The sequence below is a fragment of the Pseudomonas sp. WS 5410 genome (assembly GCF_012985645.1).
GTDB classification, from domain to species: domain Bacteria; phylum Pseudomonadota; class Gammaproteobacteria; order Pseudomonadales; family Pseudomonadaceae; genus Aquipseudomonas; species Aquipseudomonas shahriarae.
This window is the reverse complement of record NZ_JAAQWS010000006.1, coordinates 230,686-280,088: the sequence shown is the minus strand read 5'-3', so window position 1 is coordinate 280,088 and position 49,403 is coordinate 230,686. Positions and strand designations below refer to the sequence as shown.

Here is a 49,403-nt window from a genome sequence, read left to right as displayed (position 1 = left end):
TACTGCAAGGCGACCGGCATTACGACTACGACGCCTTCGGAAACCTCATACGCGAACGCCGTGGCCGCGCGCAGCAGTTAGTCACCGAATACCGCTACGACTGCCAGCACCGCCTGATCGGCGTGACACAACCGGACGGCAGCCAGGCCAGTTATCGCTATGACCCATTTGGGCGGCGCATCAGCAAAACCGTGGCGGGCAAAACCACTGAGTTTTTCTGGCAAGGCGACAAAGTCATCGCCGAGCACACGGCGGGGCAGCATCGCAGCTATCTCTACGAGCCGGATAGCTTCAGGCCGCTGGCCTTGCTGGAAGGGTTTGGTCCGGCCAATACACAGGCGTTTTACTACCAACTGGACCACCTGGGTACGCCCCAGGAGCTAACGAGCGCGGACGGCAAAATCGTCTGGTCAGCCCATTACCAAGCCTACGGAAAAGTCACCCGGCTGGACGTGAGCACCGTCGATAACCCGCTGCGTTTTCAGGGGCAGTATTTCGACCGGGAAAGTGGGCTGCACTACAACCGGTATCGCTACTACAATCCGGATAACGGACGCTACCTGACGCCCGACCCGGTTAAGTTGGCGGGCGGGGTGAACGGGTATTTGTATGTGCCCAACCCTACGGGGTGGGTGGATCCGTTGGGGTTGAACTCATGTCCGGGCGAACGTGAATGTACGCCGACAAATGGCATTGACGACCCGTCATTAAAGGCGTCCACAAAAAAAAACGAGCCCAAACCGCCAGCCCCAGACGAAGATGACAAGTACCTTTTTCGTGGAGATAAAATCCATCCGGACGTAGTATTCAAAGAGGGGTTCAAAAGCAAAGGAAATAGTGAAGATCTTCTTCTACACGCTTTTGACAGTGACGACCCTCCAAGCATCTTCATTAGTACGTCTGCATCTAGAGCTGTAGGAATCGAATTCGCAACAAGCTACAAAACCAAGAAAGGCTACTTATACGTTCTTAAAAGTATAGCGGGACATGACTTAAACATAGAACTAGGAAAAGCGACCCCTTACCCAAAAGAGAAAGAGTTCGCCATTCATCAAAGAATAGACCCAGAAGATATAATAGGCGTCACGCCCATTAAGGCCAATGGAAGCTATGTAGGCTACTCACTTCCAAATCCGAATAGGAAATAGAATGACCACAAAAAAAATAATCGCCAGAATCGACAATACACTTACGGAGGTAATCGTAAAGTACGATTCCAAGAAACTCACAATGACATTTTCGGAGGCTGATAATCATAAAAAAATCTATCAGGAAAAAGACATTTATGTTTGCCTTGCAAAAATAAGATCGGACTTTCCTCATATAACATTCTTATGCAAGGGGGCAAAAATAAATGTTATGCCTTCCAGAATGGCCTCACAAATGTCCGCAGGGCTTGTCGCATACGAAATGACGCTGGGCAAACAAGCCTCAAACGAAGACATAGTTCATATATTTGACTATGAAGAGAGCAATCTTACAAACAACCCTCAAGACCAAATCGATTTTTTTAAGCAGTGGCTGGCATCTTTAGGTGCAGAGGACTATGAAAAATTCAACTAACACCAACTATTGATGCTGATTAATGGGGAGTTGTGTCCTTGCCGGAGATGGCGGCGGCCCTTCAAACCGACCGCACCCACCCTCCCTGCATCGACCGCACCCGATTGCGCCCGCCGCTTTTGGCCTCATACAACGCCTGGTCGGCGTCATTCAGCCAACTGGTCGCGTCGTCGTGGGAGGCTTGATACGGTGCCAAGCCGATGCTCAGGCTGGCGCGCAGGGTGGGGTCCTGGGCGTAGCCCAGGGAGCTGAAGCGGTCGCGCAGGGCGTCCATTACTTCGGTGGCGTGGCCCAGGGGCATGTCCGGCAGGATCACGCAAAATTCATCGCCGCCGTAACGCCCGGCCAGGTCGGTGGCGCGCAGGTTCTGACGCAGGATCTTGCTCAACTGGCGTAGCACGATATCGCCGGTTACGTGGCCGTAGGTGTCGTTGATGGTCTTGAAATGGTCGATATCAATCAACGCAATGGCGGCCCCCTGCTGGCCGCCCCGGCAGCGGGCGAATTCGATTTCCAGCTGGTCTTTCCACGCGCCGTGGTTAAGCAACCCGGACAGGCTGTCGGTGCGGCTCAGGGCCAGGAGTTCGCGTTTATGCCGGGCCAGGGTGATGGCCTGGCGATAACAGATCCAGCCCAGGACCAGCGGATAGAGCATCAGGATCGGCAAGCAGGCGTAGAGTTGGGCGGGCGTGGTCAGGGCGATATAGGCCGGGGTGAACAGCAGCAGCGCCACCCCGATGCCCAGTGCCTGGGCCACCCACCCCATCAGCATAAATCGGAGGCCACCGATGGCGACGTTGTTCATAGTCATCATCGACAGGGTGGTGACGCTGGGCAGCGGGTTGAAGTGCATGGCAGCGACCCAGAAGCCGCCACAAAACGAGTCCACCAACAGGTGGCGGCGCTCGGCGCGCAGGGAGTTTTCGGCGCGGCACGCCATTTGGTAGGCCAGGTGCGGCCAGGCGAAGGCGTTGATCAGCATCCAGGCCCAGACCCAGCCAGGCGGGTCCAGTGGGTACATGCCGGCCGATACACAGACAAAGCCGAGCGTCAGCCCCAGGGTCCGAGATTTGTACAGGCGTTTGGCGAGCGGAAGTCCTTTTCCTCCTGCGGCTGACATGATCTGGCTGATCCTGGATGAATGCTGAAAGTCTATCAGGGCAAAGGCAAATAGCCAGTACCGCTCAGACAGTTACTGTAGACGCCAATCGTCTTGCCAAACCCTTGACGCCAGCGGCCTAGCTGGAGAAACCGCGGGCCAATAACATCGCCACCGCCAGCAGCAACACCGCCGTGACCTTCTGCAACAGCATGCGTTTGCGCGGCGACTCGAGCACATGTTTGATGCGTTGGCCGAAGTAACAATACAGGCAGCCGCTGGCGAATTGCAGGATCAGGAATGTGAGGCCGAGGATGGCGATGTCACCGGCGGCGCTGTCCTGCCCGACGGCGGCAAACTGCGGGAACACGGCGCTGAACAGGATGATTGCCTTGGGGTTGGACAGGCCGGTCAGCAAGCCCTTGCCGAACAGGCCGCGGGGCGTCTCCGGCCCGCGCCCGGCGGCGGTGATCTGCACGCCGCTGCTGGTCCACTGCTTGTAGGCCAGGTACAGAATATAGGCCACGCCCACCAGTTGAATGCCCTGGGTAATCAGCGGGTAGCCCTTGATCAGCTCGGAAAAGCCCACGGCAAAGACCAGGATCGAAATCAGGTACGACACGCTGGCGCCGAACTGGGCCGGCAAGGAGTGCCGCAGGCCGTCCTTGAGACCCAGGCTCAGCAGCAGCAAGGTCATCGGGCCGGGGCTGAAGGCCAGGGTGCTGCACAACACCAGGAAATACAGAAAGGAAGACAGCGTAAGGGCGGTGACCATGGTGGGTAATTTCGCGGCGGGGAGGAATGTTGCGCAGTCTAGGGCGCGAATTCCGTGTCGGGCAGGTAAACTCGGCGGTTATTCACGCAGGCTTTACCGGTAAAGTGACCGGCAAACTTCAGGACGTCGCGATGGCCCTTCCGCAGATCCACTTTCATGAGCACGCCCCCAAGGTCCAGCAGATCGTCGAAGCGTTCGCCCGTGCCATCGAACAAGGCGAATTGGCCGCTGGCAGCAAACTGCCGTCGGTGCGTGAGCTGGGGGCGCAGTTGGGTGTCGGAAAATTCACCATCAATGAAGCCCTGGACCGTCTGCGCGGTCAACATCTGCTGACCTCGCGCCAAGGCCGTGGGCACTTTGTGGCCCAGCGCCAGACGCAGCCGTCGTCGAGCAACTGGGTGGACCTGCTGCCCCAGGATTTGCTCAGTGTGCTGCGCCGCCCCATGCTAACCGGCCAGGGCGAGCTACGCCCCGGTGGCGGGCATCTGCCCGAAGACTGGCTCGACTCCGAGGCCATGCGCCAGGCCCTGCGCAGTGTGGTGCGGGCCCCTTCCCTGCGGGTTGCCGGCATGGGTACGCCAGCGGGTTTCCTGCCCCTGCGCCAGGCACTGCAACAAAAACTGCAGGGCGATGGCCTGGCGGTGCCGGTGGAACAGATCATCACCACGCCCAGCACCCTGCAAGGCCTGGACATGTTGATGCGCCTGCTGGCGCGCCCCGGTGACACAGTGCTGCTGGATGCGCCGTGCTATTTCAACTTCCACGCCAACCTGGCACTGCACGGGGTCAAGGTGCTGACACTGCCGCGTGGCCCGGACGGGCTCGACCTGACGGCCCTGGAGCAGTTGCTCGCCGAGGCCCGGCCCAGCCTGTATGTGACCACCAGCATCCTGCACAACCCCACCGGCCATTCCTTCAGTGCAGCCCAGGCCTTTGGCTTGCTGCAACTGATGCGTCAGTATCACTGCCATATCATCGAGGACGACCTCTACGGCGACCTGCACCCCAACCCGCCGCCCCGCCTGGCAGCACTTGCCGGGTTGGAGCAGGTGACCTACCTGTCGGGCTTCTCGAAAACCCTCAGCGCCAATACCCGGATGAGCTATGTGGTGGCCGCACCGCAACTGGCGGCCAACCTGACCAATATGAAGTTGATGAGCGGCGGCGTGACCTCGGAGCTGTTCGAGCAACTGGTCTACCGCCTGCTCAGCGAGGGCAGCTATGCGCGGCACCGCAAGCGCATGGTCCAGCGCCTGCTGGAAGCCGGTGCGCGGGTGGAACAGTGGTTGCGCCGCTGTGGCTGTGAACTGCCCATGGGGTATGAGGCCGGGATGTTTCTCTGGGCGCGCCTGCCGGCCGGGGTTAACGCTGAACAATTGGCCGAGGCCGGGCTCAAGCGCGGCATGGTGTTGGCGCCGGGGGCGTTGTTTGGGTATGAGTCGGGGATGGGCGAGTTTATGCGTTTCAATGTGGCGCACTGTGACGATCCACGGGTCCGGCAAGCCATCGAGCCATTGTTGCGCTGATCCAGTGTGGGAGCGGGCTTGCTCGCGAAGACGTCGGCCCAGCAAACATTGATGTTGACTGACCTACTGCTTTCGCGAGCAAGCCCGCTCCCACAGGGGATCTGCGCTTAACTGACGGGCATTAGGGCTTGCCGGCTCCCACAGTCGTGACAATTGAGTGCACACAAAAACGCAACACTGCACCGCTTCGAATGTGATGGTCGCTGCCCCCCAGGGTTTATATAGTCGGGTCCAACAGCCACCCGCCATGAGCCCCAGGGCCCATCACCAGGAAGCGCTCAATGACAGACCTTCACGACCTCACGGCCGCGCAATTGCTGGCGCATTTCGCCAGTCGCCAGCTCTCCCCCATCGACTACTACGATCACCTGCTGGGCCATATCGACCGCTGGGAACCGCAGATCCGCGCCCTGTATGCCTTCGATCCCGAGCAGGTGCGCCGGGAAGCCCAGGCCTCCACCGAGCGCTGGAACAAAGGCCAGCCCAATGGGGTGCTCGATGGCGTACCCGTGACCATCAAGGAACTGGTGGCTACCGAAGGCACGCCGATTCCCCTCGGCAGTGCCGCCACCCGCCTGACCCCGGCCCTCAGGGACGCCCCGCCCGCCGCGCGGATGCGGGAAGCCGGGGCGATTGTGCTGGCCAAGACCACTGTCCCGGATTTCGGCATGCTCTCCTCCGGCCTGTCGAGCTTCCATGGCATCACCCGCAACCCGTGGAACACTGCCAACAACACCGGCGGTTCCAGCTCGGGGGCTGCCGCTGCGGCCGCCGCCGGTTACGGGCCACTGCATATCGGCACCGACATCGGCGGCTCGGTGCGTTTGCCCGCCGCCTGGTGCGGCCTGGTGGGGTTCAAGCCAACCCTGGGGCGTATCCCGATTGACCCGTACTACACCGGACGCACCGCCGGGCCCATGACCCGTACGGTGGACGACTGCGTGCTGATGATGCAGCACCTGGCCCGCCCCGATGCCCGCGACGCCACCAGCCTGCCGCCGCTCACCAGCGAGTGGAGCAACCAGCCGCTGTCGGTCAAGGGCCTGCGCGTCGGCTTGATGCTGGAACCCGGCGCCGGCCTGCAACCGGAAGGTTTCGTGTGTGAGGCGGTGGAACACGCCGCGCGCCTGTTCGAAGCCCATGGCGCCAAGGTCACGCTGATCCCGCCGATCATGGACCGTGCCCAGCTCGACGGCCTCGACCAATTCTGGCGCGCCCGGCAATGGGGCGACCTGTCGGCGTTGAGCAGCGAGCAATTCGATAAGGTCTTGCCGTACATCCGCGACTGGGCCGCGCCCGGTGCCGACATCAACGGCGTGCAGGCGGTGCAGGGGTTCAACCAGACCTTCGAGATGCGCCGCCGCGCCGCACAGGCCTTCAGCGACCTGGACCTGATCCTGTCGCCCACCAACCAGGTCAACGCGTTCCCCGCCGAATGGCCGTCACCGAGCAATGACCCGCAATTGCCGTTCGAACACATCGTGTTCACCGTGCCCTGGAACATGGGCGAGCAACCGGCGCTGTCGATCAACTGTGGTTTCGCCGCCGATGGCATGCCCATCGGCCTGCAGATGATCGCACCGCGTTTTGCCGATATCTGGCTGCTGCAAATCGCAAAAACCTATGAGAGCTGGCGTGGCGCAATCCACCAATGGCCGAACCCGAACTGACCTTGACGCTGTAACTGAACTGCCCACCCACACGCCCGCTCCCTGGCCACAAGGCCGGGGTCTGGACGACCTATAACTAAAATCGAGGGGCTGGTATGCACACTGAACAATTGACTCGCGAGGGTCCCGAGCACACACCCGAAACGCCATCGCCGGACGCCGGTCGCAAGAGCATCTTCGCTGTGGTCTTGGGTAATGCCGTGGAGTTTTTCGACTTTGGGGTCTACGCGACCTTTGCGGTGATGATCGGCCATACGTTTTTCCCGTCCGACAGCGCCTTCGTCAGCTTGATGCTCTCGGTCACAGCCTTTGGCATCGGCTTTATCGTACGGCCCCTGGGCGCGGTGCTGATTGGCGCCTACGCCGACCGCGTCGGGCGCAAGCCGGCGATGTTGTTGACCCTGGTGATGATGGCGGTGGGCACCGGCAGTATTGCGATATTGCCCGGCTACGAGACCATCGGGATTGCCGCGCCGATCCTGCTGGTGGTCACCCGCATGATTCAGGGCCTGGCCTGGGGCGGTGAAGCCGGCCCCGCCACCACCTATATCCTGGAAGCCGCGCCGCCGCACAAACGCGGCACCTATGCCTGCTGGCAAGTGGTCGCCCAGGGCGTCGCCGCCATGGCCGCCGGGCTGGTGGGTTACACCCTGACCAAAGTCATGTCCCCCGAAGACCTCAACAGCTGGGGCTGGCGCGTGCCGTTCGTGTTTGGCCTGCTGGTGTTGCCGATTGGTATCTATATCCGCCGCAACCTGGCCGAGACCTTCCACGGCCAGGGCGAAACCACCAGCACCGGCGACCTGGTGCGCGAAGTCTGCGGCAAGCATCGGCGCGCCCTGGTCCTGGGCCTGCTGATCCTTTCGGGCAGCACCATCACCCAGTACTTCCTCAACTACATGACCACCTTTGCCCTGACTGAGCTGAAGCTGCCCACCAGTATTTCCATGCTCTCGACCCTGGTGGCCGGTGCGGCCATGGCGGTGTGCGCAGTGGCTGGCGGCATGTTGTGCGACCGTTTCGGGCGCCGGGTGATCCTGATGACGCCCCGGGTGGTGCTGTTGCTGATCCTGTTCCCGGCCTTGCAATTGATGACCGAACACCCCAGCCCGTCGACCTTCCTCCTGACCCTGGCGCTGCTGTCTGGCCTGCATGGCATGAGCGGCGCGGCGTTGATCGTGTTGCTGGTGGAAAGCTTCCCAAAATCCGTGCGCTCCACCGGTTTCTCTATCGTCTACGCCTTTGGTGTGGCGGCGTTTGGCGGCACCGCACAGATCATCATCACCTGGCTGATCGGCACCACGGGCGACCCGATGTCACCGGTGTGGTACCTGCTGATCGCCAACCTGGTGTGCCTCACCGCCGCCTGGTTCGCCAAGGAAACCCGGCCTGTGCTGCCCGGCACCCCGGCCCGCGAAACCCGGCTCAGAGAAGCCCCGGTTCGCTGATCGCTTTATCCCTACTGTGGCAAGACCGCTTGCCACAGGTACTGTGCCCGGCCTCAGCGGTCGCCTTACTCTTCTTTGTGTGGGGATTCACCATGTATCCACGTCTTTTCCTGGCCGCCGCCCTGGCGTCCGGTACCCAGGCTTTTGCTCAAGAAAACGCCCAGGCCAGCGCCCCCGGCTTTATCGACGGCAGCAGCCTGGACCTGAACCTGCGTCACTACTACTCCAACCAGCACACCCAGCGCAGCACCTACCTGAGCATCCAGAAACCCGCCGGCATCGAACGCACCCGCGTGCGCGAAACCTGGGTGCAGACCGCCATGCTCAAGTACAGCTCCGGCTACACCCAGGGCGTGATTGGCGTGGGGGTCGATGTCGGCGTATTCAGCGCGGTCAACCTGCAGCGCGGGCATGGCAAGGTGGCCAATGGCGGTGACCGCGTGCTGGTGGACAGCGACGGCGATGCGATCCCGACCTGGAGCCGGCTGGGGGTGGGCGATGTGCGGTTTCGCCTGTCCAACACCGAGCTCAAGGCCGGGCGCTTGATGACCGATAACCCGATCCTGCGCTACAAGGACAACCGCGCCCTGCCCTCCAGCTTCCAGGGCGTGGGCCTGTACAGCAACGAACGGGACTGGCTGTCGGTGCAGGGCGGCAGCTTCGACCGGGCCATCCCGCGCACCGGCACCGGCGCCGAACGCCTGACCACCACCTTTGGCAACCGCGCCTACAGCGGCGCGCGCATCAGCTACCTGGGGGCCACGCTCAAGCCGGGCTACGGCCTGGAAGCCAGCCTCTACGGCTCGCGCTTCGAGGACATGTGGGACCAGTACTACCTGGGGCTGACCCACCGTATCGGCGACAAAAACGCGGTGGCGCTCAAGACCGCCCTGCACTACTACCACACCCAGGATTCCGGCCAGCAGCGCCTGGGTTACATCGACAACGACGCCGCCAGCCTGGCCGTGACCGCCAACCACCAGGCCCACAGCCTGACCCTGGCCTGGCAACAGGTGTTCGGCAACGAGTACTTCGACTATGTGTGGGAGTCCACCGGCAACTACATGGCCAACTCGCTGTACTCGGACTACAACGGCCCCAACGAAAAATCCTGGCAACTGCGCTACGACCTCGACCTGGCCGCCTACGGCGTGCCCGGCCTGACCGCCAGCCTGTGGCACGCCAAGGGTTGGGGCATCGACGGCACACACTACGAGGGGGATCGCAACGGCCACAACACCGGCTATAACGTGCGCGGCCTGGATAACGCCAAGCACAATGAAAACGGCTTGATGCTGGCCTACGTGGTGCAATCGGGGAAATTGAAGAACACCGTACTGCGCACCATCGTCTACAACCACCGCGCCAGCGGCGGTCAAATTGACGGCAGCTACGACGAGTTCCGGATCGTCGGCAACTTCCCCATCAACCTGTTCTGACACCCGCCCGTCGGCACCAGTCAATGCCGACGGGTAATATTCAGAATTCTTACACCCTGCATGAGACTGCTCCGGCATTGGCTCGCCGCCGCGCTTGGTAAAAAGCCTGTCCCCTACGGACGGTTACCCAGGAACGCGGATGAAACCTTTGAAAGCAGCAGCGCTTTGCGTCATCAGTGGATGGTTAATGCTCTTGAGTTCCCCCGGCCATGCCGCACCGCCGGGTATCGAGTGGCTGGTGGATTGCCCGCGCCTGCCCGGGCGGGCCCTTGACCAGGAGGTGATGGCACGCACCCAGTGCGGCATCGTCACCGTGCCGCAAAACCATCAGGCCGCGGACACACGCACGTTGCGCCTGACCCTCACCCGGGTCGGTGCCCGTCAGCCCCTGGAGCGTCGGGGTGTGATCTTCACCCGCCCGGCTACCGCACAAGCGGATTTGCGCGGGGTGTTCGCGGTGCACCTGGCCACAGTCTGGAAGTACTACAACACCGAGGCGTACCGCACGCTGACCCAGTTCTACGATGTCATCGAGTTGAGCCCGCGCAACGCCCGCACAGCAGCCGACAACGAGCAAGCGGCCTGGGACATGGATTTCGTACGCCAGCAACTGGGTGAGCAACGGATCAGCTTCCTGGGCATCGCCCAAGGCAACGTGCTCGGTGCCGGCTACGCCGGGCTGTTTGCCGATCGCATCGAACGCATGGTGCTGGTAGAGCCCGATGAGGCTGCCACCCCGGCGTTCGAATCCTTGCCCGCCACATTGCGGCTCAAGGGGCCTTATCTACAGGGCAGTTCCGTCGTCGATGCCAGCCGCTGCGTAAATCGTTGGGCGGGTGCCTACCTGGCACACGGCAGGCAGCCACCGCCGGCAAGCGACTGCCTGGGCAACTGAGGCTTCAGTCCACCAGCGCACAACGCTGCATCGCGCTGGCCAGCATTTCCTGGCACTTGAGCACCGCCACCGAGCGCGGCCGGTTGCGGTACCCGCACAGGTCGATGCGGATTCGCCCCAGGTGCTCATCGGCAATCGGCACCGCCACCAGGCCATCGCCCAGGTCGCGGGCGTCGGCATCCACCTGGGGCAGGATCAACACCGCCGCCCGTTGCCGGGCCAGGCTTTTCTGCACTTCCAGGGAGCTGGTGGTAAACACCGGCTGGATCGTCACTCCTCGTTTTTTTGCTGCCATCTCCAGGGCCTGGCGCACGCCGTACGCCGAGTCAGGAATGGCCAGGGGCTGGCCTTCAAGTTCGCGCAGTTCGATGCTGTCGCGCTGGGCAAAGGGGTGCTCGGCACTGACCAGCACCCGGTGCCACAACTCGCATTGTGCGGTGACTTCCACATCGGCCCGTTCCTGCAGATAGAACGCCAGGCCCAGGTCGGCCTCGCCACTGCACAGGGCGTCGAGGGTGGCCGAGGCGCTGGCGATCACGATATTGAAGGTGACCTTGGGGTGCGCCCGGTAGAACGCCGCAAGCACCGGCGCCAGCACTGTGGAAACGATACTTTCTGACACATGGATGCTGATGTTACCCGCCACCTGACTCTGCCGGCTGGCGATCACATCGCGCACCTGATCGAGGCCGCGCAGGGTGCTGGTGACCTGCTCGGCCAGGCACTCACCCTCCACCGTCAGGCGGATACCGCGCGGGCCGCGCTCAATCAGGGCGGCGCCAAAGAAGTGTTCGAGGTGTTCAATCTGCCGGCTGACGGCAGTGGGCGTGACGTACAAACGCTCGGCCGCCTTACGCAACGAGGCGCAGCGCGCCACCTCGTGAAAATACCGCAAGGCTCGTAATTGCATGCTCGGGTGCTCCTGCACAAAGACTGGAGCGCTATGGCAGGCAATTACTGCGCCAGGCTCAAATTTTATGAGCACGACACATCAACTGTGGGAGCGAGCTTGCTCGCGAATGCAGTGGGTCAGTGATGGATATGTCGGCTGATACACCGCATTCGCGAGCAAGCCCGCTCCCACATGGGGGCATGGACGTGGTTTACGACCTGTTTTAACTGAAAACGACCCCTGCCGTTGACGCCCCGCCCCAACCCCTATTAAGTGCTATTTATCCGCATTAATACGATAAATAGAAAACCATGCTCAGCCGCCCCCTGCGACGCAAACGCCAGAAGCTTTCCGATGTGATTGTCGAGTCGGTCAAGCGCTCGATCGTCACCGATGCCTTGAAGCCCGGCGACCGCTTGCCCACCGAGCGCGAATTGATGGAGAGCTTCCAATGCTCCAAGGGCTCGGCCCGCGAAGCGCTCAAGGCCCTGGAGGTCGAAGGCCTGGTCAGCACCCGCACCGGCCCTACCGGTGGCGCGTACCTGAACCAGGCCGGCACGGAGCCGGCCAGCCGCGCCTTGCGCAACTACCTGCACTTCCAGCACCTGGATGGCGAGCAGGTGTATCAACTGCGCAAGGTAATCGAGGTGGAACTGGCAGTGTCAGTGCTGGGCCGCTTGAGCGAAGACGACTATCGCGCCCTGCAAGACAACGTGGACTTTTGCAGCGCGCCGGAAGACAGCGAGGCCGGCCAGCGCGAGCAGCGCCTGGCGGAGCTGGAGTTCCACAACCTGCTGGCCAGGGCATGCCCCAATCCGCTGCTGAGTTTTATGGCGCAGTTCCTCAACGACCTGCTGCGCGACCTGGTGGTGCTGAAAAAAGCCTACAAGCCCAAGCGCAAGCAATTCGACGCGGCCAACCTGGACTATCACAAGCAACTGCTGAGCGCGTTTCGCGCCAACGATGAAGCCGCCGTGCGCAGCCTGATGCATGAACACATGTGCGACGCCGAACACCACATGACCGCGCTGGAAGGCCAGGTCAGCCCACACTTTTTGCTGGAGTTCGACCACTCCTGAAAACACCCCAAATCCCCTGTAGGAGCTGGCTTGCCTGCGATAGCGGTCTGTCAGGCAAATTTTTCTCAGCTGATCAACCGCTATCGCAGGCAAACCAGCTCCTACAGTTTTGACCGTGTTTCACCTCAATAAAAAAGGCCTGCCCACAGGCCGTGCTCCACCGTATCGCCATTGCCACTCCTGCCAATAACTAAACCAGGGAGTCACCCCATGCAGCGTCGTACGTTGTTGAAAGCCAGCCTCACCGCCGCCGCCGCGCTCAGCCTTCCGCTGGGCGTGCGCAGTGCATTCGCCGCCGAACCGTTTACCTTTTACGGCCTCAAGTCCATGTCTGGCGCCTTTGCCAGCTATGGCAAGTTTGCCGACATGGGTTCACGCCTGGCGGTGGCCCAGTACCCCGAGCTTCTCGGGCGCCCACTGAACTACAAGGTGATCGACACCGAAGGCAACGCCGGCAAGGCGGTGCGCAAGGTCCAGGAGGCGATCGGCCAGGACGGCGCGCGGTTCTTCCAGGGCTGCACCCTGTCGTCCTCGGCACTGGCAGTGGCCAAGGAAGTGGACAAGGTTGGCGGTGTGTTCATGACCCCGGTGGGCGCTGACGAAGTCACCGGCAAGGACTGCAACAGTGCGACCTTCCGCTGGTCGGTGCCCACCTATGGCGCGATCCGCGAAACCCTGGTGCCGCTGATCAAGCTGCTGCCCGAGGCCAAGCGCTGGTACACCATCACCCCGCAATACGTGTTCGGCGAAGCCTTGCTCGAAGGCGCCAAGAGCGTGCTGGCCGAAAACGGCCTGGAGCATGTGGGCAACAGCTATCACTCATTGCAGGAACAGGAATTCTCCGGCTACCTGACCAACGCCATCGCCGCCCGGCCCGACGTGCTGGTGTTGCTGAATTTCGGCAGCCAGTCCTCCAACACCCTGCGCCAGGCCGTCAACTTCGGTATCAAGGAGCGCATGAAAGTGCTGCTGGTGTGGTCCGCCGGCCTCGACCAGTTCCAGGAACTGGGCAGTGATGTACTCGAAGGCGTGTACCTCGGCGCGCAGTATTGGCACCAGGTCGATACCCCACTCAACCGTGAGCTGGTCAAGCTGACCCAGGCCAAATACGGGATCAACCCCACCTACCCGCTGGCCGCTGACTACATCAGCACCAAAGTCATGCTCGACACCATCAAGGCCACCGGCAGCTTCGACGGCCCCACCGTGGCCAAGGCCATGCAGGGCCTGAGCTACGACGGCCCGACCGGCAAGGAAACGATCCGCGCCGGCGACCACCAGGTGATCAAGGATTACTACCTGCTGGTGGGCAAGGCCACGGGCGACATGGCCGACAAGGATGACCTGGCCAAAGTCCTCAGCTCCGGCCAGTCGTTCCCACCGGTAGAAGCCACGGGCTGCAAGCTCGGCTGATCCGCCCACTTTCACCGGTAACACACGACAGGGCCGTTGACCGCGGCCGCCTGTTGGAGGATTCCTGCATGCTCAATCTTTACCTGTTCCAGATTCTCAATGGCCTGGGCCTGGGGATGATCTACTTCCTGATTGCGGTCGGGCTGACGATCATTTTCGGCCTGCTGAACTTCGTCAACTTCGCCCACGGCGCGTTTTTTTTGCTGGGGGCGTACATCTGCTACACCGCCGTCAGCCTCACCGAAAGCTTCTGGCTGGCCCTGCTGATCGCGCCGCTGGTGGTGGCCGCGCTGGCGTGGCTGATCGAGCGATTATTGATCCAGCGGATCTACCACCTGCCGCACATGTTCCAGATCCTCGTGACCCTGGGTATCGCGCTGATCATCCAGGAAGCCAGCGTGATGATCTGGGGCCCGGTGGGCAAAAGCGTCGCCGTGCCGGAACTGCTGCGCGGGGTGCTGGTGGTCGGCGACTTCGTGTATCCCTACTACCGCCTGTTTTTGATTGTGTTCTCGGGGCTGGTGGGCCTGGGCCTGTGGCTGCTGCTGGAGCGCACGCGCTTTGGCGCCCTGGTGCGGGCCGGCAGTGAAAGTACCGAGACCGTGTCGCTGCTGGGCACCAATATTTTCCGCCTGTTCTCCATGACCTTCGCCCTCGGCGTGGCCCTGGCCGGAATCGCCGGGGTGCTGTTTGCCCCGTTGCGTGGCGCCCAGCCCTTTGTCGGCCCGGAGATCCTCGGCATCGCCTTTGTGGTGGTGGTGATCGGTGGCATGGGCTCGTTCGGCGGCGCCCTGGTGGGCGGCCTGCTGGTGGGCGTGGTGCAGAGCCTGATGACCACCCTGTGGCCCCAAGGCGCGAGCCTGATGATCTACGGCGCCATGGCCGTGGTGATTCTGGTACGCCCTTACGGCCTGTTCGGGAGAGCCTGACATGAGCGAGAAAAATCCCCTGCCGTTTGCTAAAACTCAATCCAAGGCCATGTTGCTGTGGGTGCTGGCGGTACTGATCGGCCTGCCGTTGATCCTGCCCTCGGCAACCCTGGCCACCGAGATCCTGATCTTTGCCCTCGCCGCCCTGGCCTGCAACCTGTTGCTGGGCTACACCGGGCTGCTGTCGTTCGGCCAAGGCATCTTCTTCGGCGCCGGTGCCTATTGCGCCGCCTTGCTGATGATCCACCTGCAACTGGGCCTGTTCAGCGCGCTACTCGGCGCGGCCCTGGTCGGCGGGTTCCTGGCCTTCCTGGTGGGTGCCCTGGCGATCCGCCGCACCGGCATCTATTTCGTGATGCTGACCTTGGCCTTCAGCCAGATGGCCTACTTCCTGGCCTACACCCTGAGCGACTGGACCGGTGGCGACAACGGCCTGCTCAGTGTGCCGCGCCCGGAAATCCGTATCGGTGACACAGTGCTGCTGTCCCTGGCCGACGCCCGGGTGTTCTATGGCTTTGTCGCGGTGCTGTTCCTGCTGATCTTTATCGGCGCGCGCCGGGTGATCGCCTCGCCGTTCGGCAGCACGCTGATGGCGATCCGCGAAAACGAAACCCGCGCCTCGGCCATCGGCTACGACACGCGCCACTTCAAGATCCTGGTGTTTGTGCTGTCTGGCGCGGTCACCGGGATCGCCGGGGCGCTGTACGCCATGCTCCTGCACTTTGTGCCGCTGTCCAACATCGACCTGGTGATGTCGGAAAACATCCTGATCATGACCATCGTCGGCGGCACCGGCTCGCTGTTCGGCTCGTTGCTGGGGGCCGGTTCCATCGTGCTGCTGGGGGACTTTCTCTCCGACCTGTGGCCGCGCTGGCTGATGCTGCTGGGGGTGATCCTGATCCTGGTGGTGATCTTTATGCGCGGAGGCTTGTGGGGCGGCCTGTCGGCGCTGTTCGAACGTGTGCGTGGCAGCCGCAAGGCCGCCGCCGTGACCAAGGAGGAGCTGCTATGAGCATCCTGTTGGAAACCAAAGACCTGGAACTGGCCTACGGCGCCTTCCATGCCGTCAACGGCGTCAACCTCAAGGTCGAAGCCGGCACCATCCACACCATTATCGGCCCCAACGGCGCCGGCAAAACCAGCCTGTTTCACTGCCTGACCGGCGAACGCCAGGCCACCGCCGGGGCGATTCATTTCGACGGCCAGAACCTGATGCGCAAGCCGGCCCACAGCCGTGTCGGCCTGGGCATGGCGCGTTCGTTCCAGCTCACCAGCCTGTTCCAGAACCTCAGCGTGCGCGAAAACCTGCGCCTGGCCGCCCAGGGCCGTGACGGCGCACGTGCCCTGAACTTCTGGCGCCGCGTGGACAGTAAGCGTGAACACCTGGAGATGGCCGACCAGGTCCTGGAGCGTCTGCAACTCACCGCCCGCGCCGAGACCCTGGCCGGCGAGCTGTCCCACGGCCAGCAGCGTGTACTGGAGGTGGGCATGTCGATCTGCTCCAAGCCCAAGCTGTTGATGCTCGACGAGCCCACGTCGGGCATGGGCATCGACGACATCCCAATCATGACCCAACTGATCAGCGACCTGGGCCGCGACCATACGGTGCTGCTGATCGAGCACAACATGAGCATCGTCATGTCCATCAGCCAACGCATCACTGTGATGAGCCACGGGCAGATCCTGGTCGAGGGCACACCGGAATTCGTGCGCGCCGACGAGCGCGTGCGCAGTGCTTACCTGGGGGAGGCCGCCTGATGCTGACCGTCGACAATATCCATTCCTACTACGACAAGAGCCACGTCCTCGAGGGCGTGTCCCTGACTGTCAATCCCGGCGAACTGGTGACCCTGCTCGGCCGTAACGGCGCCGGCAAGACCACCACCCTGCGCAGCATCCTGGGGATTATCTGCCCGCGCCAGGGGCAGATTCACTTCAACGGCAAACCGTTGGTGGGGCAGAAAATCTTTGAAATTGCCCGCCAGGGATTAGCGCTGGTGCCGGAGAACCGCGGGATTTTCCGCCTGCTTACGGTCGAGGAAAACCTGCGCATCGCCGTGCGCAAGACCAGCCGTTGGCAGATGGAGGACGTGTACGCGATGTTCCCGCGCCTCAAGGAGCGGCGCAAAAACGCCGGGCATGCGTTGTCCGGTGGCGAGCAGCAGATGCTCGCCATCGCCCGCGCCCTGCTCAACGATCCCAAGCTGCTGATCCTCGACGAACCCACCGAGGGCCTGGCCCCGGTGATCGTCGACGAACTGGTGAAGATCCTGCGCAAGATCAAGGACGACGGCCTGCCAGTGCTGCTGGTGGAGCAGAACCTGTTGGTCTGCGACAAGCTCGCCGACCGCCACTACGTACTCGAACAGGGCCGCGTGGTCTACGAAGGCAGCGCCGAGGCGTTTCGCGCCGACCCGACGATCAAGAACCGCTACCTGGCCCTGAGTGCCTGACCGGAGACTGCTGATGAATAGTTTTGCGCAACCGCTCCAGAGCAACACCCCGCTGATCAACCGCGACCGCCTGTGGCAATCCTTGATGGACCTGGCCCAACTCGGCGCCACGGCCAAGGGCGGCGTATGCCGCCTGGCCCTGACCGACCTCGACCGCCAGGCCCGCGACCTGTTTGTGCAGTGGTGCACAGCGGCCGGGTGCAGCGTCAGCGTGGATGCGATCGGCAATATCTTTGCCCGCCGCGCCGGGCGTAACCCCAACCTGCCACCGGTGATGACCGGCAGCCATATCGACACCCAGCCCACCGGCGGCAAGTTCGATGGATGCTATGGGGTGATGGCCGGCCTGGAAGTGATCCGCACCTTGAATGACTTGGGCGTGGAAACCGAAGCACCGATTGAAGTGGTGGTATGGACCAACGAGGAAGGCTCACGCTTCCCGCCGTGCATGATGGGCTCGGGAGTGTTTGCCGGCAAATTCGACCTGCAGGAAACCCTCGACAAGCAGGATGAGCAAGGTCTGTCGGTGGGCGCCGAGCTGCAGCGCATCGGCTACGCCGGCCCGCGTGCGGTGCTCGGGCACCCGGTGGGTGCCTACTTCGAGGCGCATATCGAACAGGGCCCGGTCCTCGAAGATCAGGCCATCACCCTCGGCGTGGTCATGGGCTGCCTGGGCCAGAAGTGGTTCGACCTGACCTTCACCGGCGTCGAGGCCCACGCCGGCCCCACGCCCATGCGCCTGCGCAAGGACGCCCTGGTGGGTGCCGCGCAGGTGGTCAGTGCGGTCAACCGCATTGCCCATCAACAGCAACCCCACGCCTGTGGCACGGTCGGCTGCCTGACCCTGCATCCGGGCTCGCGCAACGTGATTCCCGGCCAAGTGCAGATGACCATCGACCTGCGCCACCTGCATGCCGACAAGCTGCAGGCCATGGTCGATGAAGTGCGTGAAGTGATCGAAGCCACAGCCAAGCAGCATGGCTTGAGCTATGAGTTGACGCCCACCGCCGACTTCCCGCCGCTGGACTTTCACCCGACCTGCGTCAACGCCGTGCGCGATGCCGCCCAGGTACTGGGCCTGAGCCACATGGACATTGTCAGCGGCGCCGGGCACGACGCAATTTTTGTCGCTGAACTGGGCCCGGCCGGGATGATTTTTGTGCCTTGCGAAGGCGGTATCAGCCACAACGAAATCGAAAACGCCGCGCCGGATGATTTGGCCGCCGGCTGCGCGGTGCTGCTGCGGGCCATGGTCAATGCCGCGCAACAGGGAGGTGAAGCAGCATGACGCAGATCGCCAACCTGACGGCTGTAGAACTGCTGGCACGCTACCGGGATAAGAGCCTGTCGCCGGTGGAAGTGACCGAAGACACTCTGCTGCGCATCGAGCGCTACAACCCGGTGGTCAACGCGTACTGCCATGTCGACCCCGAGGGCGCCTTGAACGCCGCACGGGCTTCGGAGCAACGCTGGTTCAAGGGCGCGCCCTGCGGGGCATTGGACGGGGTGCCGGCGTCGATCAAGGACTTGACCCTGACGGCAGGCATGCCCACACGCAAGGGCTCACGCACCTCCTCCGCCACCGGGCCGTGGGACGTTGACGCGCCGTTTTCGGCGTTTATGCGCAAGGCCGGCGCGGTGTTGCTGGGCAAGACCACCACCCCGGAATTCGGCTGGAAAGGCGTCACCGACAACCCGCTGTACGGCATCACCCGCAACCCCTGGGACACGCGCACCACAGCCGGTGGTTCGTCCGGCGGCGCGGGTGCAGCGGCGGCGCTGAACCTTGGCGTGTTGCACCAGGGCAGCGATGCTGGCGGCTCGATCCGCATTCCCTGCGCCTTTACCGGCACCTTCGGGATCAAGCCGACCTTTGGTTACGTGCCGCAATGGCCGGCCAGCTCGATGACGATCCTCTCGCACCTGGGGCCGATGACCCGCACCGTGGAAGATGCAGTGCTGATGCTGCAAACCGTGGCCCAACCAGATGCCCGGGACGGCCTGATCGGCGCGCCGCGCAGCACGCCATGGCTCACGCCGGGCACGGACCTCAAGGGCCTGCGCATCGCCTACAGCCCGGATTTTGGTTACGTGGACGTCGATCCGCAGGTGGCCAAGGTGGTCGCCCAAGCGGTCGCGGGCCTGGTGCAACTGGGGGCGCATGTCGAACAGATCGACCCGGGCTTCAGCGATCCGCTGGAGGTGTTCAGTACCCTGTGGTGTGCCGGCGCGGCGCGCCTGACCGGGCAGTTGACCGACGCCCAGTGCGAGCTGCTCGACCCTGGTCTGCTGCGCATTGCGCAACAGGGCGAACGCCTCGGCCTGGCCGACTTCAGCGCCGCCCTGGAGGCCCGGGCGGCATTGGTGGCGCGCATGGCGGCGTTCCATGAGCACTACGACCTACTGGTCTCGCCGATGCTGCCAATCACCGCCTTTGACGCCGGGCATAACGTGCCACCGGGCTCCGGGCTGGGCGAGTGGATGGAGTGGACGCCTTTCAGCTATCCGTTCAACCTCACCCAGCAACCGGCGGCCTCGGTGCCGTGCGGGCTGGCGGCCAATGGTTTGCCGGTGGGCTTGCATGTGGTGGGTGCGCGGTTTGCCGATGAACAGGTGCTGCGGGTATGCCAGGCGTATGCCAGGGCGTTCCCGACCCAGCATTTGCAAGCACCGCATACGCCCACCTGAAACGCGATCACCTGCAGGAGCCGGCTGACCGGCTCCGACTACAGGTTGCTGCGGGATTAGGCTTTGATATCGGAGCCCTTCAAAGGCTGCTCACTATCAATCTTGAGCAGGAAGTCGGCGCGACGATCACCGTTCAGGTCAATCTGCAGCGTGGACTGATGGGCTTGAGCGTCGTATTCCAAAATGGCCTGTCGACCTTCACCGGTAAACCGGCTGACGAACCTCATGGGTTTTTCCGCAATGTCACGCCTCGGCGCTGATTCAACTCCATGCAGCGCTTCATCAACCACTGAAACGTCACGCTCATCCACATAAGTAGCCTCTGGCCCCGTCGCCCGCAGGTTGGACACGTCGATCTTGTCCTTGCCCGACACGAAGTCGGTGATTCGATCAGGACTCTGCGGTGTCGATTGCTGCGCATTCAAGAACAGGTAGGAGTTCCTGCCACCGCCGCCAGTCAATATGTTCTGGGTAAGGTTGCTGATAAAAATATCGTTTCCCGCCCCACCCTTGGCGTTTTCGATGGTCGTGCCCTTGGCAATGAATACATTCTTTTTCATCCCGCCGACATCCGACGGTGCGCCCTCGTTGAGATTGATCACCTGATTATCGCTAAACCCAGAAAAATCCAGCGTGTCTACACCACCACCGTCCCAGACTGTAAACACCGGAGCGTCTCTGGATGAACTCAAACGATAAGCCTCACGGTCGGCATTGGAGTTGAAGCCATAGGTGGTATCGCCCGTCCGGGTTTCGTGGTTCGCCCCGTAGAGTTTCTGGATGGCGGCCATGTCATCCACCATCGGTGTAGAGGGCTGGTAGTTGATGCCGTTTTTTACGAAGGACTGGCCAGTATGCTGCTCACTCCAGTAGCTCATGATGCTATGCCCGCTGGTGTCCTCCGCGTAGGTAGCCGTCGCGTAACTCGAACCTGTAGGAAGGCTTCTGAACGGGTGCGACAACCCCAGGGCATGCCCCAGTTCGTGGGCGGTGGTTCTGTGCCCGTCGTTGGAATGGCTGGGGGCTGTATGGACCTCATCCGATCCGGCCAGCCATATTTCAGAGGCTGCACCGAACCGTGGAAGACGCGGGTTTGCCGCCAGATATCGCTGTGTCGCTTCAGAAGGCAGCGTCGTCGCGAAAGCGTTTTTGCCGTCAGCGCTTTCATTGAAGTTTCCAAAGTTGATATTGCCCTCACTCACCGCTCCCTGACCCTGTTCGGTGAAGCGCACATTCGCCACATCCGACCATTGGTCCATGGCCTGCCGCGCTGAATCCTTCTGGGCCTGATTGAACTCACTGAACCCACTCAGGCCCAATGCCCGAAAAAACGGCCCGGCCGTCGTTCGAAACTGGTAGGTGACATCAGTTTTTCCATCGCCATTGGTATCGTGCCAACGGGAGTTGTCACGGGTTATCTCATCGGCGGCCTGCTCGACGGTATATGAAGGTTTGCCGTTGATTGTGCGTTCGCCACCGCGTTGATCGTGGTGAAGGACACGATCCAAGTGAGTCACGGTATTGCTGGCAAAGGGAGAAAGGTTAAACGTTGTTGAAGTCGACATGTTGCGTCTCCTTTTCACTGGTGCAGTGATGTGGTGAGAAATGCCGGGGGACGAGCCCGCCTGGGCACATCCCAAACTAGCCCTGCACACAGCGAGCAGACATAGGCCTTTTCTTAAGGAAAGCGTGAGCCCAGGCGCACGCGCTGAGCCCTGGAGCAACGCACTCATCGAAGAGGTGCGTGGTATCGTTGACACTTTTCGCGAGCACGCTCGCTCCTGCCTCGGAGCCGACATGGACATCGAACTGGCACGCACTTTCCTGGAAATCACCCGTTGCGGCAGCCTGGCCGCAGCCGCCGAGAAACTGCACGTTACCCAGACCGCCATCACCGCCCGGGTGCAGAAGCTCGAAAGCCAGCTCGACAGCACCCTGTTTGTGCGCAACCGCGCCGGGGCGCGGTTGACGGCCGATGGCGAGGCATTCGTGGTGTACGCCAATCAACTGGTGCAAACCTGGGAAGCCGCACGCCGCGACCTGCCGTTACCCGAGGGCTATCGCAATGTGTTGCATATCGGCGGCGAAGTCAGCCTGTGCAACCCGCTGATCCTCGGTTGGGCCAAGGCCCTGCGCGAACACATCCCCAGCCATGCGCTGCGCACCGAAGTGCGTGACGGGGAGTACCTGTTGCGCCAGCTGGAACTGGGGGTGCTGGATGCGGCGCTGGTGTTCCAGCCGCAGTACTGGCCGGGGTTGCAAGTGGAGCAGGTACTGGAGGAAAAACTGATCCTGGTGCGCCTGGCCGCCCGCCCCGATCCCTATGTGTATATCGACTGGGGCGCGGGCTTTCGCCAGCAACACGACGCCGCCCTGCCGGACAAGGCCCGCGCGGCTGTGAGTTTCAACCTGGGGCCGTTGGCCTTGCAGTACATCCTGGAGAACGGTGGCAGCGGCTATTTCCGCACGCGGGTGGTGCAGAGCTATCTCGAGAGCGGCGTGATGGAGCGCGTGCCCAAGGCCCCGGAGTTCAGTTTCCCGACCTACCTGGTGTACTCGCGTGAGCGTGATTCGGCGATCCTGCAGCAGGCCCTGGTGCTGCTGCGCGGGGTGGTCAAGGCCGAGAGCGATTGGTCACAGCGTTGGGATCCGGTGCTTTGAACCGATGCCCATGGTAGCCTCCTGATGTTTTCTCCTGGTCCCACCTGCCGATGAACAAGAAAAAATCCGTCACCATCAGCGACATCGCCAAACGCGTCAATATGACCACCATCACGGTGTCGCGGGCGTTGAGCAAACCTGACCTGGTCAAGCCCGCCACCCTGGCGCGGATCCTTGAGGTGGCGCGCGAGCTGGATTATGTGCCCAACGCCTTTGCTCGCGGGCTCAAGCGCAGCGAAAGCCTGATCATCGGGGTGATCACCGCGTCGGTGGACAACCCGTTCTACAGCGAAATGATCAAGGCGATTTCCCGCGAGGCGAAAAAGCACGGCTACACCATCATGCTGGTGGACACCGACGAGCTGGAAGAATTGGAAAGCAAGGCCGTGGATACCCTGCTGGGTTATCGCGTGGCGGGGATTATCCTGTCGCCGGTCTCCGACGAGCCCGACTACCAGCCCGATTACCTGGAGCGCCTGGGCAACGGCAAGACCCCGGTGGTGCTGCTCGACCGCACGATCCACGACAGCCCGTTCAGCCGCGTGGTGCTGGACAACTACCACAGCGGGATCGAGGCCGCGCAGTACCTGTTGCGCCAGAACCCGGCGCTCAAGCGCCTGCTGGTACTGACCGGGCCGCAGCATTCACGCATCACCGTGGAGCGCCTCAAGGGCCTGCGCGAAGTGCTCGCCGAGCATCCCCAGGTGCAGGTCGAAGTGTGCGCCGGCGACTACACCTTGATGCCCTCCTACCTGCACACCCTCGACTACCTGGCCGCGCACCCCGCGCCGGAGGCGATCATGGGTTTCAACCAGTTGATCACCCTCGGCGCCCTGCGCGCCTTGCGCATGCACAATATCCCCCACGACAGCCTGACCATCTGCGGCATCGACCGCCTGCCGTTTGCCGATATCTTCGGCGTGCCGATTGCCTGCGTGGCCCACGATGCGTCGCTGGCCGGCAGCAGTGCAGTGCGCCTGTTGCTCGACCGCCTGCAAGACCCGCACAAACCCCGGGACAAGGTGGTGATCGCCGGCAAGCTGGAGAACGGCTAGCGGCTGGTGTAGCCGCCATCAATCGGCAGGCTGACCCCACTGATCATGCTCGCGGCCTCACTCAACAGGAACAGCACCGGCAACGCCACTTCCCGGGGCTGCGCAAAACGCCCCAGGGGAATCGCCGCCAGGGCCGGGTCGCGTTTGGCCGGGTCGGACCAGGCCTGTTGCGCCATCGGCGTGAGGGTCACGGTAGGGTTGACGCTGTTGACGCGGATCCCGAAACGTCCCCATTCGGCACATTGCACACGGGTGATCGCATCCAGGGCAGCCTTGGACGCGCAATAACCGAGGTGATCCTCCAGCGCCACCAACGAGGCCTGGCTGGAAACGTTGACGATACTGCCGGCGATACCTGCCGCGATCATCGCCGCCGCCACCCGGCTGGCGACTTGCGCGGCGGCGCGGGCGTTGACGTTCATCACGTGGTCGAAGGCGGCGCTGCTGATCGCCGCTGCCGGTTCCAGGCGCGAGATCCCGGCGCAATTGACCAGGCCGTGCATGGGCGGCAAGTCCTTGAGGGCCAGGTCCAGGGCGGCGCTGTTGGCGATGTCCAGGCACAGGGTTGCACAACCCAATTGGGACAGGGCGTGGGCATCGCGGCCGATAGCAAAGACCTGGGCGCCGCTGGCGATCAGTTGCAGGGCGATTTCCCGGCCAATACCGCTGGTGGCGCCGGTAACAAGGATGCGCTGGTGGCTGAAATCGAAGGTGGTGGTCATGGATGACGGTCTCGAATGCAATGGAGAACCCCTGTGGGAGCTGGTTTGCCTGCTCCCAAATCTTGGTCTGTGTTCACTTAACTCATTTGCAGGCTGTGCATGATCGGTTTGAGTGCCGGATACAGCCTCAGGTAGTCGGCAAAAGCGCGGTCGTATGCCTGCACATTTTCAGCCCCCGGCTCGGCCCGCAGCTGCAACTGCACCCAGCCTTTGTCCATTTGCGCCTTATCCACCAGCCCCACCGTGTGCGCCGCCAACAACGCTGCGCCCAGCGCCGCCTCCACTTCCTGGACGATGGTGTACACCGGGTAGCGGGTGACATCCGCGATAATCTGCATCCACAAATCCGAATGGCTCGCGCCGCCCACCACGATTAACCGTGGGTCCAGGGAATGGGCACCGCGCATGCCCGCCTCGATATTGTGCCGCAGGGCAAAACTCACACCTTCGAGCACCGCGCGGTACAGGTGGATACGGCTGTGATACAGGTTCAGGCCGACAAAGCTGCCGCTGGCCTGGTCATCCCACACCGGGCTGCGCTCGCCCATCAGGTAGGGCAAAAACAACAGCCCTTCACTGCCCGCCGGGATCTCGCGCGCGCGCTGTTCCAGCAGCCATAGGCTGTCTTGGCCGGTGGCCTGGGCCTGTTGCTCCTCGGCCTGGCAGAACTGCTCGCGAAACCAGCTTACCGAGGCACCGGCAGTAATCGCGCCGCCAAAGATGTACAGGTCCTGCTGGCCGTTATAGACATGGGGCATGCTCACCAGACCATGGCGGGCATCCACCTGCTGGTTGAGGTAGCCCCAGCACATGCTGGTGCCGATCATCGCCACGTGGTTGCCCGGCCGGGTGACGCCGGCCGCCAGGGTCGCCATCGCCGCATCGACGCCACCGGCCAGCACCGGCATGCCCGGCGCCAGGCCCAGGCGCCGGGCCCATTCCGGCAGCAAACCGCCCACCACTTCGCCCGAATACAGCAAGCGCTCGGGCATCATTGCCAACGGGATATCCAGCGCCGCCAGCATCTCGACGGACCAGCCGCGCGCGGCCACATCATAGACCCCGCCGATATTGCCGGCGCTGCTGTGATCCACCGCCACCTCACCGGTCAGGCAGTAATTGATATAGCTGTTGGGCGGCAGCAGGTAGCGGGTGTTGGCCCAGACTTCAGGCTGGTGCTGCTTGAGCCAGAGCATCTTGGTGAAGCCGTAGTAGCTGTCCAGGGAGTTGCCGGTGACCGCGAACAGGCGCTCCAGGTCAACCTGCTCGCGGACCCAGGCCACCTGCTCGCCGGCGCGGCGGTCCATCCAGATCAGGCACGGGTGCAGCGGCTTGATCTGCGCATCCACGGCTATCCCCGAGCCGCCGTACTGGCTGCTGATGCACAGCGCCTTGACCTGCTCTTTGACGACCCCGGCCTTGCCCATGCAACCGGCCACACAGGCCTCCACCGCGTCCAGCCAGACCTGCGGCCACTGCTCGGCCCAGCGCACTTTTGGCGTGTCCACGCGATAGCCCTGGCTGTGCTGGGCAATGATCCGCCCCTCACCATCCACCAACAGCGCCTTGGTGCTTTGGGTGCCAATGTCCACGCCAATCACGTATTTCATACTTATTGCCCCGGCTTGAGCAGCACCTTGATCGACTTCACCGAGTTGGCCAGGTCGAACGCTTCGGCCCAGTTATCCAGGGGGAAGTCGTGGGTGACGATGCCCTTGGACGTCACCAGGCCGCGCTCGAACAGGTCAATGGCCACCGGGTAGCAATACGGCCCCAGGTGTGCGCCGCGTACGTCCAGTTCCTTGCGGTCACCGATGATTGACCAGTCGGCACTGGTCTCGGCGCCGAACACGCTGAACTCGACAAACCGCCCCAGCTTGCGGATTAAATCCAGGCCCTGGGTCACGCCGGCCGGCACGCCAGTGGTCTCGATATACACGTCGCAGCCGTAGTTGTCGGTCAGGCCATTGATGATCGCACGGGCGTTGTCACGGGCCGGGTTGATCACCACATCGGCGCCGTATTTTTTCGCCAGCTCCAGGCGCTCGTCGACCATGTCGATCACCACCAGTTTTTTCGGGGTCTTCAGCGCAGCCACCTGGACCATGCACAGGCCCAGGGTGCCGGCACCGGCAATCACCACCACGTCATCGAGTTGCAGGTCGCCACGGTTGACCGTATGGATCGCGCAGGCCATGGGCTCGATCAACGCCGAATCCTCCAGGGACACCGACTCGGGAATCTTGTGCACGATGGCGGTCTTGGGGATGCGCATGTACTGGGCCATGCCGCCTTCGGCCACTTCGCGCTGGAAGCCGAAAATGTTGTGCACTTCGCACATCCAGTACTTGCCGGACTTGCAGAAGCGGCACTTGCCACAGGGCACGATCTGCTCGGCGATGACCTTGTCGCCGACCTTGACCTCAAAGTGCTCCTCGGCGCCCTCGCCCACTTGCTCCACGTAACCGAAAAACTCGTGCCCCGGCACCACCGGCGCCTTGACCCACGGGTTGTCGCCACCCCAGAACATCGCCGCGCCCGAGTGGCATTTGCAGTCACTGGCGCAGATCCCGCAGGCGGCAATGCGGATCACCAGTTCATTGGGCCGCGCCAGGGGTTTGCTGATGCGCTCCAGGCGGTAGTCTTTCGGGCCGTGGCAGACGACGGCTTGCATTTGGCTGTGCTTTTCCATGATGTACTGACCTTTATTGAAGATGAGAGAGCCCGTCGCGGCCACGGCGGCCGCGTCGAGGTGCTGGTTTTTTTACTTGTGGCGCTGACGGCTGATAAAGATCGCCAGCAAAATAATTGCGCCCTTGATCACGCTCTGCACATAGGGCGAGACCCCGAGCATGTTCAGGCCGTTGTTCAACACGCCCAACAGCATGGCGCCGAGCAAGGTGCCGACAATCACCCCGCGCCCACCGGCAATCGAGGCGCCGCCCAGGACCACCGCGGCAATCGCATCCAGCTCGAAACCGATGCCGGCGTTGGGTTGGCCACTCATCAGGCGCGAGGTCAACACCAGCCCGGCAATCGCTGCGGTCAGGCCGCTGATGCCATACACCAGCAACTTGAAGCGCGCCGCGCGCACCCCGGACAGGCGCACCGCCTCTTCGTTGCCACCGATGGCGTAGATGTAGCGGCCGATGCGTGTGTGTTGCAGCAGCACGTAGGCCACCAGGTAGGTGACCAGCATGATCAGGATCGGCACCTGGATGCCCAGCAGGCTTTGACGGCCAAAGAAACCAAACCACTCCGGCAGCCCGGAAATCGGATAGCCATCGGTGTACATCAGGCCAAAACCCCGGGCGATGCCCATGGTCGCCAGGGTGACGATGATCGGAGGCATATGCAGGTACGCCACGAACAGCCCGTTACCGATACCAAAGGCCACGCCGATCAACAGGCCCGCGCCAATCGCCAGGCCCGGCGGCAGGCCCGCGACCATCAGCCCGGCGGTCAGGGTGCCGGACAAGGCCATCACCGGCCCCACCGACAAGTCGATACCACCGGTGAGGATCACGCAGGTCATGCCCACCGCGATGATCGCGTTGATCGACACCTGGCGGCCGATATTGGACAGGTTGCTGGCGGTGAGGAAGTTGTCGCTGGCCACAATCATCACCGCCGTGACCACCAGCAGCCCGATAAACGGATAGAACGCCGGCGAGCGCACCAGTCGTGCCAGGTTCAGCCGTAACCCCTGGGTACCTGCGCGGTTAATGGACGTATTCACTTGAGCCCCCTGTTGCATGGCGCATGACCTCTTGTGGGTTGACGGCGGACGCTTCCAGTACCTTGACGATGGCGCCCTTGTGGAACACGGCGACGCGGTCGCACATGCCGATGATTTCCGGCAGTTCGGAGGAAATCATGATGATTGCGTAGCCTTGCTCGGTGAGCTTGCGCATCAGCGCGTAGATCTGTGCCTTGGCGCCGACGTCGATGCCACGGGTTGGTTCATCGAACACCAGCACATCGCAGTGATGGTTGATCCAACGAGCAATCACCACTTTCTGCTGGTTGCCGCCGCTCAGGTTGAACACCCGGCTTTCGCCGCTCGGCGCCTTGATCGACAGTTGCTGCATCAACGCTTCGACACTGGCGCACTCCTTGCCCTTGTCGATCAGGCCGCTGGCGCCCTGGTACTTGTGCAGGTTGTTGATGGAGATGTTTTCGCGAATGCTGAAATCGGTGATCAGGCCTTCGCTCTTGCGACTTTCCGGCAGCAGGCCGATGCCGTGGGCCAACGCCTGGGCCGGGTCGTCGAGGCTGATTTTGGCGCCGCGCAACCACACATCCTTGGTCACCGACGGCAGTGCGCCCATCATCCCCAGTGCCAGCTCGGTACGGCCCGAACCGACCAGCCCGGCAAAGCCGAGGATTTCGCCCTGGTGCAGGTGGAACTGGTTGTGGGGGCCATTGCGCTGCAACTGGATATCCCTGACCTCCAGCAGCAGCGGCCCGCGCGCGGCGGTGGGTTTGGCGGGAAAACTGCATTCCAGCTTGCGGCCCACCATCATCTCCACCAGGCGGTCAATATCGCTGTCGGCCACGTCGGTGACGCCGGCATTGCCGCCGTCGCGCAACACGCTGATGCGGTCGCACACCTGGAAAATCTCCTCCAGATGGTGCGAGATAAAAATCACCGCCACGCCCTGGCGCTTGAGTTCGCGCATGATCTCGAACAGCAGTTCGGCCTCGCTCGGCGTCAGGGTCGCGGTGGGCTCATCGAGCACCAGCAGCCGCGCCTCCAGGGCCAGGGCCTTGGCGATTTCGACAAACTGCTGCTCGGCCACGCTCAGGCGCCGCACCGGGCATTGCATGTCGATGCTCACCCCCAGGCGCTGAAACAATGCCTGGGACGCCTCATGCATATCGCGCTTGCGCAGCAGGCCGAAGCGGTTGTTCAGCTCATGGCCGAGGAAAATATTCTCCACGGCCGTGAGGTCGGGAATCAGGCTGAACTCCTGGAAGACAATGCCGATACCGGCGGCAATCGCATCGCGATACGTCGCAAAGTGCCGGGCCTGCCCGTCAATCAGAATGCGCCCTTCATCCTGGTGCTCGACGCCGCCGAGGATTTTCATCAGGGTCGATTTGCCCGCGCCATTTTCCCCGAGCAAGGCATGAATCTCGCCGCGTTCCACTTGCAGGTTGATGGACTTGAGGGCTTGCACCCCGGGGTAGCGCTTACAGATATTTTCCAGTTGCAAAAGACTGCTCATACCACCGACCTCTCGTTCAGAAGGATGCCCTGTGCCCCACGATTGACGTGGGGCATGGACGGTTTACCAGCTGAAATCCTTGGCCTTGGCCTGGTCGATCAGGGCGATGTCCACCGGGATACTGGCGGGGACATGGGAGCCCCACTTCTTCGCCAGGGCGATGCCCAGGGCCAGGCGGATCTGGTCGCGGGGGTACTGCGCCGAGGTGGCAATAAACTTGCTGCCTGGCTTGAGGATGGCCTTGATCGCTTCCGGTGCGCCATCGACGCTGACCAGCTTGACGTCCATGCCGCTGGCCTCGATGGCCGACAGTGCGCCGAGGGAGCCGTTGTCATTGACGCTGAAAATACCCTTGAGGGTGGGTTGGGCCTGGAGCATGTTTTCGGTCACGCTCAGCGCCTGGTCACGTTCCTGCTTGCCGTTCTGGATGCTGACGATCTTGATCTGCGGGTGCTTGGCCACGGCTTCCTTGCAACCGCGCACGCGCTCGAGGATCGGTACCACGGCGATGCCGTCGAGGATCGCGATATTGCCTTGGTCGCCGATGCTCTTGGCCAGGTATTCACAGGCCTGGAAGCCGGCGTCGAAGTTTTTCGAGCCGACGAAGGAATCCAGCGGCCCCTCGGCCTGGGCATCCACTGCAACCACCACCACACCCGCGGCGTGGGCCGATTTGACGGCGGACTGCACGCCGACCGAATCCGTGGGGTTGATCAGCAGGATGTCGATGCCCTTTTGCAGCATGTCTTCCACGTCACTGACCTGCTTGGACACGTCGTGGCGGGCATCGGTGATGATCAATTGCGCACCGATGGTCGCCGCCGCTTCTTGCAGGGCGTCTTTCATGGTGACGAAGTACGGGTTGTTGATTTCCTGGAAGGAAGCGCCGATGCGCATGGGGGCAGGCTTGGTGTCGGCCAGGGCGACGGTGGAGATGCTTAAAGCCAACAAACACAGGGTTTTGCGAAGCATTTTCATGGCGTGGTTCTCTGTTTTGTTTTTATTTTTAGAGCAAATGTTATCGTTAACATTTTGCCAGAAGCTAGCAAGGAAATGAGGTGGGTGCAAGCCCCTTGCGATATCCCTTGTGGGTGTGGGCATGCTCGCGTGGGTCGTTAAGGCGCACACCCGAGGTGTTCTTACTGGCGCGATCGCAGCGATGCGGCGACCCGACAAGCCAGCGCCCACAGGGGCTAGCTCAGCTCGCAAAATCCTCAGGCCGGACTAAGCTCACTCACCAACAAAAAATACAACGAGCGACGCCATGACCCATCCCACCGAGGCCTTTCGCGAACGCTACCGTGCCGCTGTCCACCCACGCTATAACCCGTGGCTGCATGCCGGTTTTGTAATGCTCTACGGTTTGTCCTGCATCCTCCTGGCCTGGGGCAGCACCCAGCACATTCAGGCCTGGGAATGGCTGACCATCCCCCTGACCCTGGTGTTCTTCAACCTGTGCATCTACCTCGTCCACCGCCACCTGGGCCATCACAAACACGCTGTCGCCAAGCTGTTCTATGCACGCCACACCGGCGATCACCACAGTTTTTTCACCCCTGGCCATATGACCTACGACAGCCCCAGAGACTGGCGGGTGATCCTGTTTCCCGCCTGGCTGATCGTTGTCCACAGCCTGGCCATCACCCTCCCCGCCTGGTGGCTGCTCAAGCAGTTAAACCCCAACGTGGCGGGGTTGTTCGCCGGGTGTATGATCCTCGGTTACCTGCTCTACGAAACCTTCCATGCCTGTGAACATCTGCCCTCCGACCATCCCCTGGCACGCCTGCCGTGGATCCGGCACATGCACCAGCTCCATGCGTTGCACCACCGCCGTGAGTTGATGCAAGGGCGCAACTTCAACATTGTGCTGCCGCTGATGGACTATCTGTTCGGCACGTTGCACTGGGAGCCGGTCACGCCCCCCTCCAAAGCCCCTCGGGACACACCATGAATCAAAAAATCCGCCACTTGCTGCTCCTGGTATTGATCGTCGTCGTGGCCTTCCTGCTGCTGATGCCCACCCAGGTGCAACCGGTCAACTGGACACCACCCAAGGCCCCCTCGCTGAAGGATGGGCCCTACAGCGAAAACCAGCGCCTGAAGGACGTCCAGCGTATCGGTGCCCAGGGCATCGACGGGCCTGAAGCGTTGCTGGTGGATGCCAAGGGTTTTCTGATCACCGGCCTGCATGACGGGCGGATCATCCGCACCGCACCCGACAGCCAGACCCTGGAGGTGCTGGCCCATACCGGGGGGCGGCCGCTGGGCCTGGCGCAACACCCGGACGGGCGGCTGATCATTGCCGACGGGATCAAAGGCCTGCTGGCACTGGACGACCAGCGCAAACTGGCCAGCCTGACGACCAGCGCCAATGGCCTGCCCTTCGGCTTTACCGATGATGTGACGGTGGATGCGGCCGGGCACTACGCCTACTTCAGCGACGCGTCGAGCCGCTGGGGCTATGGCCAGGATGGTGAGGCGGTGATCGAGCATGGTGGCGATGGCCGCTTGTTGCGCTATGACTTCAGCAACGGCCGGACCGAGGTGTTGCTCGATCAACTGCAATTTGCCAACGGCGTGGCGCTGGGGCCGGATGAGGCCTATGTGCTGGTCAATGAGACCGGGGCCTATCGCATCAGTCGCTATTGGCTCAAGGGCGACAAGGCGGGCACCCATGACCTGTTTATCGACAACCTGCCAGGGTTGCCGGACAACCTCACCTTCAACGGCCGGGATCGGTTCTGGGTAGCCCTGTATTCACCGCGTAACCCGCTGCTTGATGGCTTGGCCGGTTACCCGGCGGTCCGCAAGATGGTGGTCCGTGCGCTGCTGGTGCTGCCCAAGCCCGTGGAGCGCAAAGCCTTTGTGCTGGGGTTGGACGTGCATGGCCAGGTGATCGCTAATTTGCAGGATGGCAGTGCCGGCAACTATTCGCCGGTGACCACGGCGCGCGAGCATGGCGACTGGCTGTACCTGGGCTCGCTGAAGAACACCAGCATGGCCCGCTTGCCACTGAAACTGGCGCTGTAGAAGCCGACTTGCCGGCGATCGCCGGCAAGCCGTTTTCGGTTAGCGCACGATGGTCTGGCTGCAGATATGCCCCAGGCTTACGTACTGCGTGATGTTGCCGCCCACGCCAACACCGGGGAACTCTTTGAGCTCGATGCGCCAGCCGCCCATGTTGAACCAGGTCCGCCAGTTGTAAGTCTGGCCGGACGAGCTGTCCGGGTAGACCGCATTGAGATCGCCGGAGCAGGTGCCCAGGTCGACATTGCCGGAGGCCGCGCCGGTGATACCGGTCTTGGCCTCGTAGTTGACCCAGTGGTAGTTGATGGTGTTATCGAAACGCTTGTCGACCCGCAGCACCGGGGTCACACCCCGCAACGGCTCACCGGTGCTGTCCGACCATTGGGTGCTCCAGCTCAGGCTACGGGCAGCCTGGGTGGCCAGTTGCATGATCGAACTGGGAATGCGCACCACGTTATCGCCATTCACATTGCTCTGGTTCAGTCGCGGCGCCGAGCCAAAAGACAAGAGGTATCGCGCCTGCGGGTTGAGCGCCACTGCCGGGTTGGCCCGCACCCGAACCTTGACGGTGTAGCCAGGCGTGAGGTTGGGGTAGGTGGAGGTGTTGTTTGGCTGGATCACCACCCAATTGTTGCCATCGAAGCGCTCGAAGATCCACTGGTCGCGGGTGCCCTCGCCGTCATCGCCAAGGAACATGCCCACACCCTGGCCGCGCAGCGTGGTGAAGTCGAAGTAATCGACATCGTTGACGCTGTCGAGGTTGCCGGTCACCTGGTTCAGGGCATCCGGCAGGGCGAACGCGGTTTGCGCGGTGTCGTTGGGCTCGAAGGCGTCGATATTGCTGTCCACCGCCACGCCAAAACTGAACTGCGAATTGCTCGCGGCTTTGGCCACCATGTACCAGTAGTAATCGCCGGCAGGCATCACGCCGTTGAGGTATTCATCAGCGCTGTCTGCGTTATCAGAGGTGCCCAGCAGCGTCAGGTTGCCCTGGCCATCGTCATGGAACAGGCTCAACGACATATCGGTACCGGCGCTCTGGTTCAGCAGTTGGACCTGAATGCGAGCGTTTTTCGGCAGGTTGAAGTGATAGGCGATTTCGGCCCCGGTCTCTACCCCGGTGAGGGTGTACAGGGTGTTGATATCCAGGGTCGGGAACTGTGGGGTAAAAGCCGCGATCGCTGCGCCTTGCAGTTGATCCTGCTGCGGCTTTTGCAACTCGCCGATCACCGCCTCAAAGGGCGCAGCGCTGGCTGCGGCTTTGCTCGCCGGGGCCTTGGGTTTGGCTGCCTTGGCCGCCTTGAGTTTTTGCTTGAGTTCGACCGACAATTTCGACGACTGGACCTTGCCCCCCACTTTAAGCACCTGGTCGACCGCTTGCTTGACTGCCTGGGCGGACAGTTTGGCTGGGGCTTGCGAAGGGTATTGTTCGGCCAGGGCAAAGGCCGAAACGAAGCAGGAGGCCGCCATGGCCGCGCCCAGCATAAAGGCTTTTTTCGATTTCATTTTTTATCCATCCATAGTTAAAAAATTGTGGCGTCGGTGCGCGGTGAAATCCGTTCACCTGGGATGGACTGTAGGATAATACTGTATATCTGTACAGTATTTTTTCAAATAGATGTAAGGAGGATGTGATCAGTGCTGTAGGAGAAACCGACCTTGTTGCGAGGGACTTATCCCTCGCCACCCAGGCAATTTTTTCACATCGCTTTCACTGGCCGACCACGCCCTGCCCCCTAAATTGCCCAGCAACACAAACGGCTGTATCTCAGGTGTCAGGGTGAAGAGTGTGGTTGACATAAATTGCCCGGATGAGGGCCGGGCGAAAACCTTCAAGCAGTTATGGCTGCGCTTCGTTGCGCTCATCGCCCTGTGCCTGGTGGTGATGGGCGCAATGCTCTGGCCAACCACGCCGCCGAACCTGGGAATCGACAATCGCCTGGTCACTTCGGGGGCCTTGGCGGCCTGGCGCAGTGGCGACCTGATCGTGCTGGTACGCCATGAAGAACGCTGCGACCGCTCTGGCAACCCCTGCCTGGGCGCTGCGGATGGCTTGAGCCGCCCCGGCGGTGTCTCGGCCGTCGCCGTGGGTAGCGCGTTCCACACCCTGGGCATGTCCCACAGCGATGTGGTGAGCAGCCCTACCACGCGTACCGTGCAAACCTCGCGACTCATGTTCGGCGATGCCCAGATATTGCCCGACCGCTTGACCTTATGTGGCACGGCCCTCGCCCACGATCTGCCGGTACGCAAACGCCCTGGGCGCAACCTGTTGCTGGTCACCCACAGCGAATGCATCGGTGACCTGGAGCGGGTGCTGGGTTACCCCCACGCTGATGGCGCCGAATATGGCAGCTCACTGTTCGTTAAAATCAATGCGCATGGCAAGCTCAAGGTGCTGGGTGTACTGAACAGCCAGGACTGGCCCACCGCCCTTGGACACCTTTAGCGATCAGCTCACGATATCGCTGCGCTGCAGTTCTCCCTGCACCTCCAGGACAAAGGCCGGCTGGCTGGGTTTTCCCGAAATCTGCAACGTGCTCATGTTCGACTGTCGGTCATAGGCGACGATGGCTTCACCGCTCACCCCGGTAAAACGGCTGACAAACTGCAACGGTTTATCACCCAGCTGCGCCCTGATACCTGACACGTCAACCTTGTCCTCGCCGCTGACAAAGTCCTGGATCCGGTCCGGTGCCGTGGCGCTGGAGTCGTTGCCATCGCCACCGCGCAGTTCGTTATTCGCGGCGTTGCCCACCAGCCAATCGTTGCCTGTCCCACCCTTGGCATTCTCGATAGTGGCGCCATAAGCAATGGAAACGTTGCCTTTTAGGCCATCCACATCGGAAAACGTACCCTCTTCAAGACTGATTTTCTGGTCTTGGCTGTAGCCCGAGAAGTCAAGCGTGTCATTGCCGCCACCGTCCCAAATGGCGGCGACCATTTTGTCGTGCTTGGTATTGACGCTCAGGAAGTCACGACCGGTATTGGAATTGAAGCCATACGTGGTGTCGTCTTAGCGGGTCTGGTGATTGACGCCATATTTGGATTGGTAAGCGTAAATATCGTCGAGCTGGGGAGCCGACGCCCGAAAGCCCCCATGATTGGCATAGGTCGTGCGTTCGCCCCTATAGCTCATGACGCTATGGCTTTGAGAGTCTTCATGGGAGTCGATCTTCGAACGATCGAGAATGCCGTTGTAGTTGCCGGGGTGCGTAAGCCCCATTGCGTGGCCCAGTTCATGGATGATCGTATGGCGACCGGCATCACCAAGCTGGGCTTTGGGCAAGGACATATCTTTATCATTGCTTACAAACCAGACATCGCCCCCCTGCCCTTTAGCATCCGGCAGTACCGTATGGGCTTGAAGGGTCACAGCGGAGCAAGAAATACTATTTATCTCTTAAGCCGGCAGGAAAGCACCACGGCCTTGCGCAATGCCCATGAGCGCCTCATCACCCCGGCAACGGAATCACCCGCAACGGCCTGACCGACTTGTAGGAAAAGCTCGAGTAGATTTCCTTCACACACGGCAATGTCTGCAACACCTCACGGGCAAATTCGCCGAAGGACTCCAGGTCCCTGGCCACCACTTCCAGTAAAAAATCATAGCGGCCGGACACGTTATGGCAGGCGACGATTTCCGGGATGTCCAGCAACCGCTGTTCAAACGCCCGGGCGATTTCCTTGGAATGGGTATCCATCATGATGCTGACAAAGGCCGTAACCCCGTAGCCCAGGGCTTTGGGCGAAAGGATCGCCTGGTAGCCGCTGATCACGCCGCTGTCTTCCAGGTTCTTGACCCTTCGCCAGCAGGGCGAGGTGGTCAGGGACACGCGCTCGGCCAGTTCGGCGACGGTCAGGCGAGCGTTGCCTTGCAGGGCGTTGAGCAGGGCTTTGTCGGTACGGTCCAGGCTGCTGGGCATGTCTTGCCTCAAGTTGTTATTTTTATGGGATTTCATCCTTCGCCACAGGCTTTTCTCGGCAAAGTAGGCAACGTTCTGCCTCGGTTATGAGCATAGCATTGTAGGAAATAAGGAGTGTCCGACATGCACAATAAACACAACACATTCGGCTTTTCTACCCGTGCCATTCACTACGGCTACGATGCGCAAGACCATCACGGTGCCCTGGTGCCGCCGATCTATCTGTCGGCGACCTTTGCCTTCCCGACCGCCGAATACGGCGCAGGGTGTTTTGCCGGTGAAGAAAGCGGGCACTTCTACACGCGCATTTCCAACCCGACCCTGGCGCTGCTGGAATCACGCATGGCCACCCTGGAGGGCGGCGAGGCCGCAGTGGCATTCAGTTCCGGCATGGGCGCGATTGCGGCGACCTTCTGGACCCTATTACGCCCCGGCGATGAGGTGATCGTCAGCCAGACCCTGTACGGCTGTACTTTCGCCCTGCTGCACCATGGCATTGGTGAGTTCGGCATCAAGGTGCGCCATGTCGACCTGGCAGACCTCGACGCCCTGCGCGCCGCACTCTCCCCCGCGACCCGCATGATCTACTGCGAAACCCCGGCCAACCCCAACCTGCAATTGATCGACATTGCCGCCGTGGCCAAGATCGCTCACCAGCAAGCCAACGTGACCATGGTGGTTGATAACACCTACTGCACCCCGTACCTGCAACGCCCGCTGGAACTGGGCGCGGATGTGGTGGTGCATTCGGCCACCAAGTACCTCAGCGGGCATGGCGATATCACTGCCGGGATCGCCGTCAGCCGCCATGACCTGGCGCAGCGCATTCGCCTGCAGGGCTTGAAGGACCTGACCGGGGCCGTACTGTCGCCCCAGGACGCCTTTCTATTGATGCGCGGCCTCAAGACCCTGGCCCTGCGCATGGATCGCCATTGCAGCAATGCCCAGGCCGTGGCCGAGGCCTTGCAGGCCCACCCGGCAGTCGAGTCGGTGACCTACCCCGGCCTGCGCTCCTTCCCGCAATACGAGTTGGCAGCACGTCAGATGAAACTGTCGGGCGGCATGATTGCCTTTGAACTCAAGGGCGGCATCGCCACCGGCAAACGCTTCATGAACGCGCTCAAGCTGTTCAGCCGCGCAGTGAGCCTGGGCGACGCCGAATCCCTGGCCCAGCACCCGGCCAGCATGACCCACTCCACCTACACCCCGGAGGAACGTGCCCAGCACGGGATTGCCGAGGGACTGGTGCGCTTATCGGTGGGGCTGGAGGATATCGCAGACCTGCTGGCGGATATCGAGCAGGCGCTGGCGCATTGCGTCAAACGCGCACCGGCGAGCAAACCGGCGACGCATTCCGCGTAGAAATGGGGGGGTTACTTCACCAGCCGGGTTTCCTTTGAAGGCCGGTAGCCGAAGTAGGCGCTGTAGCATTTGCTGAAGTGGCTGGGCGACACAAACCCGCAGGCTACCAGCACTTCGACCTGGGACAGTTCGGTGTGCTGCAGCAGGCGCCGGGCCTCGGTGATGCGCAGCTCCATGTAGTAGCGCTGCGGTGTGGTGCCCAACTGCTCGCGGAACAAGCGCTCCAGTTGGCGCCGCGAGCGCCCGGCATACACCGCCAGTTGCTCCAGGGCCAGGGGTTCTTCGAGGTTGGCATCCATCAGGCGCACCACCTCGCGCAGCGGCGCACTCACGCAGATATTTTCGGCGGGCTTGATCCGCCGGTAACGCGACTCCTCAAACGCCAGGATATCTTCAATGCCCTCCACCAGCGCCTTGTCGTGCAGGCTCTTGATCCAGTCCAGGGCCATATGGAACGCGCCCGAAGGGCTGGACGCGCTCAGTCGGTCGCGATCAATCACATAGGGCTCGCTGCTGACCTGGGTGGCCTTGGCGATTTCCGTCAGGGCCGGGCGATGTTCCGGGTGAATGGCGCAGCGATAGCCGTCCAACACCCCGGCCTTGCCCAGAAACCACGCGCCGTTCCATAGGCCGGCGAGGATCACACCCTGTTGCGCTGCAGCCTTGAGCAGTTCGATAAAGCTTTCACCGGCCTTGAGCTGGGTGCGATAGCCGCCGCAAATCACCAACAGATCAAGGTCGCCCAGGGCGTTGTGGTCGAGGCGCGCGTCCGGGCGAATCACCAGGCCCAGGTCGCTGATCACCTCCTGCTCGTCCAGGCCAAAAGTGCGTGAAGTGAACAACCCCGGGCGCAGCAGGTTGGCGGTGATCAGGGTGTCCAGCGCCTGGGTGAAGGCCGGCAGGGAAAAGTGTTCCAGCAACACAAACCCTGCACGCACCTGGCGTTGGGCCTGGCCCGGGGTTTCGTTCAGGTAGCGCAGGTTCTTGCCTTTCATCCCGCCGCTGAATTGCCGTCTTTCCATGAGTGTTCAACCTGTGTGCGGCGCGGTATGAGGCGCCATCGCCGGCAACAGCTTAGGGCTTGATGTTTTTCAACTGGTTGAGCAAGTCGAGCAGTTGCTGCAATTGCTCTTCGCCGAACTGTTCCTGGATCTTCTGGTAGTTGCTTTCCATCCCCGCGCTCATCTCGACGAAGCACTGTTGCCCCTGCTCGGTGAGGGTCACGAACACCCGGCGCTGGTCTTCGCTGGACTTGCGCCGACGCACGATGCCGTCGCGTTCCAGGCGCGCCAACACGCCGGTCATGCTCGGTTTGAGGATGCAGGCCAGGTGCGCCAACTGATGACTCTCCAGTTCGCCCTGCTGGCGCAGGATCCGAATCACCCGCCACTGCTGCTCGGTCAATTGATGTTCATTGAGCAACGGCCGGAAAAACGCCATGGCGGCTTCGCGGGCCTGCAGCAGGGTCAGCGTCAGGGAAGGTCTGGGAGTGGACATGGCTCACGCACAAAAGAGATCGAAGCGTCGAAGCTTAGGGTCGGCTCCACGGGCATGCAAGCCGGCCGCCACACAAACTCGTTAACCTCGACACGAATTATTTTAAAGCAGCGCAAATTGTCTACCCATAATAAATATAACATGTTAACAATATGCCACTCCCTTCAGCGATCCGAAGGGCGATACCTACAAAAACAACAAAAGGAATCTGTCATGCATTTGCGCCTCCTTCCCCTGGCGGCCAGCGCTGGCCTGTGCGCTACGTTCAGCCCTTTGAGCGCCTACGCCGAGTTTATCCAGGACAGCAAGGCCAGCCTCGACCTGCGCAACTTCTATATGAACCGCGACTTTCGCCAAACCAACGCGCCGCAGAACAAGGCCGATGAGTGGGCCCAGGGCTTTGTGCTGCGCCTGGAGTCGGGCTACACCGAAGGCCGGGTGGGCTTTGGCGTGGATGCCCTGGGTGAGCTGGGGGTCAAGCTCGACTCCAGCCGCGACCGCCGTGGCACCGGGCTGCTGCCGTATGGCGCCAGCCAGCAGCCCGTCGACAATTACAGTGAGCTGGGCCTGACGGCCAAGGTGCGGGTCTCGAAAACCGTGCTCAAGGCCGGCACCCTGCAGCCGCAGTTGCCGGTGGCCGCCTACAACGACACCCGGCTCCTGCCTTCGACCTATAGCGGCGAGTTGCTCACCTCCCAGGACATCGCCGGCCTGACCCTGAACCTGGGCCGCCTGGAAAAACAAAACCTGCGCGACTCTTCCAGCAACGACGCGATGAGCTACGCCGGCGTCGACAGCAACCACCTGGACCTGGCCGGCGGCACCTATGCAATCACCCCACAGCTGGCGACGACTTACTACTACGCACAGATGCAGGATATCTACCGCCAGCACTTCATCGGCCTGGTGCACGACCTGCCGCTGAGCAACGGCATGAGCCTGCGCAGCGACCTGCGCTACTTCGATACCCGCGAACAGGGCAGCCATGAATTGCGCGGCGCTTCGCGGGTGGACGGCGGGCGCATCGACAACCGGTTCTTCAACGGCATGCTGAGCCTGTCGACAGGGGCGCACAAGTTCGGCCTGGGCTACCAGAACCTGTCAGGCCATGGCGATTTCGCCTACCCCGGCATGGACCCCTACTCGGTCAACCTGGTAACCATCAATGTGTTCACCAAGGCCGAGACCGATGCCTGGCAAGCGCGCTATGACTACAACTTCGCCGCCCTCGGCCTGCCGGGGCTGACCTTTATGACGCGCTATGTGGACGGCAGCCATGTGCAGACCGCCAGCGTGCGCAATGGCCGCGAATGGGAGCGCGATACCGACCTGACCTACACCGTGCAGAGCGGGCCGCTGAAAAACGTCAACGTCAGGCTGCGTAACGCGACCCTGCGGTCGAGCAACGGCCTGACCAGTGATATCGACGAAAACCGCATCATCGTCGGCTACAGCCTGGCGCTGTGGTGATCAACGCAGGCCCGATTGACGCAGGCGGTACTCCCCCGGCGTCATCTGTGCATAACGCTGGAAGAACCGGCTGAAATAGGCCGGGTCCTTGAACCCCAACTGGTAGCAGATTTCATTCGCGGAACTGCCGGTAAACAGCAGCAGGCGCCGGGCTTCCTGCATCAGCCGTTCCAGCACCAGGCGCTTGGACGGCAGGTCGGCAATACGCCGGCATACGTCGTTGAGCCGCGCCTCGGTCACGCCAATGTGCTCGGCGTACGCCGACAGCGGCCAATGCAGCAAATAGTGGTCTTCGATCAGTTCATTGAAGCGATGGAAGATGCGCAAGTCTTCGTGGCGCGCCGGGCGCGCTTCCAGGGAATTGGCGCACAGGCGCAGCAGGCTGATCATGATCAGGCGGGTCAGGCTTTCCAGGGCTGTCGCCCGCCCGGCGCCCGTGCTGTTGACCTCGTTGCACAGCTCGTCGAACAGCCACTCCAGCCGCTTGATCTCGGGCTCAAACGTGGGTGCCAGGCGTGCCAGCGCGACGCAGGCGGGCGGTATCTGCGGGCCGGGCGCAAGGCTCGGGTCGGCATCAATCAGCGCCCGTACCAGTTGCTGGCGCACGGTCAGGACATGGCCGTCGGCATCGGCTTCGGTGACAAAGGCATGGGCTACCGTGGGCGGTGTGAGAAAAAACATCGGCCCGGATTCCAGGTACTGCTGATCGTCGAGGTAGACCCGCACGGCGCCACTCTTGACGTAATGCACCTGGAAAAACCGGTCATGCCGATGCACGGGCATATTGCGCCCGAAAAACCCCGCCAGGTTGCCGAGCCGGTCGTAATGCACGTCGGCATCGCTGTAGCGCTGGTCGTAGACCTGGCCGATGTTGATGTTGGGGATCGGTTTCACAGGCGCCTCTTTATTGTTTTTTGCACCCGATGATTTTGCCACGCTTGACGGTAGTTAACATATTAATTATAACGTTAACACATTAACGAACTGCCTCCAGAGCAGTCGCCATCGCCAGGAGAAATCCATGAGCCGTACCCTGCATGATGTTGCCAGCGGCACCCTGTTCGGCGTCGCGCTGAACTACCAGGGCTTGCTGAACCAGCGTCTCGCCGAATTCGAGCAGCCGCCGTACCAGAAGCCGCCGGTCAAGCCGGTGCTGTTTATCAAGACCCCCAACACCCGCAACAGCCATGACGGCATCGTGCTCCAGCCCCACGGCGAACGCCTGCAACCGGGCCCGGCCCTGGGCGTGGTGATTGGCAAAAGCGCCAGCCGCGTCAGCGTGGAAAATGCCCTGGAGCACGTGGCGGGCTACGTCATCGTCAATGAGTTCAGCCTGCCGGAAGACAGCTACTACCGCCCCGCCGTCAAAGCCAAGTGCCGCGACGGGTTCTGCGCCCTGGGCCCTGAGCTGGTGGCCCGCGAGCAGATCGCCAACCCCCATCAGTTGAGCCTCAAGCTGTTCGTCAACGGCGAGTTGCGCCAGCAGAACACCACGGCCAATTTTGTGCGCGACATTCCCCGCTTGATCGCCGAAATCAGCGAGTTCATGACCCTGCATGCGGGCGATGTGCTGATCACCGGCACGCCTGAAGGCCGGGTGGATGTGCAGCCCGGCGACACCGTCGAAGTCGAGATCAGCGGCCTGGGCCGCCTGGTCAACCACATCCAGGCCGAGGAACACCCATGAAACACGCCCGTATCCGCTATGCAGGCCAGGTCCATCAGGTCCACGTCGAAGCCGATAACGCTGTGCGCCTGGCCGATGGCCGGCTGCTGGCCGAAGATCAAGTCGAGTGGCTGCCACCGGCCACCGGCAATATGTTCGCCCTGGGTCTGAACTACGCCGACCATGCCGCCGAACTGGCCTTCGCCCCGCCGACCGAGCCGCTGGCCTTTATCAAGTCGCCAGGCACCTACACCGGGCACAACCAGATCACCTGGCGCCCGGACAACATCGCCTATATGCACTACGAGTGCGAACTGGTGGCGGTGATCGGCAAGCCGGCGCGCAACGTCAAGCGCGAGGACGCCCTGGAGTACCTGGCCGGCTACACCGTGTGCAACGACTACGCGATCCGCGACTACCTGGAAAACTACTACCGCCCCAACCTGCGTGTGAAAAACCGCGACGCCACCACCCCGGTCGGCCCATGGATGGTCGACGTGGCCGATGTGCCGGACCCAGGCAACCTGACCCTGCGCACCTGGATCAACGGTGAGTTGCGCCAGGAAGGCAGCACCCGCGACATGATTTTCGATATCCCCTACCTGATCGAATACCTGTCCAGCTTCATGACCCTGCAACCCGGCGACATGATCGCCACCGGCACCCCCGAAGGCCTGGCCGATGTGGTGCCAGGGGATGAAGTGGTGGTGGAAGTGCAAGGCGTCGGCCGCCTGGTCAACCGAATTGTCAGCGAGGCGGACTTTTTCGCCGCCCGGAAAGAGGCTTGAACCCCATGATCAAACACTGGATCAACGGCCGCGAGGTCGAAAGCAAAGACACCTTCATCAACTACAACCCCGCCACCGGCGAGGCGATTGGTGAAGTGGCCAGCGGTGGCGCTGAAGAAGTCGCCCAGGCCGTGGCCGCGGCCAAGGAAGCCTTCCCGAAGTGGGCCAACACCCCGGCCAAGGAGCGCGCGCGCCTGATGCGCAAGCTCGGCGAACTGATCGAGCAGAACGTACCGCACCTGGCCGAACTGGAAACCCTGGACACCGGCCTGCCGATCCACCAGACCAAGAACGTGCTGATCCCTCGGGCCTCGCACAACTTTGATTTCTTCGCCGAAGTCTGCACGCGCATGGACGGCCACAGCTACCCGGTGGACGACCAGATGCTCAACTACACCCTGTACCAACCGGTGGGTGTGTGCGCGCTGGTGTCGCCATGGAACGTACCGTTCATGACCGCCACCTGGAAGACCGCCCCGTGCCTGGCCCTGGGCAACACGGCGGTACTGAAGATGTCCGAGCTGTCGCCGCTGACCGCCAACGAACTGGGACGCCTGGCGTTGGAAGCAGGAATCCCCAAGGGCGTGCTCAACGTGATCCAGGGCTACGGCGCCACCGCCGGCGATGCCCTGGTGCGTCACCCGGATGTGCGGGCAATTTCCTTTACCGGCGGCACCGCCACCGGCAAGAAGATCATGCAGACCGCCGGCCTGAAAAAGTACTCCATGGAGCTGGGCGGCAAGTCGCCAGTGCTGATTTTTGAAGACGCCGACCTCGAACGGGCCCTGGATGCCGCGCTGTTCACCATCTTCTCGCTCAACGGCGAGCGCTGCACCGCCGGCAGCCGGGTGTTTATCCAGGAGAGCGTGTACCCGCAGTTCGTCGCCGAGTTCGCCGCCCGCGCCAAACGCCTGATTGTCGGTGACCCGCAAGACCCGAACACCCAGGTGGGCTCGATGATCACGCAAGCCCACTATGACAAAGTCACCGGCTACATCAAGATTGGCCTAGAAGAAGGCGCCAACCTGGTTGCAGGCGGCCTGGAGCGGCCGGCCAACCTGCCGGCGCACCTGGCACGCGGGCAGTTTATCCAGCCAACCGTGTTCGCCGATGTCAACAACAACATGCGCATCGCCCAGGAAGAAATCTTCGGTCCGGTGGTGTGCCTGATTCCCTTCAAGGACGAAGCCGAGGCCCTGCAACTGGCCAACGAGACCGAGTATGGCCTGGCGTCCTATATCTGGACCCAGGACATCGGCAAGGCCCATCGCCTGGCCCGTGGCATCGAGGCCGGCATGGTGTTTATCAACAGCCAGAACGTGCGCGACCTGCGTCAGCCGTTCGGCGGGGTCAAGGGCTCGGGGACCGGTCGTGAAGGCGGCCAGTACAGCTTCGAAGTGTTCGCCGAGATCAAGAACGTGTGCATTTCCATGGGCAGCCACCACATCCCGCGCTGGGGCGTGTAACCCGCCGGGGCTGGCTCCTACAGGGTCCGTAGCGCACCAACAAGAATAATGAAATCAGGAGAATGATCATGGGTGAAGTAGTCCTGGCGGCGAAAATCTGCCACGTGCCTTCCATGTACCTGTCGGAACTGCCGGGCAAGCACCACGGTTGCCGCGAGGCGGCGATTGCCGGGCACAAGGAGATCGGGCGCCGCGCCCGTGAACTGGGGGCCGACACCGCTGTGGTATTCGATGTGCACTGGCTGGTCAACAGCGGTTACCACGTCAACGGTGGCGAGCGCTTCCAGGGCACCTACACCAGCAATGAGCTGCCGCACTTCATCAAGAACATGGAGTACGCCTACCCCGGCTGCCCGGAACTGGGTGAACTGATTGCCGCCGAAGCCAACCTGGCCGGGGTGCGCACCATGAACCACAACATCCCGAGCCTGGAGCTGGAATACGGCACCCTGGTGCCCATGCGCTACATGCACATGGACGTGCCCCAAGAGCAGAAATTCAAGGTGATCTCCATCGCCGCCTGGTGCGCCTGGCATCGCCTGGCAGACAGCTTCGCCTTCGGTGCCGCCGTGCGCCGGGCCATCGAGAAGAGTGATCGCAAGGTGCTGGTGCTGGCTTCCGGGTCACTGTCGCACCGCTTCTCCGACGACCGCGAAGCCGAAGCCAATATCCACAACTGGACCCGCGAGTTCGACAAGCAAGTGGACATGCACGTGGTGCAGATGTGGCGCGAAGGCCGCTTCAAGGAGTTCTGCGCGATGCTCCCTGACTACGCCGAACACTGCTTTGGCGAGGGCAAGATGCACGACACCGCGATGCTCCTGGGCTTGCTCGGCGGGCCTGAGTACAACCGCCCGGCCGAGATCATCACCGAGCCGTTCGGCAGCTCCGGCACCGGCCAGATCAACGCCATTTTCCCGCTCTGAATACAACACCCGCAGATGTGGGCGCAGTCTCGCCCGGCGAGGCTGCGATAGCGGTGGGCCAGGCAGCATCAATGTTGGCGGTGCCGCTGCCATCGCTGCCTCGCCCGGCAACACAGCGCCCACATTAATCGCCTACAGAAGGAGGCTTTGCATGCCGCATTTCATCGCCGAATACACCGACAACCTCGAACCCCAGGCCGATCTGCCAGGGCTGTTTGAAAAGGTCCACCAGGTGCTGGGAGACAGTGGCGTGTTCCCCCTCGGCGGCATCCGCAGCCGCGCGGTGCGCCTGGACACCTGGCGCATGGCCGATGGCAAGCACGACTACGCCTTCGTCCATATGACCCTCAAGGTCGGCCACGGTCGGGATCTGCCTACCCGTCAGGCGGTGGCTGAAACCCTGTTCATGGTGATCACCGAGCACTTCGCCGCCCTGCAGGCACAACGGCTGCTGGCGCTGTCCTTCGAGATGGTCGAGCTGCACCCGCAGTTGAATTTCAAACAGAACAACGTCCACGCGTTTTTAAGCAACCAGGCGGATTGATCCCCGCCTCCCCCCAACGGCCTCTCAGACAAAAAGTACAACATCATGAGCACAGCCAATACCGCCCACAGCGTCACCCTTGCCGAGCATGATCGCACCCACAGCACCGTCACCTGGCGCCTGATGCCGTTGTTGCTGATCTGTTACCTGTTTGCCCACCTGGACCGGATCAACATCGGGTTCGCCAAGATGCAGATGAGCAACGACCTGCATTTCAGCGACACGGTGTATGGCTTCGGTGCAGGTCTGTTTTTTATCGCCTACGCGCTGTTCGGCGTGCCCAGCAACATTGCCCTAGACCGCGTTGGGCCACGGCGCTGGATCGCCTGCCTGATGGTGGTGTGGGGCATCCTGTCCACCAGCATGCTGTGGATCGAAAGCTCCACCGGCTTCTACGTCCTGCGTTTTTTGCTGGGCGTGGCCGAAGCGGGTTTCTTCCCCGGGATCCTGGTGTTTCTCAACCGCTGGTACCCGGCGCGCCGACGTGCGCAGATCACCGCCCTGTTCGCCATCGCCGTGCCCATGGCCGGGGTGATTGGCGGGCCGCTCTCAGGGGCGATCCTGGAAAACTTCCACGACTTCGGCGGGATGCGCGGCTGGCAGTGGATGTTCCTGATCGAAGGCGCACCCGTGGTGCTGCTGGGCCTGGTGGTGCTCAAGTACCTGCCGGACAGTTTTGAAACGGTGAAATGGCTGGAGCCTGCGCAGAAACAACAATTGCGCGAACAGTTGAGCACCGAGGAAAAGCGCAAATCCATCACCTCCTTCGGCGGCATCCTGCGCGACCCGCAAGTGTGGCTGCTGGTAGCGATCTATTTTGCGGTGATGCTGGCGGTCAACACCCTGGCGTTCTGGATGCCCACCCTGATCCATGGCGCCGGCATCGGCCGCGACAGCCAGGTCGGCCTGCTGAGCGCCGTGCCGTACCTGGCCGGCTGCTTCTTCATGATCGGCTGCGGACGCTCCTCGGACCGCAACCGCGAACGCCGCTGGCACTTGTGTGTGCCATTGCTGATGGCGGCGGCGGGGATCGCGGTGGCCGGCCTGGCACCGGGCAACTCGCTGGTGGTGATGGGCGGCCTGATTGTCGCTGGCATGGGCGCCAGCGCCGCGCTGCCGATGTTCTGGCAACTGCCGCCGGCCTTCCTGTCCAACTGCACCCAGGCGGCCGGGATCGCCATGATCAGCTCGTTTGGCAGCATTGCCTCGTTCCTTGCGCCGTACCTGATTGGCTGGATGCGCGACACCACCCAGAGCGCCAGCCTCGCCCTGTACGTACTGGCGCTGTTTATCGCCCTTGGCGGCCTGCTGGTGCTGCGCACCAACGCTGCCATCGTCAACCCTCAGTAAGAGACCCTTGTCATGCTTGATCCACAGCTCATCCTGCAAGCCGCCGCCCAGCTGGACCATGCCGAACGCAGCCGCGAACAGGTACGCCAGTTTTCCCTTGAGCATCCGGCGATCACGATCGAGGACGCCTACGCCATCCAGCGCGCCTGGGTCGCCCAGAAGATCAAGGGCGGCCGCAAGCTGGTCGGGCACAAGATCGGCCTGACCTCGCGGGCGATGCAGGTGTCGTCGAACATCACCGAACCGGACTACGGTGCGCTGCTCGATGACATGCTGTTTGAGGAAGGCACCGACATTCCGTTCGAGCGCTTTATCGTGCCGCGGGTCGAGGTCGAACTGGCCTTCATCCTCGGCAAGCCGCTCAAGGGCCCCAACTGCACGATTTTTGATGTGCTCGACGCCACCGAGTGGGTGATCCCGGCCCTGGAAATCATCGACGCGCGTATCCAGCAGATCGACCCGCACACCAAGGCCACGCGCAAAGTGTTCGACACCATCTCCGACAACGCCGCGAATGCCGGCGTGGTCATGGGCGGCCGCGCGGTGCGGCCAACCGAAATCGACCTGCGCAAAGTGCCGGCGGTGCTGTACCGCAACGGCGTGATCGAAGAGTCCGGGGTCTCGGCCGCCGTGCTCAACCATCCGGCCAAGGGCGTGGCCTGGCTGGCAAACAAGCTGGCGCCCTACGACGTCACCTTGCTGCCGGGGCAGATCATCCTCGGCGGCTCATTTACCCGGCCGGTGGCGGCCAGCCCGGGCGATACCTTCCATGTCGACTACGACATGCTCGGTTCGATTTCCTGCCGCTTCGTCTGACCCCTGGAGGACTGATTCATGGACATGCCTGTCAACCGCTTCAAACAGCGGCTCGCCAGCGGTGAAACGCAGATCGGCCTGTGGCTGGGCCTGGCGGACGCGTACTGCGCGGAACTGGCGGCCAATGCCGGTTTCGACTGGCTGCTGATCGACGGCGAACACGCCCCCAACGACGTGCGCGGCATGCTCGGCCAATTGCAGGCCGTGGCGCCCTACCCCAGCGCGGCGGTGATTCGCCCGGTGATCGGCGATACCGCGCTAATCAAGCAGGTGTTGGATATCGGCGCGCAGACCCTGCTGGTGCCGATGGTCGAAAGCGCCGCCCAGGCCCGGGAGCTGGTGCGCGCCATGCGCTATCCGCCCCAAGGCATACGCGGTGTGGGCAGTGCGCTGGCGCGGGCTTCGCGCTGGAACAGCATCGACGGCTACCTGGACCAGGCCGATGCACAGATGTGCCTGCTGGTGCAGATCGAAAGCCTGCAAGGCCTGGCCAACCTCGACGCGATTGCCGCCGTCGAGGGGGTGGACGGCGTGTTTATCGGCCCGGCGGATTTGAGTGCCTCCATGGGCCACCGAGGCAATCCGGGGCACCCAGACGTGCAAGCGGCAATCGAAGATGCCATTGCGCGGATCCGCCAGGCGGGCAAGGCGGCGGGGATTCTCAGTGCCGACGAGAAACTGGCCCGGCGTTACATCGAACTGGGCGCGGGGTTTGTCGCGGTGGGGGTGGATACCACGGTGCTGATGCGTGGGTTGCAGGGGTTGGTGGGCACGTTCAAAGACAAACCCGCGCCAGCGAGCACTGGCGGCGTCTACTAATCACCTTCAAACGCCGCAGGACCCAATGTGGGAGCGGGCTTGCTCGCGAAAGCGGTGTGTCAGTCAATATATTCAGTGACTGAACCACTGCTTTCGCGAGCAAGCCCGCTCCCACATTTTGGATGCGTGGTGTTTGAGAGATCGTGTTTCAGCGCTTGATGTTTTTCAGCTCGTCCAACAGCCCCAGCAAAGTCTGCAACTTCTCCTC

Annotated in this window: 48 protein-coding genes (1 of these 48 running past the window's edge); 31 read left to right on the top strand and 17 right to left on the bottom strand. The window is 62.2% G+C overall.

All coding sequences use genetic code 11. From position 1 onward, the window contains the following. Window positions 1-1,148, top strand: a 1,148-nt coding sequence (locus tag HBO24_RS12000; protein ID WP_178124548.1) for an RHS repeat-associated core domain-containing protein, incomplete at its 5' end; no start/stop codon positions are given. A gap of 1 nt (window position 1,149) precedes the next feature. Then, complete coding sequence (locus HBO24_RS11995) at window positions 1,150-1,563, top strand: hypothetical protein (RefSeq protein ID WP_115128579.1); 414 nt, start codon at window positions 1,150-1,152, stop codon at window positions 1,561-1,563. A gap of 61 nt (window positions 1,564-1,624) precedes the next feature. Here HBO24_RS11995 and HBO24_RS11990 read toward each other — a convergent pair whose 3' ends face one another. After that, window positions 1,625-2,683: a diguanylate cyclase gene (locus tag HBO24_RS11990; protein ID WP_170059762.1), complete on the bottom strand. Its 1,059-nt coding sequence runs from the start codon at window positions 2,681-2,683 to the stop codon at window positions 1,625-1,627. Between the two features lie 118 nt (window positions 2,684-2,801). After that, complete coding sequence (locus HBO24_RS11985) at window positions 2,802-3,437, bottom strand: LysE family translocator (protein ID WP_170059761.1); 636 nt, start codon at window positions 3,435-3,437, stop codon at window positions 2,802-2,804. Between the two features lie 131 nt (window positions 3,438-3,568). Here HBO24_RS11985 and HBO24_RS11980 point away from each other — a divergent pair, with 131 nt between their 5' ends. From HBO24_RS11980 to HBO24_RS11960, 5 genes are all read left to right on the top strand, one after another. Then, window positions 3,569-4,963, top strand: a complete 1,395-nt coding sequence (locus HBO24_RS11980; RefSeq protein WP_169960274.1) for a PLP-dependent aminotransferase family protein — start codon at window positions 3,569-3,571, stop codon at window positions 4,961-4,963. A 281-nt stretch (window positions 4,964-5,244) separates the two neighbouring features. Further along, window positions 5,245-6,633: an amidase gene (locus tag HBO24_RS11975; RefSeq protein ID WP_169960165.1), complete on the top strand. Its 1,389-nt coding sequence runs from the start codon at window positions 5,245-5,247 to the stop codon at window positions 6,631-6,633. Window positions 6,634-6,728: 95 nt separating this feature from the next. After that, on the top strand, window positions 6,729-8,081 hold the full coding sequence (locus tag HBO24_RS11970; RefSeq protein WP_057960099.1) for a citrate-proton symporter: 1,353 nt from the start codon (window positions 6,729-6,731) through the stop codon (window positions 8,079-8,081). Between the two features lie 92 nt (window positions 8,082-8,173). Then, window positions 8,174-9,520 (top strand): OprD family outer membrane porin, encoded by a 1,347-nt coding sequence (locus HBO24_RS11965; protein WP_120733571.1) that lies wholly within the window; start codon window positions 8,174-8,176, stop codon window positions 9,518-9,520. Between the two features lie 187 nt (window positions 9,521-9,707). Then, on the top strand, window positions 9,708-10,415 hold the full coding sequence (locus tag HBO24_RS11960) for an alpha/beta hydrolase (protein ID WP_262152830.1): 708 nt from the start codon (window positions 9,708-9,710) through the stop codon (window positions 10,413-10,415). Window positions 10,416-10,419: 4 nt separating this feature from the next. Here HBO24_RS11960 and HBO24_RS11955 read toward each other — a convergent pair whose 3' ends face one another. Continuing rightward, a complete protein-coding gene (locus tag HBO24_RS11955) occupies window positions 10,420-11,325 on the bottom strand; it encodes a LysR family transcriptional regulator (RefSeq protein WP_057960102.1) in 906 nt (301 codons plus the stop codon). A gap of 293 nt (window positions 11,326-11,618) precedes the next feature. Between HBO24_RS11955 and HBO24_RS11950 the strand changes: the two genes are divergently transcribed. From HBO24_RS11950 to HBO24_RS11915, 8 genes are all read left to right on the top strand, one after another. Further along, complete coding sequence (locus HBO24_RS11950; protein WP_057441603.1) at window positions 11,619-12,386, top strand: FCD domain-containing protein; 768 nt, start codon at window positions 11,619-11,621, stop codon at window positions 12,384-12,386. A gap of 210 nt (window positions 12,387-12,596) precedes the next feature. Further along, complete coding sequence (locus HBO24_RS11945) at window positions 12,597-13,799, top strand: ABC transporter substrate-binding protein (protein WP_057960103.1); 1,203 nt, start codon at window positions 12,597-12,599, stop codon at window positions 13,797-13,799. A 68-nt stretch (window positions 13,800-13,867) separates the two neighbouring features. Then, window positions 13,868-14,728 carry a branched-chain amino acid ABC transporter permease gene (locus HBO24_RS11940; RefSeq protein WP_057960104.1) on the top strand — a complete coding sequence of 287 codons (861 nt, stop codon included), beginning with the start codon at window positions 13,868-13,870 and terminating at the stop codon, window positions 14,726-14,728. A 1-nt stretch (window position 14,729) separates the two neighbouring features. Continuing rightward, window positions 14,730-15,740, top strand: a complete 1,011-nt coding sequence (locus tag HBO24_RS11935) for a branched-chain amino acid ABC transporter permease (RefSeq protein ID WP_115128584.1) — start codon at window positions 14,730-14,732, stop codon at window positions 15,738-15,740. Next, window positions 15,737-16,486: an ABC transporter ATP-binding protein gene (locus HBO24_RS11930; RefSeq protein ID WP_057441609.1), complete on the top strand. Its 750-nt coding sequence runs from the start codon at window positions 15,737-15,739 to the stop codon at window positions 16,484-16,486. The genes HBO24_RS11935 and HBO24_RS11930 overlap by 4 nt, the downstream gene beginning before the upstream one ends. After that, entirely contained in the window at window positions 16,486-17,181 is a 696-nt protein-coding gene (locus HBO24_RS11925) for an ABC transporter ATP-binding protein (RefSeq protein WP_029293283.1), read from the top strand. Before HBO24_RS11930 ends, HBO24_RS11925 begins: the two co-directional genes overlap by 1 nt. A 13-nt stretch (window positions 17,182-17,194) precedes the next feature. After that, window positions 17,195-18,469: a Zn-dependent hydrolase gene (locus tag HBO24_RS11920; RefSeq protein WP_170059759.1), complete on the top strand. Its 1,275-nt coding sequence runs from the start codon at window positions 17,195-17,197 to the stop codon at window positions 18,467-18,469. Further along, window positions 18,466-19,869, top strand: a complete 1,404-nt coding sequence (locus tag HBO24_RS11915) for an amidase (protein ID WP_170059758.1) — start codon at window positions 18,466-18,468, stop codon at window positions 19,867-19,869. Before HBO24_RS11920 ends, HBO24_RS11915 begins: the two co-directional genes overlap by 4 nt. 56 nt (window positions 19,870-19,925) lie before the next feature. On the opposite strand, the gene HBO24_RS11910 is transcribed toward HBO24_RS11915, so the two are convergent. Beyond that, the gene (locus tag HBO24_RS11910; RefSeq protein ID WP_057960107.1) at window positions 19,926-21,434 is read right to left on the bottom strand and encodes a M10 family metallopeptidase C-terminal domain-containing protein; all 1,509 of its coding nucleotides are present in this window, start codon (window positions 21,432-21,434) and stop codon (window positions 19,926-19,928) included. Window positions 21,435-21,666: 232 nt separating this feature from the next. On the opposite strand from HBO24_RS11910, the gene HBO24_RS11905 reads away from it, so the two are divergent. Next, complete coding sequence (locus HBO24_RS11905) at window positions 21,667-22,530, top strand: LysR family transcriptional regulator (protein WP_057960108.1); 864 nt, start codon at window positions 21,667-21,669, stop codon at window positions 22,528-22,530. Window positions 22,531-22,580: 50 nt separating this feature from the next. Next, window positions 22,581-23,585 (top strand): LacI family DNA-binding transcriptional regulator, encoded by a 1,005-nt coding sequence (locus tag HBO24_RS11900; protein WP_057441621.1) that lies wholly within the window; start codon window positions 22,581-22,583, stop codon window positions 23,583-23,585. Here the strand turns inward: HBO24_RS11900 and HBO24_RS11895 are convergent. The 6 genes from HBO24_RS11895 to HBO24_RS11870 all read right to left on the bottom strand — a co-directional run bounded on the left by HBO24_RS11895 (window position 23,582) and on the right by HBO24_RS11870 (window position 30,516). Further along, window positions 23,582-24,307 (bottom strand): SDR family oxidoreductase, encoded by a 726-nt coding sequence (locus HBO24_RS11895; RefSeq protein ID WP_128593331.1) that lies wholly within the window; start codon window positions 24,305-24,307, stop codon window positions 23,582-23,584. The genes HBO24_RS11900 and HBO24_RS11895 overlap by 4 nt on opposite strands. Window positions 24,308-24,384: 77 nt before the next feature. After that, entirely contained in the window at window positions 24,385-25,917 is a 1,533-nt protein-coding gene (locus HBO24_RS11890) for an FGGY-family carbohydrate kinase (RefSeq protein ID WP_170059757.1), read from the bottom strand. A gap of 2 nt (window positions 25,918-25,919) precedes the next feature. After that, window positions 25,920-26,999, bottom strand: a complete 1,080-nt coding sequence (locus tag HBO24_RS11885) for an alcohol dehydrogenase catalytic domain-containing protein (protein ID WP_057441625.1) — start codon at window positions 26,997-26,999, stop codon at window positions 25,920-25,922. 72 nt (window positions 27,000-27,071) lie between these two features. Continuing rightward, window positions 27,072-28,064: a ribose ABC transporter permease gene (locus HBO24_RS11880; RefSeq protein ID WP_057960111.1), complete on the bottom strand. Its 993-nt coding sequence runs from the start codon at window positions 28,062-28,064 to the stop codon at window positions 27,072-27,074. After that, entirely contained in the window at window positions 28,030-29,538 is a 1,509-nt protein-coding gene (locus HBO24_RS11875; RefSeq protein WP_170059756.1) for a sugar ABC transporter ATP-binding protein, read from the bottom strand. Before HBO24_RS11875 ends, HBO24_RS11880 begins: the two co-directional genes overlap by 35 nt. A gap of 63 nt (window positions 29,539-29,601) precedes the next feature. Beyond that, entirely contained in the window at window positions 29,602-30,516 is a 915-nt protein-coding gene (locus tag HBO24_RS11870; protein WP_057444288.1) for a substrate-binding domain-containing protein, read from the bottom strand. A gap of 286 nt (window positions 30,517-30,802) precedes the next feature. Here HBO24_RS11870 and HBO24_RS11865 point away from each other — a divergent pair, with 286 nt between their 5' ends. Further along, window positions 30,803-31,489, top strand: coding sequence for a sterol desaturase family protein (locus HBO24_RS11865; protein WP_170059755.1), 687 nt, complete (start codon window positions 30,803-30,805; stop codon window positions 31,487-31,489). Next, window positions 31,486-32,568, top strand: a complete 1,083-nt coding sequence (locus tag HBO24_RS11860; RefSeq protein ID WP_170059754.1) for an SMP-30/gluconolactonase/LRE family protein — start codon at window positions 31,486-31,488, stop codon at window positions 32,566-32,568. The genes HBO24_RS11865 and HBO24_RS11860 overlap by 4 nt, the downstream gene beginning before the upstream one ends. A 39-nt stretch (window positions 32,569-32,607) precedes the next feature. On the opposite strand, the gene HBO24_RS11855 is transcribed toward HBO24_RS11860, so the two are convergent. Beyond that, window positions 32,608-34,071 carry a hypothetical protein gene (locus HBO24_RS11855; protein WP_170059753.1) on the bottom strand — a complete coding sequence of 488 codons (1,464 nt, stop codon included), beginning with the start codon at window positions 34,069-34,071 and terminating at the stop codon, window positions 32,608-32,610. A gap of 283 nt (window positions 34,072-34,354) precedes the next feature. Between HBO24_RS11855 and HBO24_RS11850 the strand changes: the two genes are divergently transcribed. Beyond that, on the top strand, window positions 34,355-35,014 hold the full coding sequence (locus HBO24_RS11850; RefSeq protein WP_222933242.1) for a histidine phosphatase family protein: 660 nt from the start codon (window positions 34,355-34,357) through the stop codon (window positions 35,012-35,014). A 3-nt stretch (window positions 35,015-35,017) separates the two neighbouring features. Here HBO24_RS11850 and HBO24_RS11845 read toward each other — a convergent pair whose 3' ends face one another. Then, on the bottom strand, window positions 35,018-35,536 hold the full coding sequence (locus HBO24_RS11845; protein ID WP_170059769.1) for a M10 family metallopeptidase C-terminal domain-containing protein: 519 nt from the start codon (window positions 35,534-35,536) through the stop codon (window positions 35,018-35,020). Here HBO24_RS11845 and HBO24_RS11840 point away from each other — a divergent pair. Continuing rightward, window positions 35,516-36,055: a hypothetical protein gene (locus HBO24_RS11840; RefSeq protein ID WP_169960177.1), complete on the top strand. Its 540-nt coding sequence runs from the start codon at window positions 35,516-35,518 to the stop codon at window positions 36,053-36,055. The two genes, HBO24_RS11845 and HBO24_RS11840, sit on opposite strands and share 21 nt — an antisense overlap. Here HBO24_RS11840 and HBO24_RS11835 read toward each other — a convergent pair. Beyond that, window positions 36,021-36,491 (bottom strand): Lrp/AsnC family transcriptional regulator, encoded by a 471-nt coding sequence (locus tag HBO24_RS11835; protein ID WP_032863716.1) that lies wholly within the window; start codon window positions 36,489-36,491, stop codon window positions 36,021-36,023. The two genes, HBO24_RS11840 and HBO24_RS11835, sit on opposite strands and share 35 nt — an antisense overlap. Window positions 36,492-36,614: 123 nt before the next feature. On the opposite strand from HBO24_RS11835, the gene HBO24_RS11830 reads away from it, so the two are divergent. Next, complete coding sequence (locus HBO24_RS11830; RefSeq protein WP_115128595.1) at window positions 36,615-37,853, top strand: methionine gamma-lyase; 1,239 nt, start codon at window positions 36,615-36,617, stop codon at window positions 37,851-37,853. A gap of 11 nt (window positions 37,854-37,864) precedes the next feature. On the opposite strand, the gene HBO24_RS11825 is transcribed toward HBO24_RS11830, so the two are convergent. Both HBO24_RS11825 and hpaR (HBO24_RS11820) read right to left on the bottom strand, forming a co-directional pair. Beyond that, window positions 37,865-38,875 carry a GlxA family transcriptional regulator gene (locus HBO24_RS11825; protein ID WP_081044276.1) on the bottom strand — a complete coding sequence of 337 codons (1,011 nt, stop codon included), beginning with the start codon at window positions 38,873-38,875 and terminating at the stop codon, window positions 37,865-37,867. Between the two features lie 52 nt (window positions 38,876-38,927). After that, window positions 38,928-39,350, bottom strand: coding sequence for a homoprotocatechuate degradation operon regulator HpaR (hpaR, locus tag HBO24_RS11820; RefSeq protein WP_057441641.1), 423 nt, complete (start codon window positions 39,348-39,350; stop codon window positions 38,928-38,930). A gap of 213 nt (window positions 39,351-39,563) precedes the next feature. Here hpaR (HBO24_RS11820) and HBO24_RS11815 point away from each other — a divergent pair, with 213 nt between their 5' ends. Beyond that, window positions 39,564-40,820, top strand: coding sequence for an OprD family porin (locus HBO24_RS11815; RefSeq protein WP_120734452.1), 1,257 nt, complete (start codon window positions 39,564-39,566; stop codon window positions 40,818-40,820). Here HBO24_RS11815 and hpaA read toward each other — a convergent pair whose 3' ends face one another. After that, window positions 40,821-41,714 (bottom strand): 4-hydroxyphenylacetate catabolism regulatory protein HpaA, encoded by an 894-nt coding sequence (hpaA, locus tag HBO24_RS11810; protein WP_057441645.1) that lies wholly within the window; start codon window positions 41,712-41,714, stop codon window positions 40,821-40,823. 127 nt (window positions 41,715-41,841) lie between these two features. Between hpaA and HBO24_RS11805 the strand changes: the two genes are divergently transcribed. The 8 genes from HBO24_RS11805 to hpaI all read left to right on the top strand — a co-directional run bounded on the left by HBO24_RS11805 (window position 41,842) and on the right by hpaI (window position 49,195). Next, complete coding sequence (locus HBO24_RS11805) at window positions 41,842-42,507, top strand: fumarylacetoacetate hydrolase family protein (RefSeq protein ID WP_057441647.1); 666 nt, start codon at window positions 41,842-41,844, stop codon at window positions 42,505-42,507. Beyond that, window positions 42,504-43,274 carry a fumarylacetoacetate hydrolase family protein gene (locus tag HBO24_RS11800; RefSeq protein WP_057441649.1) on the top strand — a complete coding sequence of 257 codons (771 nt, stop codon included), beginning with the start codon at window positions 42,504-42,506 and terminating at the stop codon, window positions 43,272-43,274. The genes HBO24_RS11805 and HBO24_RS11800 overlap by 4 nt, the downstream gene beginning before the upstream one ends. Window positions 43,275-43,279: 5 nt before the next feature. After that, on the top strand, window positions 43,280-44,740 hold the full coding sequence (gene hpaE / locus HBO24_RS11795) for a 5-carboxymethyl-2-hydroxymuconate semialdehyde dehydrogenase (protein ID WP_057441651.1): 1,461 nt from the start codon (window positions 43,280-43,282) through the stop codon (window positions 44,738-44,740). A 68-nt stretch (window positions 44,741-44,808) separates the two neighbouring features. After that, window positions 44,809-45,666 (top strand): 3,4-dihydroxyphenylacetate 2,3-dioxygenase, encoded by an 858-nt coding sequence (gene hpaD, locus HBO24_RS11790; protein WP_057441719.1) that lies wholly within the window; start codon window positions 44,809-44,811, stop codon window positions 45,664-45,666. 151 nt (window positions 45,667-45,817) lie between these two features. Further along, window positions 45,818-46,210, top strand: coding sequence for a 5-carboxymethyl-2-hydroxymuconate Delta-isomerase (locus tag HBO24_RS11785; RefSeq protein WP_170059751.1), 393 nt, complete (start codon window positions 45,818-45,820; stop codon window positions 46,208-46,210). 45 nt (window positions 46,211-46,255) lie between these two features. Beyond that, window positions 46,256-47,560, top strand: coding sequence for an MFS transporter (locus HBO24_RS11780; RefSeq protein WP_057441655.1), 1,305 nt, complete (start codon window positions 46,256-46,258; stop codon window positions 47,558-47,560). 12 nt (window positions 47,561-47,572) lie between these two features. Next, on the top strand, window positions 47,573-48,376 hold the full coding sequence (gene hpaH / locus HBO24_RS11775) for a 2-oxo-hept-4-ene-1,7-dioate hydratase (protein WP_057441657.1): 804 nt from the start codon (window positions 47,573-47,575) through the stop codon (window positions 48,374-48,376). A gap of 18 nt (window positions 48,377-48,394) precedes the next feature. Then, window positions 48,395-49,195: a 4-hydroxy-2-oxoheptanedioate aldolase gene (hpaI, locus tag HBO24_RS11770; protein ID WP_170059750.1), complete on the top strand. Its 801-nt coding sequence runs from the start codon at window positions 48,395-48,397 to the stop codon at window positions 49,193-49,195. Window positions 49,196-49,343: 148 nt separating this feature from the next. Here hpaI and hpaR (HBO24_RS11765) read toward each other — a convergent pair whose 3' ends face one another. Next, window positions 49,344-49,403 carry the final stretch of a homoprotocatechuate degradation operon regulator HpaR gene (gene hpaR / locus HBO24_RS11765; protein ID WP_057960125.1) on the bottom strand. The gene runs 363 nt beyond the window's last position, so only the last 60 of its 423 coding nucleotides appear in the window; its start codon lies beyond the right edge, outside the window — the gene reads right to left on this strand; its stop codon occupies window positions 49,344-49,346.

Coding starts and splice junctions, on each gene's coding strand:
- HBO24_RS11880 (WP_057960111.1), bottom strand. CDS start 28,064: ATGCAACAGGGGGCTCAAGTGAATACGTCCATTAACCGCGCAGGTACC.
- HBO24_RS11975 (WP_169960165.1), top strand. CDS start 5,245: ATGACAGACCTTCACGACCTCACGGCCGCGCAATTGCTGGCGCATTTC.
- HBO24_RS11785 (WP_170059751.1), top strand. CDS start 45,818: ATGCCGCATTTCATCGCCGAATACACCGACAACCTCGAACCCCAGGCC.
- HBO24_RS11835 (WP_032863716.1), bottom strand. CDS start 36,491: ATGCCCAGCAGCCTGGACCGTACCGACAAAGCCCTGCTCAACGCCCTG.
- HBO24_RS11855 (WP_170059753.1), bottom strand. CDS start 34,071: ATGAAATCGAAAAAAGCCTTTATGCTGGGCGCGGCCATGGCGGCCTCC.
- HBO24_RS11905 (WP_057960108.1), top strand. CDS start 21,667: ATGGACATCGAACTGGCACGCACTTTCCTGGAAATCACCCGTTGCGGC.
- HBO24_RS11985 (WP_170059761.1), bottom strand. CDS start 3,437: ATGGTCACCGCCCTTACGCTGTCTTCCTTTCTGTATTTCCTGGTGTTG.
- hpaI (WP_170059750.1), top strand. CDS start 48,395: ATGGACATGCCTGTCAACCGCTTCAAACAGCGGCTCGCCAGCGGTGAA.
- HBO24_RS11895 (WP_128593331.1), bottom strand. CDS start 24,307: ATGACCACCACCTTCGATTTCAGCCACCAGCGCATCCTTGTTACCGGC.
- hpaE (WP_057441651.1), top strand. CDS start 43,280: ATGATCAAACACTGGATCAACGGCCGCGAGGTCGAAAGCAAAGACACC.
- HBO24_RS11890 (WP_170059757.1), bottom strand. CDS start 25,917: ATGAAATACGTGATTGGCGTGGACATTGGCACCCAAAGCACCAAGGCG.
- HBO24_RS11805 (WP_057441647.1), top strand. CDS start 41,842: ATGAGCCGTACCCTGCATGATGTTGCCAGCGGCACCCTGTTCGGCGTC.
- HBO24_RS11925 (WP_029293283.1), top strand. CDS start 16,486: ATGCTGACCGTCGACAATATCCATTCCTACTACGACAAGAGCCACGTC.
- HBO24_RS11935 (WP_115128584.1), top strand. CDS start 14,730: ATGAGCGAGAAAAATCCCCTGCCGTTTGCTAAAACTCAATCCAAGGCC.
- HBO24_RS11940 (WP_057960104.1), top strand. CDS start 13,868: ATGCTCAATCTTTACCTGTTCCAGATTCTCAATGGCCTGGGCCTGGGG.
- HBO24_RS11875 (WP_170059756.1), bottom strand. CDS start 29,538: ATGAGCAGTCTTTTGCAACTGGAAAATATCTGTAAGCGCTACCCCGGG.
- HBO24_RS11815 (WP_120734452.1), top strand. CDS start 39,564: ATGCATTTGCGCCTCCTTCCCCTGGCGGCCAGCGCTGGCCTGTGCGCT.
- HBO24_RS11960 (WP_262152830.1), top strand. CDS start 9,708: ATGCTCTTGAGTTCCCCCGGCCATGCCGCACCGCCGGGTATCGAGTGG.
- HBO24_RS11955 (WP_057960102.1), bottom strand. CDS start 11,325: ATGCAATTACGAGCCTTGCGGTATTTTCACGAGGTGGCGCGCTGCGCC.
- hpaD (WP_057441719.1), top strand. CDS start 44,809: ATGGGTGAAGTAGTCCTGGCGGCGAAAATCTGCCACGTGCCTTCCATG.
- HBO24_RS11920 (WP_170059759.1), top strand. CDS start 17,195: ATGAATAGTTTTGCGCAACCGCTCCAGAGCAACACCCCGCTGATCAAC.
- HBO24_RS11830 (WP_115128595.1), top strand. CDS start 36,615: ATGCACAATAAACACAACACATTCGGCTTTTCTACCCGTGCCATTCAC.
- HBO24_RS11980 (WP_169960274.1), top strand. CDS start 3,569: ATGGCCCTTCCGCAGATCCACTTTCATGAGCACGCCCCCAAGGTCCAG.
- hpaH (WP_057441657.1), top strand. CDS start 47,573: ATGCTTGATCCACAGCTCATCCTGCAAGCCGCCGCCCAGCTGGACCAT.
- hpaR (WP_057441641.1), bottom strand. CDS start 39,350: ATGTCCACTCCCAGACCTTCCCTGACGCTGACCCTGCTGCAGGCCCGC.
- HBO24_RS11950 (WP_057441603.1), top strand. CDS start 11,619: ATGCTCAGCCGCCCCCTGCGACGCAAACGCCAGAAGCTTTCCGATGTG.
- HBO24_RS11995 (WP_115128579.1), top strand. CDS start 1,150: ATGACCACAAAAAAAATAATCGCCAGAATCGACAATACACTTACGGAG.
- HBO24_RS11990 (WP_170059762.1), bottom strand. CDS start 2,683: ATGTCAGCCGCAGGAGGAAAAGGACTTCCGCTCGCCAAACGCCTGTAC.
- HBO24_RS11915 (WP_170059758.1), top strand. CDS start 18,466: ATGACGCAGATCGCCAACCTGACGGCTGTAGAACTGCTGGCACGCTAC.
- HBO24_RS11800 (WP_057441649.1), top strand. CDS start 42,504: ATGAAACACGCCCGTATCCGCTATGCAGGCCAGGTCCATCAGGTCCAC.
- HBO24_RS11910 (WP_057960107.1), bottom strand. CDS start 21,434: ATGTCGACTTCAACAACGTTTAACCTTTCTCCCTTTGCCAGCAATACC.
- HBO24_RS11825 (WP_081044276.1), bottom strand. CDS start 38,875: ATGGAAAGACGGCAATTCAGCGGCGGGATGAAAGGCAAGAACCTGCGC.
- HBO24_RS11900 (WP_057441621.1), top strand. CDS start 22,581: ATGAACAAGAAAAAATCCGTCACCATCAGCGACATCGCCAAACGCGTC.
- HBO24_RS11870 (WP_057444288.1), bottom strand. CDS start 30,516: ATGAAAATGCTTCGCAAAACCCTGTGTTTGTTGGCTTTAAGCATCTCC.
- HBO24_RS11965 (WP_120733571.1), top strand. CDS start 8,174: ATGTATCCACGTCTTTTCCTGGCCGCCGCCCTGGCGTCCGGTACCCAG.
- HBO24_RS11865 (WP_170059755.1), top strand. CDS start 30,803: ATGACCCATCCCACCGAGGCCTTTCGCGAACGCTACCGTGCCGCTGTC.
- HBO24_RS11930 (WP_057441609.1), top strand. CDS start 15,737: ATGAGCATCCTGTTGGAAACCAAAGACCTGGAACTGGCCTACGGCGCC.
- HBO24_RS11780 (WP_057441655.1), top strand. CDS start 46,256: ATGAGCACAGCCAATACCGCCCACAGCGTCACCCTTGCCGAGCATGAT.
- HBO24_RS11945 (WP_057960103.1), top strand. CDS start 12,597: ATGCAGCGTCGTACGTTGTTGAAAGCCAGCCTCACCGCCGCCGCCGCG.
- HBO24_RS11860 (WP_170059754.1), top strand. CDS start 31,486: ATGAATCAAAAAATCCGCCACTTGCTGCTCCTGGTATTGATCGTCGTC.
- HBO24_RS11970 (WP_057960099.1), top strand. CDS start 6,729: ATGCACACTGAACAATTGACTCGCGAGGGTCCCGAGCACACACCCGAA.
- HBO24_RS11885 (WP_057441625.1), bottom strand. CDS start 26,999: ATGGAAAAGCACAGCCAAATGCAAGCCGTCGTCTGCCACGGCCCGAAA.